General features: G+C 38.6%; 52 protein-coding genes and 3 pseudogenes (2 of these 55 only partly in view). 37 read left to right on the plus strand and 18 right to left on the minus strand.

Going from position 1 to position 57,671, the window contains the following annotated elements:
• On the plus strand, positions 1–1,556 hold the 3' portion of the coding sequence (locus tag NMG86_RS04805) for a UPF0182 family protein (protein ID WP_026797135.1). Its footprint begins 1,453 nt before the window's first position; the window shows 1,556 of its 3,009 coding nt (coding positions 1,454–3,009); its start codon lies off the left edge, out of view; the stop codon is at positions 1,554–1,556.
• A 66-nt stretch (positions 1,557–1,622) separates the two neighbouring features.
• On the opposite strand, the gene trpD is transcribed toward NMG86_RS04805, so the two are convergent.
• The gene (gene trpD / locus NMG86_RS04810) at positions 1,623–2,702 is read right to left on the minus strand and encodes an anthranilate phosphoribosyltransferase (protein ID WP_026797136.1); all 1,080 of its coding nucleotides are present in this window, start codon (positions 2,700–2,702) and stop codon (positions 1,623–1,625) included.
• Between the two features lie 210 nt (positions 2,703–2,912).
• Between trpD and NMG86_RS04815 the strand changes: the two genes are divergently transcribed.
• The 7 genes and pseudogenes from NMG86_RS04815 (at position 2,913) to NMG86_RS04845 (ending at position 13,880) form a co-directional block, all read left to right on the plus strand.
• The gene (locus NMG86_RS04815; RefSeq protein ID WP_052338634.1) at positions 2,913–6,653 is read left to right on the plus strand and encodes an Eco57I restriction-modification methylase domain-containing protein; all 3,741 of its coding nucleotides are present in this window, start codon (positions 2,913–2,915) and stop codon (positions 6,651–6,653) included.
• 105 nt (positions 6,654–6,758) lie between these two features.
• Positions 6,759–7,013: a GxxExxY protein gene (locus tag NMG86_RS04820; RefSeq protein WP_087882203.1), complete on the plus strand. Its 255-nt coding sequence runs from the start codon at positions 6,759–6,761 to the stop codon at positions 7,011–7,013.
• Positions 7,014–7,070: 57 nt separating this feature from the next.
• The gene (locus NMG86_RS04825) at positions 7,071–8,336 is read left to right on the plus strand and encodes an IS701 family transposase (protein WP_026796362.1); all 1,266 of its coding nucleotides are present in this window, start codon (positions 7,071–7,073) and stop codon (positions 8,334–8,336) included.
• A gap of 29 nt (positions 8,337–8,365) precedes the next feature.
• Positions 8,366–8,500: pseudogene (locus tag NMG86_RS04830) on the plus strand (GxxExxY protein); the annotation flags it as partial.
• A gap of 518 nt (positions 8,501–9,018) precedes the next feature.
• Positions 9,019–11,019: a sulfite reductase, ferredoxin dependent gene (gene sir, locus NMG86_RS04835; RefSeq protein ID WP_026788906.1), complete on the plus strand. Its 2,001-nt coding sequence runs from the start codon at positions 9,019–9,021 to the stop codon at positions 11,017–11,019.
• Positions 11,020–11,082: 63 nt separating this feature from the next.
• Positions 11,083–11,820 (plus strand): 16S rRNA (uracil(1498)-N(3))-methyltransferase, encoded by a 738-nt coding sequence (locus NMG86_RS04840; protein WP_026788907.1) that lies wholly within the window; start codon positions 11,083–11,085, stop codon positions 11,818–11,820.
• Between the two features lie 227 nt (positions 11,821–12,047).
• Positions 12,048–13,880, plus strand: a complete 1,833-nt coding sequence (locus NMG86_RS04845) for an ABC transporter ATP-binding protein (RefSeq protein ID WP_026797137.1) — start codon at positions 12,048–12,050, stop codon at positions 13,878–13,880.
• 75 nt (positions 13,881–13,955) lie between these two features.
• Here the strand turns inward: NMG86_RS04845 and NMG86_RS04850 are convergent, their stop codons facing one another.
• Together NMG86_RS04850 and NMG86_RS04855 are read right to left on the minus strand one after the other, a co-directional pair.
• Entirely contained in the window at positions 13,956–16,187 is a 2,232-nt protein-coding gene (locus tag NMG86_RS04850; RefSeq protein WP_026797138.1) for a hypothetical protein, read from the minus strand.
• A gap of 348 nt (positions 16,188–16,535) precedes the next feature.
• Positions 16,536–17,447, minus strand: a complete 912-nt coding sequence (locus NMG86_RS04855; protein ID WP_026788241.1) for an IS5/IS1182 family transposase — start codon at positions 17,445–17,447, stop codon at positions 16,536–16,538.
• A 222-nt stretch (positions 17,448–17,669) separates the two neighbouring features.
• Here NMG86_RS04855 and NMG86_RS04860 point away from each other — a divergent pair, with 222 nt between their 5' ends.
• The 9 genes from NMG86_RS04860 to NMG86_RS04900 all read left to right on the plus strand — a co-directional run bounded on the left by NMG86_RS04860 (position 17,670) and on the right by NMG86_RS04900 (position 25,343).
• Positions 17,670–18,923: an FtsX-like permease family protein gene (locus NMG86_RS04860; RefSeq protein WP_026797139.1), complete on the plus strand. Its 1,254-nt coding sequence runs from the start codon at positions 17,670–17,672 to the stop codon at positions 18,921–18,923.
• 220 nt (positions 18,924–19,143) lie between these two features.
• Positions 19,144–19,899 (plus strand): ABC transporter ATP-binding protein, encoded by a 756-nt coding sequence (locus NMG86_RS04865; protein ID WP_026797140.1) that lies wholly within the window; start codon positions 19,144–19,146, stop codon positions 19,897–19,899.
• Positions 19,900–20,207: 308 nt separating this feature from the next.
• Entirely contained in the window at positions 20,208–20,783 is a 576-nt protein-coding gene (locus NMG86_RS04870) for a DnaJ domain-containing protein (protein ID WP_026797141.1), read from the plus strand.
• A 38-nt stretch (positions 20,784–20,821) separates the two neighbouring features.
• On the plus strand, positions 20,822–22,117 hold the full coding sequence (locus NMG86_RS04875) for a hypothetical protein (protein ID WP_026797142.1): 1,296 nt from the start codon (positions 20,822–20,824) through the stop codon (positions 22,115–22,117).
• A 30-nt stretch (positions 22,118–22,147) separates the two neighbouring features.
• Complete coding sequence (locus NMG86_RS04880; protein ID WP_162832331.1) at positions 22,148–22,297, plus strand: hypothetical protein; 150 nt, start codon at positions 22,148–22,150, stop codon at positions 22,295–22,297.
• 259 nt (positions 22,298–22,556) lie between these two features.
• Entirely contained in the window at positions 22,557–22,754 is a 198-nt protein-coding gene (locus tag NMG86_RS04885; RefSeq protein ID WP_026788914.1) for a hypothetical protein, read from the plus strand.
• A 154-nt stretch (positions 22,755–22,908) separates the two neighbouring features.
• A complete protein-coding gene (locus NMG86_RS04890; RefSeq protein WP_026797143.1) occupies positions 22,909–23,796 on the plus strand; it encodes an alpha/beta fold hydrolase in 888 nt (295 codons plus the stop codon).
• Positions 23,797–23,931: 135 nt separating this feature from the next.
• Entirely contained in the window at positions 23,932–24,510 is a 579-nt protein-coding gene (locus tag NMG86_RS04895; protein ID WP_026788916.1) for a 5-formyltetrahydrofolate cyclo-ligase, read from the plus strand.
• A 5-nt stretch (positions 24,511–24,515) separates the two neighbouring features.
• On the plus strand, positions 24,516–25,343 hold the full coding sequence (locus NMG86_RS04900; RefSeq protein WP_237747584.1) for a carbohydrate ABC transporter permease: 828 nt from the start codon (positions 24,516–24,518) through the stop codon (positions 25,341–25,343).
• Positions 25,344–25,496: 153 nt separating this feature from the next.
• Here NMG86_RS04900 and NMG86_RS04905 read toward each other — a convergent pair whose 3' ends face one another.
• Both NMG86_RS04905 and NMG86_RS04910 read right to left on the minus strand, forming a co-directional pair.
• The gene (locus tag NMG86_RS04905) at positions 25,497–25,865 is read right to left on the minus strand and encodes a hypothetical protein (RefSeq protein ID WP_052338635.1); all 369 of its coding nucleotides are present in this window, start codon (positions 25,863–25,865) and stop codon (positions 25,497–25,499) included.
• A gap of 186 nt (positions 25,866–26,051) precedes the next feature.
• Positions 26,052–27,911: a DUF1565 domain-containing protein gene (locus NMG86_RS04910; protein WP_144018168.1), complete on the minus strand. Its 1,860-nt coding sequence runs from the start codon at positions 27,909–27,911 to the stop codon at positions 26,052–26,054.
• Positions 27,912–28,141: 230 nt separating this feature from the next.
• Here NMG86_RS04910 and NMG86_RS04915 point away from each other — a divergent pair, with 230 nt between their 5' ends.
• Together NMG86_RS04915 and thiS are read left to right on the plus strand one after the other, a co-directional pair.
• Entirely contained in the window at positions 28,142–29,212 is a 1,071-nt protein-coding gene (locus tag NMG86_RS04915) for a thiamine phosphate synthase (protein WP_026788918.1), read from the plus strand.
• A 13-nt stretch (positions 29,213–29,225) separates the two neighbouring features.
• A complete protein-coding gene (gene thiS / locus NMG86_RS04920) occupies positions 29,226–29,438 on the plus strand; it encodes a sulfur carrier protein ThiS (protein ID WP_026788919.1) in 213 nt (70 codons plus the stop codon).
• Positions 29,439–29,477: 39 nt separating this feature from the next.
• On the opposite strand, the gene NMG86_RS04925 is transcribed toward thiS, so the two are convergent.
• The gene (locus NMG86_RS04925) at positions 29,478–30,320 is read right to left on the minus strand and encodes a metal ABC transporter permease (protein ID WP_026788920.1); all 843 of its coding nucleotides are present in this window, start codon (positions 30,318–30,320) and stop codon (positions 29,478–29,480) included.
• Between the two features lie 227 nt (positions 30,321–30,547).
• Positions 30,548–32,386 carry an aspartate kinase gene (locus NMG86_RS04930; RefSeq protein WP_026788921.1) on the minus strand — a complete coding sequence of 613 codons (1,839 nt, stop codon included), beginning with the start codon at positions 32,384–32,386 and terminating at the stop codon, positions 30,548–30,550.
• A 316-nt stretch (positions 32,387–32,702) separates the two neighbouring features.
• On the opposite strand from NMG86_RS04930, the gene NMG86_RS04935 reads away from it, so the two are divergent.
• Positions 32,703–35,471 carry a hybrid sensor histidine kinase/response regulator gene (locus tag NMG86_RS04935; RefSeq protein WP_043938830.1) on the plus strand — a complete coding sequence of 923 codons (2,769 nt, stop codon included), beginning with the start codon at positions 32,703–32,705 and terminating at the stop codon, positions 35,469–35,471.
• Positions 35,472–35,520: 49 nt separating this feature from the next.
• The gene (locus tag NMG86_RS04940; protein WP_026788923.1) at positions 35,521–36,798 is read left to right on the plus strand and encodes a sensor histidine kinase; all 1,278 of its coding nucleotides are present in this window, start codon (positions 35,521–35,523) and stop codon (positions 36,796–36,798) included.
• 22 nt (positions 36,799–36,820) lie between these two features.
• Here the strand turns inward: NMG86_RS04940 and NMG86_RS04945 are convergent, their stop codons facing one another.
• Positions 36,821–37,384, minus strand: coding sequence for a GAF domain-containing protein (locus tag NMG86_RS04945; RefSeq protein ID WP_026797146.1), 564 nt, complete (start codon positions 37,382–37,384; stop codon positions 36,821–36,823).
• 114 nt (positions 37,385–37,498) lie between these two features.
• Between NMG86_RS04945 and NMG86_RS04950 the strand changes: the two genes are divergently transcribed.
• From NMG86_RS04950 to NMG86_RS05000, 11 genes and pseudogenes are all read left to right on the plus strand, one after another.
• The gene (locus NMG86_RS04950; RefSeq protein WP_043938828.1) at positions 37,499–38,290 is read left to right on the plus strand and encodes a mechanosensitive ion channel family protein; all 792 of its coding nucleotides are present in this window, start codon (positions 37,499–37,501) and stop codon (positions 38,288–38,290) included.
• Positions 38,291–38,368: 78 nt separating this feature from the next.
• Positions 38,369–38,512: a hypothetical protein gene (locus tag NMG86_RS04955; protein ID WP_026788925.1), complete on the plus strand. Its 144-nt coding sequence runs from the start codon at positions 38,369–38,371 to the stop codon at positions 38,510–38,512.
• 177 nt (positions 38,513–38,689) lie between these two features.
• Positions 38,690–39,580, plus strand: a complete 891-nt coding sequence (locus NMG86_RS04960) for a J domain-containing protein (RefSeq protein WP_026797147.1) — start codon at positions 38,690–38,692, stop codon at positions 39,578–39,580.
• Between the two features lie 57 nt (positions 39,581–39,637).
• Entirely contained in the window at positions 39,638–39,997 is a 360-nt protein-coding gene (locus NMG86_RS04965) for a M50 family metallopeptidase (RefSeq protein WP_043939373.1), read from the plus strand.
• Between the two features lie 164 nt (positions 39,998–40,161).
• A pseudogene (locus NMG86_RS04970) lies at positions 40,162–40,509 on the plus strand (transposase); the annotation flags it as partial.
• Positions 40,510–40,626: 117 nt separating this feature from the next.
• The gene (locus NMG86_RS04975; RefSeq protein WP_087882206.1) at positions 40,627–41,217 is read left to right on the plus strand and encodes an ISAs1 family transposase; all 591 of its coding nucleotides are present in this window, start codon (positions 40,627–40,629) and stop codon (positions 41,215–41,217) included.
• A gap of 275 nt (positions 41,218–41,492) precedes the next feature.
• Entirely contained in the window at positions 41,493–42,248 is a 756-nt protein-coding gene (locus tag NMG86_RS04980) for an RNA-guided endonuclease InsQ/TnpB family protein (RefSeq protein WP_337587925.1), read from the plus strand.
• A gap of 64 nt (positions 42,249–42,312) precedes the next feature.
• A pseudogene (locus NMG86_RS04985) lies at positions 42,313–42,684 on the plus strand (M50 family metallopeptidase); the annotation flags it as partial.
• Positions 42,685–42,794: 110 nt separating this feature from the next.
• A complete protein-coding gene (locus NMG86_RS04990; protein WP_026797149.1) occupies positions 42,795–44,027 on the plus strand; it encodes an ATP phosphoribosyltransferase regulatory subunit in 1,233 nt (410 codons plus the stop codon).
• A gap of 126 nt (positions 44,028–44,153) precedes the next feature.
• A complete protein-coding gene (locus NMG86_RS04995) occupies positions 44,154–44,381 on the plus strand; it encodes a ferredoxin family protein (protein WP_026788929.1) in 228 nt (75 codons plus the stop codon).
• A 156-nt stretch (positions 44,382–44,537) separates the two neighbouring features.
• Positions 44,538–45,485, plus strand: a complete 948-nt coding sequence (locus NMG86_RS05000; protein WP_026788930.1) for an AAA family ATPase — start codon at positions 44,538–44,540, stop codon at positions 45,483–45,485.
• Between the two features lie 37 nt (positions 45,486–45,522).
• Here the strand turns inward: NMG86_RS05000 and NMG86_RS05005 are convergent, their stop codons facing one another.
• Positions 45,523–45,795 (minus strand): Txe/YoeB family addiction module toxin, encoded by a 273-nt coding sequence (locus tag NMG86_RS05005; RefSeq protein WP_026788931.1) that lies wholly within the window; start codon positions 45,793–45,795, stop codon positions 45,523–45,525.
• Positions 45,776–46,048, minus strand: a complete 273-nt coding sequence (locus NMG86_RS05010) for a type II toxin-antitoxin system Phd/YefM family antitoxin (RefSeq protein WP_026788932.1) — start codon at positions 46,046–46,048, stop codon at positions 45,776–45,778. The genes NMG86_RS05005 and NMG86_RS05010 overlap by 20 nt, the downstream gene beginning before the upstream one ends.
• Positions 46,049–46,276: 228 nt before the next feature.
• On the opposite strand from NMG86_RS05010, the gene NMG86_RS05015 reads away from it, so the two are divergent.
• The 3 genes from NMG86_RS05015 (at position 46,277) to NMG86_RS05025 (ending at position 50,320) form a co-directional block, all read left to right on the plus strand.
• A complete protein-coding gene (locus tag NMG86_RS05015; protein ID WP_233422946.1) occupies positions 46,277–46,918 on the plus strand; it encodes a PAP/fibrillin family protein in 642 nt (213 codons plus the stop codon).
• 61 nt (positions 46,919–46,979) lie between these two features.
• Positions 46,980–48,332, plus strand: coding sequence for a DUF58 domain-containing protein (locus tag NMG86_RS05020; RefSeq protein WP_026797150.1), 1,353 nt, complete (start codon positions 46,980–46,982; stop codon positions 48,330–48,332).
• Positions 48,329–50,320 carry a transglutaminase-like domain-containing protein gene (locus NMG86_RS05025; protein ID WP_043938826.1) on the plus strand — a complete coding sequence of 664 codons (1,992 nt, stop codon included), beginning with the start codon at positions 48,329–48,331 and terminating at the stop codon, positions 50,318–50,320. Before NMG86_RS05020 ends, NMG86_RS05025 begins: the two co-directional genes overlap by 4 nt.
• 17 nt (positions 50,321–50,337) lie before the next feature.
• On the opposite strand, the gene NMG86_RS05030 is transcribed toward NMG86_RS05025, so the two are convergent.
• The 3 genes from NMG86_RS05030 to NMG86_RS05040 all read right to left on the minus strand — a co-directional run bounded on the left by NMG86_RS05030 (position 50,338) and on the right by NMG86_RS05040 (position 54,723).
• Positions 50,338–50,715, minus strand: coding sequence for a PH domain-containing protein (locus NMG86_RS05030; RefSeq protein ID WP_026788935.1), 378 nt, complete (start codon positions 50,713–50,715; stop codon positions 50,338–50,340).
• Between the two features lie 274 nt (positions 50,716–50,989).
• Positions 50,990–52,558: an NAD(P)H-quinone oxidoreductase subunit N gene (locus tag NMG86_RS05035; protein WP_026788936.1), complete on the minus strand. Its 1,569-nt coding sequence runs from the start codon at positions 52,556–52,558 to the stop codon at positions 50,990–50,992.
• A 326-nt stretch (positions 52,559–52,884) separates the two neighbouring features.
• Positions 52,885–54,723, minus strand: coding sequence for a WD40 domain-containing protein (locus tag NMG86_RS05040; RefSeq protein ID WP_081694452.1), 1,839 nt, complete (start codon positions 54,721–54,723; stop codon positions 52,885–52,887).
• Positions 54,724–55,016: 293 nt separating this feature from the next.
• Here NMG86_RS05040 and NMG86_RS05045 point away from each other — a divergent pair, with 293 nt between their 5' ends.
• Positions 55,017–55,241, plus strand: a complete 225-nt coding sequence (locus NMG86_RS05045) for an addiction module protein (protein ID WP_026797152.1) — start codon at positions 55,017–55,019, stop codon at positions 55,239–55,241.
• The gene (locus NMG86_RS05050) at positions 55,231–55,527 is read left to right on the plus strand and encodes a type II toxin-antitoxin system RelE/ParE family toxin (RefSeq protein ID WP_026797153.1); all 297 of its coding nucleotides are present in this window, start codon (positions 55,231–55,233) and stop codon (positions 55,525–55,527) included. Before NMG86_RS05045 ends, NMG86_RS05050 begins: the two co-directional genes overlap by 11 nt.
• 59 nt (positions 55,528–55,586) lie before the next feature.
• Here NMG86_RS05050 and NMG86_RS05055 read toward each other — a convergent pair whose 3' ends face one another.
• The 5 genes from NMG86_RS05055 to NMG86_RS05075 form a co-directional block, all read right to left on the minus strand.
• Positions 55,587–55,991, minus strand: a complete 405-nt coding sequence (locus NMG86_RS05055; protein ID WP_026797154.1) for a type II toxin-antitoxin system VapC family toxin — start codon at positions 55,989–55,991, stop codon at positions 55,587–55,589.
• A complete protein-coding gene (locus NMG86_RS05060; protein WP_026797155.1) occupies positions 55,975–56,163 on the minus strand; it encodes a hypothetical protein in 189 nt (62 codons plus the stop codon). The genes NMG86_RS05055 and NMG86_RS05060 overlap by 17 nt, the downstream gene beginning before the upstream one ends.
• 155 nt (positions 56,164–56,318) lie before the next feature.
• Positions 56,319–56,552, minus strand: a complete 234-nt coding sequence (locus tag NMG86_RS05065; RefSeq protein ID WP_148291976.1) for a hypothetical protein — start codon at positions 56,550–56,552, stop codon at positions 56,319–56,321.
• 79 nt (positions 56,553–56,631) lie between these two features.
• Positions 56,632–57,423 (minus strand): SDR family NAD(P)-dependent oxidoreductase, encoded by a 792-nt coding sequence (locus NMG86_RS05070; RefSeq protein ID WP_026797157.1) that lies wholly within the window; start codon positions 57,421–57,423, stop codon positions 56,632–56,634.
• A gap of 71 nt (positions 57,424–57,494) precedes the next feature.
• Positions 57,495–57,671: the 3' portion of a pentapeptide repeat-containing protein gene (locus NMG86_RS05075; RefSeq protein ID WP_026794483.1), read on the minus strand. It continues 351 nt past the right edge of the window; only the last 177 of its 528 coding nucleotides appear in the window; the start codon falls outside the window, past its right edge; the stop codon is at positions 57,495–57,497.

A 57,671-nucleotide genomic window follows, 5' to 3' on the forward strand; every position in this document is an offset into this window, starting at 1 on the left:
AACAAATTCGCCTCTATTATGAATTTTCCGACGCCGATTATGATCGCTATTCTATTCTACCCGATAAGTTTTTAGGAAAGTTCAACACAGGTTTACAAAAACAACAGGTACTCATTTCTCCCAGGGAATTAAACTATGAATTAGTCCCAGAAAAAGCCAAAACTTGGGTTAACGAACATTTGGTTTATACCCATGGTTATGGTTTTACTCTCTCCCCAGTTAATCGGGTTGCGGAGGGTGGTCTTCCTGAATTTTTTGTGAAAAATATTGGTGCTGATCCACGATTAGATCAAGATACAACCTTAGAAGTTTCTCCCCGTATTAAAAATATAATTCCTATTGGTAAACCTCGACTTTATTACGGGTTACTTACCAATACTCAAATAATGACTTCAACTAAAGTAAAAGAACTCGATTTTCCCCTGGGAAATGAGAATGTTTATAACATCTACAATGGCGAGGGCGGAATTGTGATTGGAACTGGATGGAAACGGTTGTTATTTGCCTATTATTTAAAAAATTGGCAAATGTTATTTACGGATAACTTCACCCCCGAAACTAAATTACTTTTTCGGCGCAATATTTTAGAAAGGGTAAAAGCGATCGCCCCTTTTCTACATTATGATAGTAACCCCTATCTAGTAGTTGCTGATTCTAACTCGCCATCCATTGACCATAACTATTTATATTGGATGATTGATGCTTATACTACCAGTAATATGTACCCCTATTCCGATCCTGAAGGAGCCGGATTTAACTATATTAGAAATTCGGTGAAAGTGATTATTGATGCTTATAACGGTAAGGTTAAATTCTATTCATTAGAGGAAGATCAAGATCCGATCATATCCACACTGAAACAGGTTTTTCCCGATTTATTTAATTCTATTGAAGAAATGCCCCTCACCCTGCGTCAACATATTCGCTATCCCGTTGATTTATTTAGTGTTCAATCTCAACATTTACTAACTTATCACATGAGTGATCCGATTGTTTTTTATAATCGGGAAGACCTCTGGCGGGTTCCAGTAGAAATTTATGCGAGTAAACAACAACCCATGGAACCCTATTATTTAATCATGCGATTACCGACGGAAAAAACCGAGGAATTCATGCTGATGCTTCCCTTTACTCCTGCTAGTCGGAATAACTTAGTCGCCTGGTTAGCGGCTCGTTCTGATCTCGAACATTATGGGAGTTTACTATTATATCGTTTCCCGAAACAACGCCTAATTTTTGGCCCGGAACAGGTAGAAGCTTTAATTAATCAAGAACCCGAAATTTCCGAGCAGATTTCCCTCTGGAGTCGTCAAGGATCACGGGTAATTCAAGGGAATTTATTAGTGATTCCCATTGAACAATCCCTACTTTATGTTGAACCTTTATATTTAGAAGCAGAGGAAAATAGTTTACCCACCTTAGTTCGAGTAATTGTTGCTAGTGAAAACCGGATTGTGATGCGACCAACCTTAGAAGAAGCATTAAGAGATGTCTTTCAAGCCCCACCGATTCAACCGGATCTTCCCCTAACTTTACCAACTCCAGAAGCCAGTTAAATATAAATGAACCATTCCCCCTGTTGCCTGTTGCTTGTTGCCTGTTGCCTGTTTCGTGCGTTAACATTAATCCTGAAGAAATTTAACCAATTCTTCCAGTTTTGACCAAGCCGCACCACTGTGTAAAATCTCTTGGGCTAAACGAATTCCGTGCTGATGGTCGCCCATAGGTACAACACCCGCAACCTGTAAGGCTAAAGACCCATTCAGGGCTACCACATCTTTTTGGGCCTGTGTACCTTTTCCCTGCAATAAATTTCTTAGAATCTCCGAATTTTCCTGCACTTCTCCCCCTTTCAGGGCTGTTAGGGGAGCGAAAGTTAACCCCAATTCCTGGGGGTTGAGAGTGGCTACTTTAACCTCTCCTTGGGATAAAATTGCTAAGTCGGTAATATCTCCTAATCCCGCTTCATCAAGTCTTTCTCGTCCATGTAAAACAATCGCAACCTCCGTACCTAATTGGTTTAAGGCTTGGGCAATAATTGGGAGCATTTTAGGATCAAAAACCCCAATAATTTGTCCGGTTGGATATAGGGGATTCACCAATGGCCCTAATAAATTAAATACGGTTCGGACTTTCAGAGTTTGACGTAGTTGGGCCACGGCTTTGAGGGCGGGATGCCAACCTGGGGCAAATAAAAAGGTGATTCCGACAGTTGATAATGCCTGTTTGACTTTTTCCGAAGGTGCTTTTAAGTTAATCCCCAAGGCTTCTAATACGTCCGCAGAGCCAACTTTACTCGATGCCGAACGATTTCCATGTTTTGCTACGGGAACCCCGGCTGCGGCCGCAATAAAGGCAACGGTGGTGGAAATATTGAAGGTGGAAGCTCCATCGCCCCCGGTGCCGCAGGTATCAATCACACGGTAGTTAGAAATGATGCCGGAATTGCTTTTGGTGAGGGTATCCGAGGAGCCAAAGGATTGTAAAACCGAGGCCATTCCGGTTAATTCCGTCGCTGATACTCCTTTGGCTTGTATTGCCGCCAAAATCGCCCCAGAAAGGACGGGAGGAATTGTTTCTAAGAGCCATCCCTGCATTAATTGTGAGGCTTGGGTGATAGAAAGGGATTGGCGGTCTAACAGTTGTTGTAATAATTGCGGCCAAAGATTGGGATTAGTTTGGGATGGATCAGGATTTGTCATGAAAAGTGGAGCTTATATTAACCATTGTTCAGTTTACCGTATTTTTTGAGAGGAGTTGAACAAGGATTAAGAGGATTACACGGATTTCGCGGATTTTTTGGATTAAGAGTGATTAAGGGATTTTCTTTGTTGAAAGCTATATGATAAAAATAAGTAAAATCCGTGAAATCCTTTAATCCGCATAATCCGTGATTGTGGCTTTGTTTTGATATGAAACTCACTATTTTTAATGAATTAGACTTTTTGCCTGCTTTACGGGCTTTTTTTGCGGAGTTGCAAGTACCGATCGCTTCTGTAACGGATGCGCCAATTCCTGCTAGGGAAATTCTGGAAAATAGTTATAAAGATCGGGAATCTTTTCGTCTCATTGATGATGTTTATTTTTTGGGGATGGTTGATGATGCAGCATTCAAGGGTGGTAAGAGTTTAGCAATTGATAAAATTAAGTCGGATGATGATGGGATATTGATTTTTGGGATAACTTTGCGGGGGTGTGATGATAGTTTATTGCCAACGCGATCGCAGTTAGCAGAAATATCACGGGCTTTTAATCGGGAGTTTTGCTATACACCTGTGGTAGTTGTGTTTAAGTATGGTGAATATCTGGCGTTTGCCAATACGGAGAGATTGAAATATAAGGATAATCGTGAAGGTGAGAAGGCAGGAAAGGTGACACTCTTAAGGGATATTGATATTAGGCAGCCCCATACGGGACATGAAAGAATTTTAGCGGATCTCAAGATTCCAACTGTGGGTAAAGATCGGGTAGATTCCTTTGAGAAGTTATATAAATATTGGCGGAAGGTTCTTGATGTTAATCTGTTAAATAAAAAGTTTTATCAAGAGGTTTCAGCTTGGTATTTTCATGCTTGTAAGCAGGTGGTTTTCCCCAAGGATGCTAAGGACAATCAAGAGAGTTTAATTAGGTTAATTACACGGTTAATGTTTGTATGGTTTTTGAAGGAAAAGGGCTTAGTTCCTGATGCTTTGTTTGATCACGAAGATATGCGATCGCTTCTCAAGAGTTTAGAACCGCAGGAAAGCACCTATTACAAGGCAATTTTGCAGAATTTATTCTTTGCAACCCTGAATACGGAAAAAGATCGGGCGTTTATTAAGCGTTCTGGTAGTCAGAGTCATCAGTACATGGTGCATAATGTATTTCGCTATGAAGACTATTTTCAGGAGCCTGATCAAGTAATTAATCGCTATTTTGCTGAGATTCCATTTTTAAATGGTGGTTTATTTGAGTGTTTGGATATTCCGTCGCAGAAGAATACAACTGAGCCAGAGATTAGAATTGACGGGTTTAGTGATAATTCTAAAAATCCTTTATCGGTTCCCAATGAGTTATTTTTTGGGGATTTTCAAGATGTGGATTTGAATGCGGATTTTGGTACGAGTCGCAAGAAATATCAGGTTCGTGGCTTAATTGAAATCTTTAATAGCTATAAGTTTACGATCGCTGAAAATACACCTTTTGAGGAAGATGTGGCGCTTGATCCTGAATTATTAGGTCAAGTTTTTGAGAATTTATTGGCGGCTTATAATCCAGAAACTCAGACGACGGCGAGGAAACAAACAGGTTCTTTTTATACGCCCCGTGAGATTGTGAATTACATGGTGGATGAGAGTTTAATTGCTTATCTTAAGAATTATTTGCCCTCACCCCCAGCCCCTCTCCCCCAGGGAGAGGGGGGTAAGAAGCAAGAGGAGGGTAAGAAGCAAGAGGAGAGTAAGAAGCAAGAGGAGGGTAAGAAGCAAGAGGAGGGTAAGAAGCAAGAGGAGGGTAAGAAGCAAGAGGAGAGCCAGAGTCTTACTCCCCCTTCTCCCTGGGGAGAAGGGGGCCGGGGGGATGAGGGCAGACTTCGCCACTTACTCTCCTATACCGATGAGCCACACCAGTTTACAGATGCCGAAGTAGAGCGTTTAATTCAGGCTTTGGATAATTGTAAGATTCTCGATCCGGCTTGTGGATCGGGGGCTTTTCCAATGGGTATTTTACAGAAGATGGTGCATATTTTAAGCAAGCTTGATCGCCATAATGAGCGTTGGAAACATCAACAAAAGGAACGGGAAATTTTGCCTGTGTTGGAGGATTTACGGCAGGCGCAAAAGATTAGTTATGAGCAAGCAAGGGAGGCGGCAGTTAGACAATTAGAGGAGCGTTTGGGGCAGATTGAGGATGATTTTGCGAGTAATGAAAAGGATTATCCCCGGAAGTTGTTTTTGATTGAAAATTGCATTTATGGGGTGGATATTCAGCCGATCGCCCTCCAGATTGCCAAATTACGCTGTTTTATTTCGCTAATTGTTGAGCAGAAAGTTGATAATAGCCAACCTAATCGGGGTATTTTGCCTTTGCCAAATTTGGAAACTAAATTTGTGGCGGCGAATAGTTTGATTAGATTTAACGATCAGATGAGTTTGCGGAGTCCTGCGGTTCAGGAAAGGGAAAAGGAGTTAAAGGAGGTGCGGCAAAAGCATTTTACCGCGCGGTCTAAGGCGACTAAGGATAAGTATCGCAATCGTGATCAGGAGTTGCGTAATGCGATCGGGGATTTGTTGAAGGGGACGGGGTTGGAGATGGCTCTGGCTGATAGTTTGGCAACCTGGAATCCATACAATCAAAATACTTCGGCGGATTTTTTCGATCCTGAATGGATGTTTGGGATTGCTGATGGTTTTGATATTGTGATTGGGAATCCGCCTTATGTGCGACAGGAGCAAATTAAGGAATTTAAGCCAATTTTACAAAAGCAATTTGATTGTTATACAGGCGTTGCTGATTTATTTGTTTATTTCTTTGAACGGGGTTATCAGTTACTAAATACTGGCGGCGTTTTGAGTTATATTTGCTCGAATAAATATTTCCGTTCGGGTTATGGGGAAAAGTTACGGGATTTTCTGGGTAAAAATACAACAATTCAGCAGCTTATTGATTTTGGGGATACGGATGTTTTTACAGCGATCGCCTATCCCAGTATTATTTTATTTAGCAAAGAAAAAGCTAGTAAGGATGCACAGTTAAAGGCTCTTTCTTGGCAACAAACGGAAGATTTAAAAGATTTTCCAAGTGTTTTTGATGCTCAAAATTTCTTAATGCCACAATCTGCACTTAAAGCTGATGGTTGGCGGTTGGAAAATACACAAGTTTTAGATTTATTGGCAAAGTTGCGAAATGCTGGTAAACCTTTGGGGGAATATGTAAACGGTAAATTTTATCGTGGTATTTTGACAGGATTTAATGAGGCTTTTGTGATCGATCGAGCAACAAGAGATAAATTAATCGCTGAACATTCATCATCTGCTGAAGTTATTAAACCTTTACTTCGTTGTCGTGATGTCAAAAGATGGCGTGTTGATTATCAGGATCTATGGCTGATTTTTACAAGGCGTGGCACTGATATTAAAAAATATCCAGCGATTGAAAAATATCTCGGTCAGTACAGAAATAGACTAACTGCTGGTGTAGAAGGTGGACGTAAAGCAGGTAGTTATCAATGGTATGATATTCAAGATAATGTTGCATATTGGCAAGAATTTGAACAAATTCAAATTGTTTGGGGAAATTTGGCAACATCACCACAATTTGCTATAGCTTCAAGTGGTTTTTATATATGTGCTCCTGCTAATTTAATTGTTTCAGAACATGAAAAATACTTTTTGTTAGCGATTCTCAACTCTCAAATTACACAATATATAGTTTCCCAAAATGCCGCAGTCAGACAAGGTGGATTCTTAGAATTTAAACCAATGTACGTTTCTCAAATTCCGATCGCCACCGCTACCAAAGCAGAACAAAAAGCAATAGAAACCCTAGTCCAGAAATGCCTTGAAGCTAAAGGTCAAAATGTCGGGCAATGGGAACAGGAAATAGATGAAATTGTAGCGCGGCTGTATGGGTTGAGTGACGAAGATATGCAGATAATCAGAGGGAACACGGATTAAGGGGATTACACAGATTGCACGGATTTTTTTAGATTTTGGAAAATTAAATGAATTAAAATCAGCGAAATCAGCGTAATCCGTTAAATCCGTGTTCAGAATTTAATTATGACCTTCAAACACGAAGACATCACGAAAAAGATCATCGGCGCATCCTTTGAAGTCCATAAATTTCTCGGTAACGGCTTCCAAGAAGTAATCTATCAACGCGCCCTAGCTTACGAATTTCATCAAGCAGGGTTAACATTTGCTAGAGAAATTGAACAGCATATTTATTACAAAAACCTACCCGAACCAATTGGTACACGCCGCGCTGATTTTGTTGTCGAAGATAAAATATTAGTGGGACTTAAACAAAAATAAGGGAAGAAATAGATGATAATGATTATGTAGCAAGCACATAACATTCAAGAATAACGAATGAAAGAGACAACCCCGGCAGCGATGCCCCCCTGCTTTGACCGATGGTGTCAAAGATTTGACGATATATTTGGTCATCTTGCCCAAAAACGGGAATTTAGGAACTATTTAGGGGGATTATTGGGAGAAAGTGAGCGAAAAAACCTGTCGCAAATGGCGAATAACTCCGTAGGAGTAGCTTACCACCGATTACACCACTTTTTAACCGAAGCTCCCTGGTTAGCAATGAAACTGAATCAGCGTCGCCTGGAGGTGATGAATCAGTGTAAGCAAACCCAGATTAGTCGGGGATTTGCCCTAATTATTGATGATTCAGGACATCGAAAAAGCGGGAACTTTACTGATGGAGTGGGACGACAATACATCGGAGAAATCGGAAAAACCGACAATGGAATCGTAGCAGTAACGAGCCATCTATACGATGGCAAAAAAAGCCTACCATTAGATATAGAATTATATCAAAAAGCCGAGTCATTACCGTCAGGAAAAGCTGACCCGGAATTTAAAAAGAAACCGGAAATAGCATTAGAATTAATAGAAAGGAGCTTAGAGAGAGGATATCAACCGGGAATTGTGCTAACAGATGCCGGGTATGGAAATAACACAAATTTTTTACAAGAGTTAGAGAAAAAAAGATTAAAATATATAGGGGGAGTCGCCAAGAATCGAAAGGTAATCCTCAAAAAGGGGGAAGATAAAACAGAGGAAACTCGATTAGATAATTTAGCCAAATCGTTGCCCCAAGGAGCTTTTAGTGAAATTCAACTCCAACTAGAAAAACCCAGAACTGTGTGGGTAGCAACAAAAGAAATTGAATTATCAAAGTATGCAGGGAAGAAAGTAATAGCCATCGTCATGAATGCTGCCACTTTCGACCAAGCCAGTGATATTGATTATTTAATGACTAATGTTGAGGCATCAAAAGCCACAGGAGAATGGATAGTAACGACCTATTCACAAAGAAATTGGATAGAAGTTTTTTACAGGGAAGCTAAGGGTTGGTTGGGGCTGAAAGAATATCAAGTCCGAGATAAAAGAAGTCTAATCAGACATTGGATTTTGGTATTTTGTGCCTATACTTTTATTCTCTGGCATAGTTTAACTGGAGGGTTAAGACGTCGATGGGCTAACAAACCTTTAAACACATTTGCTGATGCCCTTGAAGCCTTCCGCACAGCGATTTCCTTTCGATTTGTGGAGTGGCTCCAGAATAATAGGGATGTATTTGCAGCCTACAAAGCAAGTTTAGGCTTGATTTGGGCTTGATTTTTGTTTAAGTCCCATTAGTCGAACTAAAAGCCACTAAACAAATAGAAGATGTCCACTTTGCCCAAGCCCTAAACTATCTTAAAGTATATAAATTAGAAGTTGGATTATTGATTAATTTTGGAAGTAAAAGACTAGAAGTTAAAAGACTAATACGCGGATAAAAGACTGAACACGGATTAGACGGATTACGCTGATTTCACGGATTTTAATTGTCTATTACTGTAACAAATAACTTAATCTGTGCAATCTGCGTAATCTACCTAATCCGTGTTCTAATCTGTGTAATCCCCTTAATCCGTGTTCAGAATTTTTTGGATTTTTGAGATTAGAATAGACGGGACTTACGCAAGTCCTGTTAAAGTCAGTGGAAGTCAAGCCATTTCACCTGAGCGATATTTAGGAAGTTTTGGTTTTTGTGCTATCTGACCCGACTTAAAGGCTTTAAATATTCCCCAAGTCGTTTTTCCTCTAGTGGGCTAAAGCCACCCAAGTACCCAAACTCCCATGCTATTTATATCAGTGGTATGATTTGTGGTTAGTCCCATGTTAAAATCAAATTCAATACCGATAATTCCGACCGAATTACATGGGTTAGAAAAAAAGCGGGTTTAACTGGCGGGTTAGCTGTAACTAAAACGCTTAACTCGTAGAGTTTTTTATTGAAATAGGTATCCCACGCATGACTTTATCCACAACACCTCCCAAGGTCAGTAAACCCTCAAAAGTAGAAGGGCTCAAAGAACGCAGTAACAGCTTGCGAGAACCCCTCGCCACAGAACTTTTAAATGATTTGAACTACTTCTCTGAAGATGCGATTCAGATTCTCAAGTTTCATGGTTCCTACCAACAGGATAACCGAGATAATCGGGTAAAAGGGCAAGAAAAAGACTATGGAATGATGCTGCGAACCCGCAGTCCTGGGGGTTTTATTCCGCCTCAATTGTATTTAACGATTGATCAGTTATCCGACGAATATGGCAACCATACGATTCGGGCTACCACTCGTCAAGGGTTCCAATTACACGGAATTTTAAAGAAAAATCTGAAAACGGTTTTGGCTTCTATTGTTAATAGTATGGGGTCAACTTTAGGGGCTTGTGGAGATATTAACCGCAATGTGATGGCGCCGACCGCACCTTATAAAAATCGTTCTGATTATGAATATGCCCGGACTTATGCTAATAATATTGCCGATCTATTAACTCCCCAAACCGGAGCTTATTATGAAATTTGGTTAGACGGGGAAAAAGTGATTACCGCCGAAGAACACCCGGAGGTTAAAGCTGCCCGAATTCGGAATACCAATGGCACGAATTATACCGACTCGGAAGAACCGATCTATGGCACTTATTATCTGCCTCGGAAGTTTAAATGTGCGGTCACAGTTCCAGGGGATAATTCCATTGATATCTATACCCAAGATTTGGGTTTAGTGGTAATTACAAATGCTGCTGGAGAGTTAGAAGGATTTAATATTTTAGCCGGGGGAGGTTTAGGACGAACTCATAATAAGGAAGAAACCTTTGCCCGGGTCGCCGATGAAATTGGCTATGTCGATAAAGCAGATATTTATGATGCGGTAAAAGCCATTGTTGCAACTCAACGGGATTATGGCGATCGCAGCAACCGACGTCACGCCCGAATGAAATATTTAATTCATGATTGGGGGGTGGATAAATTCAAGGCAAAAGCTGAAGAATATTTTGGCAAAGCCTTTAAACCCTTTAAATCTTTACCTGCTTGGAAATATCAAGATTATTTAGGATGGCATGAACAGGGGGATGGTCAATTATTTCTGGGCATTTCGATTGAAAATGGTCGGATCAAAGACGAAGGAAATTTCCGCCTTAAAACAGTTTTACGCCAAATTGTAGAACAGTTTGAAATTCCGATATTAGTCACCGGAAACCAAAATGTGATTCTGTATGAAATTTCCCCAGAAGTTCAACCCAAAATTCAAACCCTGCTCAAAGAACACGGAATCAAAACCGAAACCGAAATTGATCCCCTAGAACGTTATGCCATGGCTTGTCCGGCATTTCCGACCTGTGGATTGGCGATCACAGAATCAGAACGGGTCATCCCTAGTCTATTGGGACGGATTCGGGTATTGTTGGACAATGTAGGTTTGGAACCAGAGCATTTTGTCATTCGGATGACTGGATGCCCCAATGGTTGCGCTAGACCCTACATGGCGGAGTTAGGCTTTGTTGGCAGCGCCCCCGATGCCTACCAGATTTGGCTGGGGGGCTCTCCGAATCAGACACGATTAGCTCAAGCTTTTGTTAATCGCTTATCCATTCACGATCTTGAAACTTTTCTGACTCCGATTTTAGTTTATTTTAAACAGGATCGGAAAGTTGGGGAGAGTTTTGGTGATTTTTGTGATCGTGTCGGCTTTGACGAGCTTCGCAAATTTATGACCTCTTACTCAACGACTGCCTCAATGAATATTGAAACTCAAGAAGCACCCGTTTTTACAGGTAGCCAGACCCTACCAGAGATGATTGATGCTGATTCTGATAACCCGGTTGATCCGAGCAAAATTCGGCATCGGGTCAGTGTGCGCGATTCTGTTTATAATCAGTTGAAAGCTGAATCTAAACGTTTGGGAAAACCAGTGGTTGAGTTAGCCACCCAAGCGATTGAAGAATATTTGGAAAAACTGAAAGTAGAATAGTCCAGTTGAACTGAGGGGGTTTTAGGTTAGAGTATCTAACCAAGAATTTAATCGGTTTTATTCATGGTTCAACTTCAACGGATTGCGATCGCCCCGGAACAACTTCAAAATGAATACCTATCTTTAACGGCTGAACAACAGCATTATTTGGGTCGGGTGTTACGGTTGAAACAGGGCGATCGCTTTATTATTATTCAGGGTCAATGGTGGATAGCAGAATTAATCGTTAATTTACCTGCATCTTCTCCCCAGGCTAAATTAATTGAAAAAGTCTCGATTCAAACTGAATTACCGATTGAAGTTATATTAATAGTTGCCTTACCAAAAGCCGATGGATTTGAGGAAATTGTGCGTTGTTGTACGGAGTTAGGGGTGACACAATTTATCCCGGTAATTAGTAAAAGAACGGTATTAAAACCCAGTCCACAAAAGGTAGAAAGGTGGCGAAAAATTGCTAGAGAAGCCGCCGAACAATCGGAACGTCTGATTATTCCTAATATTTTTGATCCGGTTTCATTTCAAATAGGATTAGAAAAAAACGATCATTCTTGTGATCAATATATTTGTGAAGGTCGGGGAAATTATCCCTCTTTAACCCAAGAATTAATCCCACTAGCAGCAGAAAAAAGACTGAATAAAATTATCCTAGCAACGGGGCCAGAAGGGGGCTGGACGGAGGAGGAAATTCACCGAGGCATCGCGGTCGGATTTCAACCTATTTCCCTGGGAAAGCGGATATTAAGAGCCGTTACCGCACCCATTGTAGCCGTATCTCAAATTGTAGGAATCATTGAAAGTTAGCCTCAAAAACCTATATAGCAACCGCCAAGGCAGTTAGGACACTAGACGGATCTTGGAACCCAGACGGTGAAGTGTTTTCCCCCAGATCCGGCGTTCCCTCCCTCCCTAGCCCCCCGTGCACGGGGGGTTTGGGGGGGATGTTCCGGTGTTCCCTGCTATAACGGCAGTTTTACCATCAGGCGTGTTAAACTTTTGTGAAGTGAAAATCACTTAAATTTTAAGTTAGAATGACTACCCTAATTTCTCCTAACAATTCCCCTCAATCCCGTGAAACAGATTGGCGCTTACTCGGCGCGGTTGCGGGGTATGCAAAACGGAATCGACGGTTATTAATTTTGTGCTTAATTTTATTAATTCCCCTCTCGGTTTCCGGTGCAGTTCAACCGATTTTAATTGGACAAGCGATTTCTTTAATTCGTCAAGAACCGACAGCCCTTCCCTTCCTTAGAGAAATGTCTATATCGGATGGATTGAATGTTTTAGTTATTATTCTTCTGATTACCATTTTAGTCCGATTTTTATTGCAAGCCATTCAAGGATATTGGGTGCAAAAAATAGGTCAACAAATGACGACCGATATTCGGAATGATTTATTTTATCATGTCACTTCTTTAGCTGTAAAATTTTTCGATCGCACTCCCGTCGGACGATTAATTACCCGTTTAACCAGTGATGTTGATGCCTTGGGGGATGTATTTTCTACGGGTGCAATTGGGATTGTTAATGATTTATTTTCCATTTTAGTCATTGCTATTTTGATGTTTATGATGGAATGGAAATTAGCATTAATCTTGGTTTTAATGATGGTTCCGGTAACGGCTGTAATTGTTTATTTTCAACAACAATACCGGAAAGAGAACTATAAATCAAGAGACGAACTTTCTAATCTTAATTCCCAATTTCAAGAAAATATGGTGGGAATTGGGGTTGTACAATTATTCCGTCGAGAAAAATTTAATTCTGAATTATTTCGGGCTACTAATCTTCGATATATTAAAGCAGTTGATAAAACTATTTTTTATGATTCGGCGGTATCCGCAACCTTGGAATGGATTGCCTTAATTGCGATTGGCGTTGTTCTTTGGTTTGGGGGCCGACAAGTTATAGAAAATGACTTGAGTTTTGGGACGTTATCGGCTTTTATTTTATATGCCCAAAGATTATTTGATCCCCTACGACAATTTGCCGAAAAATTCACTGCTATTCAAGCAGGATTAACAGCCATTGAACGGATTAATAATATTCTGAATGAACCCATAGAAATTCAGGATCTTGATCAAATTACCGCCCATCTTTCCACCTTAGATTCTGATGATCATAACTGGGTACAAATGGGAGAAATTCGGTTTGAAAATGTTTGGTTTGCCTATAAAGATGATGACTATGTGATCAAAAACCTGAATTTAACTATTCGTCCAGGGGAAAAAGTAGCTTTAGTCGGGCCAACAGGAGCCGGAAAAAGTACGATTATTCGGCTATTGTGTCGATTATATGAACCCACTCAAGGACGAATTTTAGTTGATGGCATTGATATTCGAGAGTTACGTCAAACCGAACTTAGACGTCATATCGGGGTGATTTTACAGGATGGTTTTTTATTCGCTGGAGATGTTAAAAGTAATATTACCCTAGGAGAATCCTATAGTTTGGCAGAAATTCAACAGGCGGCGGAAAAAACCAATATAAATCGTTTTATTGAACAGTTACCCCAAGGATATAATACCGAATTACGAGAACGGGGAACTAATTTATCCAGTGGTCAAAAACAACTGTTAGCCTTTGCCCGGGCAGCGATTCGGAATCCTCAAATTTTAGTTTTAGATGAAGCAACGGCTAATTTAGATGTGGGAACGGAAGTTTTAATTCAAGAAGCCTTAGAACGTCTGTTAAAAGAACGTACCGCTATTATTATTGCTCACCGTCTTTCCACGATTAGAAATGTGGATCGAATTTTAGTATTAAAACGGGGGCAATTAGTTGAGTCGGGAAGTCATGATGAACTCGTGGCACAAAATGGGTTATATGCCAGTTTATACAGCCTGCAAATGTTAACAATATAGGAATAGGTAATTACGAATTACGAATTACGAATGGGTAATAAACTGATGACTGATAACTGATGACTGATAACTGATTTATATGCCTGTTGATGGAGTGGTTAGGGGTTGATTTAACTCAATCGGAGGTTGATTTTCTCCCTCTGGGGTGGGGGTCGGCTGTGGGGCAGGTTGATCGGGTTCAACGGGGGGTTGTGCCTTTTCTACCGGAGGTTCGTAGGTGTCCACGGGGGGTTGATATTCCGGTGGCGGTGCGGGGGGATTTAACCATTCTTGCCAATCTTGGATTTGGGTTTGAGCTTGGGAATAGGCGGTGCTCTGGGGGGGAATTTTCTTTAAGATCCCAATCGCACCGGGAACATCATAGGTAGATTGATCTAAACCCAGTTGCAATAGATTTTGACCCCATTGATCAATCAGTTGCTCAACCCGACCTCTTAATTTACTGGAATTGGAGACTTGATTCGCCATTTTGATCGCCGCAGCGTAGGAGTCAGGGGTTCCGGGGGAAGCCAGAACTTCTGAATTGCGGAGATTTTCGGCATCTCGGAGTTGACTATTCCATTGGCTAATTTTGGTTTTAGCTGTGTTATATAAGACTACACCCGAACTAATTTGTTGAGCTTGAGCGATCGCCTCGGCATAACTACCTTCGGATGCTAACTGTTCCGCCCGATCTAAGATGGGTTGATATTGTAATCGTTGACTGCGATCTGTCCATTCGCCAATCTGATTTTGAGCATTTTCATATAATGTCCGGCCGCGACCAATTTTTTGGGCCTGGGCGATCGCTTGTTTTAGGGAATCGGCATCGCCAAAACTGGCCAATTGTTCCGCAGTGTCTAATAGGGGTCGATCTTCAATTTCTTCGATCCGCCTTGTCCAACTGACCATTTCGGTTTTGGCTTCGGTGCCCCTAGGGTTAGAGGCGGGGATGGTTTGGACTTGGGCAATGGCCGCCCGCAGGTCACTGACGCCTCCAGGTTGAGCCAATTGTCGCGCCCGTTCTAGGGTAGCAACATCAGCAATTGATTCTTGCCAATTGCGAATATAGGATTGGGCTTTTTGATAGAGGGGCCGATCTTGTCCGATTTTTTGAGCTTGGGCGATCGCATTTTTTAAGCCCACAACCGTATCTAATAAAGCCGGAACATTGGCTTTTGCTAAGACAGTAAAATCCTTAACATTTTCTTGTAAATTCGCACTACCCGGAATTTTATTGGCAATATTAATCGCTTCTTGCCAATTGCCATTTTTTAGGGTTTCTTCGGCTAAAGTCATGATTTTACTACCAATAGTGGTAATTTCTTTTTGTCCGGCATCTTTTAAATAACTCTCAGGAGAAAGTTTTTCAATTAACCCGGCCGCCTCTATCCAACTATCTAAACTGCTTTGGGCGATCAAAATTCTGGCTTTAGCTAATTTTTGGCTATCTTCACGGGTAATGGCAATCAAATCTGTTAGTGTTTGATATTTAGTGGTTGCCCAATAATTATTTCCTAAATTCAATAATAATGTTGCTTCTTTAAACGCCAAATTTAACTTTTCTTGGCGCATTAATTCCTCGGATTTTTGATAAGTTTGTTCCGCTTCATCCCAAATTTCACGCCATTGGTCAATGCGTTTGGAAACTTGAGCCGCAGCCGGGGTATGTTCGGGGGTTTTTTCGGCGGAGGCAATGGCTTCTGAAAGTTGTCCGGCTTGAAACATCTCCTCTGCCAAATTCAAAATATCCATTGACCATTTTTCAATTTGGCGATTAATTTCAGGACGTAGGGGATGATCTTTTGATAAACTATTGACTAAATCAATGGCAACCAATAAATCTTGAACAGTTTGTTTATTGGCGGCGGATTCTGCACAATATAACCGCAGGGAAGCCGAGGCTATGGGCCAGAAAATTTTAGGACAATTGGGTAAAGCGGGCAAACGGAACAACAGACTCATCGCTAAAACCCCAATCCCCCCCGGAACTAAAATCAACAGAGCCAAAACCAGGGGAACTAAATTAGCCGGAATGGTTTTGGGTAGAACAAAGCGTTTGCGTTTTTCGGGTTGAGGAGAAGATGACCCTGGAGATGGCTGATAAAGAACAATCTGGCTGGCTGTTTCCGTTAATTCAGGGGAACTAGGAGTTTCATCAACCGTTGCTGGTTGGGTATTGCCAGTTTCCAAACTCGTGCAAAGTTCTTTGAGCCATTGGGCACGACTTTTTCTCACCAGGGAACGAATGGGAATTTGGGGTGAACTCCCTGAATTAGTTGTGTTAGAAGATTGGCTTTGACTTTGTTCTTGTTGGTTTTCGCTCATCACAATTAACTAAAACAGCTTGAAGCAGACTAAGATTCTAACCCTCATTCAACGCCAGGGGGACACAAGGGGGTTCTTGGGTGTTATAGCATTAGGGAGACTCAAACAGCAAGGGGATCAAGGCAGGGAAGGATGGCAAGGGCTAGGGGTAAGACTGTTTCATTTTACTGAATTATTGCTCAAATTAGATATCTCCGAAAATCCCCAAATGCCATCTATCGCTAATTTTTGAACCTCTAGCACTCCTGTGCCGGGTTCTCCCAAAGTAACGGATTTATAGGCTTTTTCAGTTACATTAATAATAATTAATGAATTTTATCTCTGATATTCAATCATTTTTTACAAGAATTATGGGCAATTCTTAGATGATAATACAATCGCTCCTATTCGCCATCTTATTAGTCCACATACTGTCAAGATTACTGCTTCATAATTTTCCCTCTTTAACCGAAATCTTTCTGAAGCAACTCGATAAATTTTTATCAGTCTTATTAAATGTTCGACTACAATCCTTTGTTTGGCTTTTAACCGATTTTCTTCTCGATGTTCAAGCGATATTTCTTGATTTCTCGGTTTCTTATGTGGTGTATTAATTGCTGTTTCCCCTACATAAGCTTTATCCCCTCTGTATTTTTGATTGTTCCCCAATTCCTCGCTTCTTTCTCTCCACAATTTTAGATCGCTTGTTGCTCCGGTATAACCCACTACTACATCCACTATTTCTTTCCCATTTGGCATGACAATCACTTGATTTTTAAACGTATGTGTTTTTTTCTTTCCTGAGTAATATTTTTTCTGCTCTTCATTGTCTGTTGGTCTTTGCATGGGCTGTTCATAGCTATCTACTATTAACTCAAATTCCAGCAGAATTTTTTCTACCCACTCCCAATCACTCTCGTTTTTTTTTACTTGCTCAACTAAACTCGCTGGTAGTAATTCTCTGAAGATTTTTATCCAGTTATGGAAAATATCATTCGCTGTTGATTCACTCACTTCAAACTGTAACCCTAACATTTGAAATGTGGGCATCTGATGCAGATAAATTAGAGTTAGTAATATTTGTTCATCCACAGATAATTTCTGGCGACGACCCCCACCTGCTTTAATCAACCTGATTTTAGTTTTTTCTTGTTCCTGTCGTTTTTCTTGTTCTAATAACTCCGCAGCTTGAATGAGTTCTATCAACTGTTCATATTCCATCCCTAATAGCCTTTTTGCTTGCTGGGGATTCTTGTCCAGATACTCTCTTAAGTTACTCATCTCTTATTGGGGTAAAATCCAATTTTACCATCTTGCTATCCTTCCCAATTTATATTTTGGAGATGTCTATTGAGTCCCCAGTGTTCAGAAAGCAATCCCTAAAATTATCTCGATTTTATGGCGGATTTTAGGGAAAAACTTCCGACAGAATCAAAATTTTGTGCCGGGGTTACTTAACCACTGTTATCCTTATATAATAGCCCTGTCCCTGCCCTCTAACCTATGGCTTCCCTTGCTCGAAAAAACCTATTTGAAGACATTCCCCGTTTTTTGGTCGCGCAAGCTGGGATTATGTTTGCTGTTAGTTTAGTAACTATTCAAAATGGAATTTTAACCGGGTTTATTCGGTCTTCTTCTATCTTAATTGATCACTCGAAAGCAGATTTTTGGATTGCTTCTAAGGATATGATTCACTTAGAGTTAACCATGCCAATTTCTTTAGAACGGATGACCCAATCCCAGACTGTTGAGGGCGTTGAACGAGCCGAAGCCTTTATTTTTAGAAATGCCCGTTGGCGTGATCCCCTAGAGAATAAAATTCATGCCGTTACCGTAGTAGGTTCCGATCCCGATGGAGAATTATTTTCTCCTTGGAATATTATTCAAGGAGATGCTAATGCTTTAAAAAATCCCTATACAATTATGGTTGATGAGAGCAAATTAAATGCTCTAAAAATTAAAAATATTGGTGATATTGCTAAACTCGGAGGATTAGAAGTAAAATTAGGAGGAATTACCCAGGGAACCCAATCAATTGTAAGTAATAGTTTTATCTTTACTTCTTTAAAAAATGCTAATGCTTATGTTAATAGCCCCGTAAAAACTCAAACCCTGTGTCAACTTCAAAATGATGATTTACAATGTACTCAAAGTTATGAGGATCAATCTTCTACTCAAAAACCCGTTAATTCTCCGCCCCCAAGACCTTTAAATCTAGCTGACCCAATTACTTATGTTTTAATTAAAGCTAAACCCGATCAAGACTTAACCCAACTCAAGCAAAAACTAAAAGAAACTTTACCCAATGATGTTCAAGTTTTGAGCCGGGAAGAAATGTCAATGGTGATGCGAACCTTTTGGCAAAAACGCACAGGAGTCGGATTTGTTCTCAGTTTGGGGGCTGCGATCGGAGTATTAGTCGGGATGGTGGTAGTCGGACAAATTCTTTATTCTTCTGTCAGTGACCACTTAAAAGAATTTGGGACTCTAAAGGCGATGGGAGCCTCCGACTGGGTGATTTATGGAATTATTTTAGAACAGGCTCTCTGGATGGCGGTTTTAGGTTATATCCCAGGTATGGCCCTATGTTTTGGTGTTGCGTATTGGGCGGGTGCGACCCAGGGAATTTTGATTTTAATTACCCCGTTATCGGCTTTAGGGGTATTCGGGTTAACGGTTGCAATGTGTACCGGGTCGGCGTTTTTTGCTATTCAAAAAGTCACTAAAGTTGATCCGGCGATTGTGTTTAAAGCTTGATAGGATTGAGCTTTTGTTGCTCTGTTGAGTCAGATCACAGGCAATTGAGAACATTTAAGTTTAGAATATTAAAACTAAACTGTACAGGATAGTTAATGTTCAGTCTTCCTTCTCGGACAATCTCTGATTTATTCAGTAAACTGATAATAAGCCCTTGTAATTTAGTTTATTAGATCTGTCAATTTACGTCATAAGCCCACATCATAATTAATTTGGAACAATGATACCCACTAAAGTTAACGAGGCAAAATCTACTATATCCCGCAATCAGGCTGCATACTATTCACCGAATGCAAAAGTTAAACCGATTGGAATTCAATCTTGCGGTGTGGAAATGGCATATAAATCCGGGCGACAAACTGTTCAAGTCCTGCAAAATATTAATTTTGAAGTTGAACAAGGTGATATTCAACTGTTAATGGGGCCAAGTGGATCGGGTAAAACCACATTACTATCAATTATCGCCGGACTTTTAACTCCAACGGCGGGACAAGTCTTTTTATTGGGTGAAGAAATTACAAAATTATCTCGGACTCAATTAGCAGAATTTCGTTTACATAATATTGGGTTTATTTTCCAAGGATTTAATTTATTCCCGGCTTTAACCGCCTTGGAAAATGTGGAATTAGCCCTTCACCTCAAAGGAATTAGGGGAAGAAATGCGAGAGAAGAGGCAAAAACTCGCTTAGAACAAGTTGGTTTACAGGATAAAATTCATCTTTTACCCCAGGATTTATCGGGTGGGCAAAAACAACGGGTAGCCGTCGCGCGAGCGTTAACAGGAGAGCCACCATTAATTATGGCCGATGAACCTACGGCGGCTTTAGATTCTAGCAGTGGTCGAGGAGTAATTGATCTGTTGAAAACCTTAGCTAAACAAGGAAATACTACGGTATTAATGGTGACACACGATCCCCGAATTATGGATGTTGCTGATAGTATTTTGACCTTAGAAGATGGCAGGATTAAAAATTAAAATCCAAAGGTCAGTAAGCTGTTGTGCATTTAAACTGTATATTCCAGCGAGCGAGGACGCTCGCACTCCATAAGCTTCAAGATTTCTGCATGACCAATTTAGATGCTGAACAGCTTATCAACTTAATTTCCCATTAGTAGCTCATCTGCTAAGGGGGTTTTTATCATTTGTCATCAGGGTTATAGATGGTGTTTGTGAGACTTGACACTTTTGAACAGAGGATCGTATAATCAATAACACGGAATCCTATTCAGGTTTATTCTAAAATATGACAACCTAAAATTTAAACACAAAATCACCTGAAAATTATGGCAACTACACCTCTAACTCCAAAAGTACAAGAAGAAATTACCAAACTTTCCCAAAAGTCTCAGAAATCAGAAACCTTTTCAAAAGATCAGGAACTTACTGAAAAGTATGACAGGATATTAAAGACACCCTCAGAAAAACTTTCAAAAAACAAACAACTTAAAATACAAGACCTTAAAGAAGCGATATATAAACACTTTGGCGTTAAAAATACTGATGAATTAAAAAAATCAGAACGATTCAAAATGGCAACTGATGGCATGGATGAATTAAATTTCACCCCAAAACAAACCTGGGAAATGTTATATCGTAAATGGATTGATATTTTACCAAATGAAACCAATGAACAAGGCTATGGTTGTATTAATGGTAGTAACATTTTTAAATACTTTCGACCTTGGCAGGTTTTTAATTTAGACTCTAAGACGGCAACCCAAGATGATATTAAAACAGCTTTTCGTCAATTATCTAAAATTTATCATCCAGACAATCAAGAAACTGGCGATCGCAAAATATTTGAACGTCTGACGCAAATGTCTAATAGTCTAATTGCGGCAATACCTAAAAAGTCTTAAGCAAACCTATCATAATCTAATAGCAGAGGGATTTTAAAATGGCACTAGCAGATTTCTTTATTACTGAAGAAGATGTTTTACAAGGTCTTGACCTACAAAAACCAGAATTAGAGCAAATAATATCAGCAATAGAAAAGGAGAAAGACAAGTTTGTCTGGGAAGAAGAAACACATTTTAGATATGTCCATAAAGGTCATAAAAAAAGAGATTTTTCTCGATTAGCTCTAATTGTTATAGGGGAATACTTTGAAACTAATCAGCAATCAAAGCAAGCCACAAAAGTTCTTGATTTACTGACAAAAAAAATCAGTGAAGAAGAAAAGAAACAAATTGATCTTGAGATTGTAGAAAGCACCCTTTCAATTCTAAGTGATAATTCAAGCAAAATAGAGCTAAGGCGGAATCGTTATTGGATAAATTTTCGGGATGTGCTTAAACTACTTAAAACCAATACACATCGCTTAGAACAAGCATTTGAAGATATTGCAAGGTCTGATCTCCCCTTAATTATAGAGGTGGATTTTGAAGATATAGAGGATGATCGTCATTATTCTTTTTCGGGTTTAGAACGAATTAGCCTAGAATTATCTGAGAAATTAACTGATAGATTAGAACGTCTATATGCTGCTAGGGTTCATAAAGTTGCTATCCCAATTATTAAATACAAAGCAACACCGAAGCTGCCTTTAAAAGCTGAGATTGATAGTGCAATTAAAGCAGCACTCAAAAAACAGAAGAATCAATGTCAAATCACAGGAGAATCAATGTCAAAAACGATGACCTTAGCCGTACATCATCTTTATAATAAAAGTACATATCCTGAACTAGCTGCTGAACAGGATAATCTTTTAGTTATTAAACAAGAAATTCATCAAGAGTTTCATTGTTGGCATGAAGGTTATATGAAACCTTGTACAATCAGTGATTTTAGATTATTTATTGAAGTAAAATATTCTAGTAATTATGAACTTTTAACTGAACTTAATGACCGCAAAAGAACTTTAGAAACTAAATTAAGTTCAAAGTTCTTAGCACCAGCCCCATCACCCACACCGACACCAGCCCCAATACCGACCCCATCACCCACACCGACACCCACACCCACACCCACACCCACCCCGACACCAACCACATCACCAACCACATCACCCACACCGACACCAACCCAGACACCAACCCCGACACCAACCCCGACACCAACCCCATCACCAACCCCATCACCAACCCCAACCAATAATCAAACATCTAAAACCCAAGAAACTAACACAACATCCTTCTCAGAACTTGAAATCGTTACTATAATTTCCAAAGGTTCGATTTTAGCGTATAAATAGAATCTAAAAATAATTTAATGGATCAGCACTATGGCAACTAAAAAGCGTTATATCCCTTCCGAAGAATATCGTCAGATGTTAGTCCGTGATGGCGATCGCCGTTTTAAAGAATGGCATGACAAATTCTTGAAATATCAACAGCTATTTCTGGCAGATATGAACAAACGCAAAGTAGTATAATTTTTAGTTAAATTACTATTTTCGTAAGCTGTTAAGCATTTAAACCGCATATTTTAGAGGCTGAAAGCCCTTACTGGCTTGGATCGCCTCGAAAATTTAGATGCTTAACAGCTTATTTAATCTTAGGTGCTTAATCGCTTATTGTGATATTGGTCACATAATTTCTACGGAAACATCACTTCAGCAGACCTAAATCAATCACCTCCCAAATCGGGTAAACACGAGATGATAAAAGTGTCGAGTTCAAGGTCTTGCCATGATGCCCTACGTTAATCTTCTCCCCGGTGCGATTACTGAAATGGTTGCTTCTATCGCCGATAACCACTGTTTGACCCAAGCTGACCGCTACGGATTAATGGCCGCGATTTTGGACGATTCCTTACCCGAAGAAGAACGGATGTGTGTTGACCGGGTGTTACGGTCACTACTGCGCGGAAAAATTGCCATTGTGAATTAAGTCTGTTACGATCGCCTCAATTTAAAACCATAACCCATATTTTGTGAACTCGACAAACTCACAATGGGGAATTAGGAATTACGAATGGGGAATTTTGCGATAAACTGATAGTACAGACGCGCCATGGCACGTCTCTACACTGATGACTGATAATATGTTTCCGAGTTTTCTCCCTGAATCTGTACAGAAATTAACCGAAGCTACTTCCATCGCCTTCGCTCAAAATCTCAGATGTGAACCCATTTCTACTCCTTTACGAAAGCAACCGATTCAAACCACTTATATTCGTCAAGGTCAGGGGGGAACCCCGATTTTATTAATTCATGGATTTGATAGTTCTGTCTTTGAATATCGGCGATTATTACCATTATTAGCCACAGAAAATGAAACTTTTGCCGTGGATATTTTAGGGTTTGGATTCACAGAACGGGGAACGGAATTTAAGTTAAATCGCTCGGAAATAGCGACTCATTTATATTCATTTTGGCAAACTTTAATTAATCAACCTGTGATTTTGGTTGGGGCTTCCATGGGGGGTGCAGTTGCCTTGGATTTTACCCTATTGTATCCTGAAGCGGTGAAATCTCTAGTATTATTAGACAGTGCGGGCATGAAACCAGGGCCAGTTATGGGTAAGTTTTTATTACCGCCTTTTGACCATTTAGCTACAGAATTTTTAAGGAATCCTAAAGTCCGTCAAGCGATTAGTGAAAGTGCTTATTATGATAAAACTTTTGCGTCTGTCGATGCTCAAATTTGCGCCGCCTTGCATTTAGAAGCTATGGGTTGGAATCAAGGCTTGATTAGGTTTAGTAAGACCGGGGGATATGGAAAGTTTGGTAAGCAATTGAATAATATTCAACAACAAACCTTGATTTTATGGGGAGATCATGATAAAATATTAGGAACCAAAGATGCGTATAAATTTGAAAAAGCTATTCCCCACTCTCAATTGATTTGGGTTAAAAACTCTGGTCATGTTCCCCATTTAGAACAACCCCAAACCACGGCACAATATATTTTAGATTTTGTGAAAAATTAAACCTTGTAGGGGCGGGTTATTCAATAATATTGAATACTCTCAAAAGAACTCAATAAACCCGCCCTTTTTTTCCTAATGGCTACTGCTATACATTAAAACAGGGTGAAATCTACTGATATAGGCGATAAAAAATTAATGTTTAATCAAAATAAAACCGAATTAAGACGTTTATTAATTAAACAACGTCGTTCAATTGCAACCAGAGAATATCAGGAAAAAAGCGATCGCATTTGTCAAAACTTACAAAAAAATCCCCTATTTGAACAAGCAAAAACTATTTTATCCTATTTCAGTTTTCGCCAAGAACCCGATTTAAGTTTATTATTGAATAACACCGATAAAAAATGGGGATTTCCCCGTTGTGTTGAACAATCTTTAAGCTGGCATTATTGGCAACATGGGGAAACCTATGATATTAATAGTTATGGTATTATTGAACCCGATGCTAATTTAATGCAACTACATCCGAGTGAAGTTGACTTAATCTTAGTACCATCCGTTGCTTGTGATCCTCAAGGATATCGGTTAGGATATGGAGGTGGATTTTATGACCGAATGTTAAGTCTATCCGAATGGAATTTAATTCCGACGGTGGGAATTATTTTTGATTTTGCTTATGTTCCTCAATTACCAATTGATGCTTGGGATAAACCTTTAAACGCGGTTTGTACAGACTCTCAATTTATTAATGTTTCCTATTGTTTACCCGCTTAATTAACTTGAACAATAAAACCATAAAAACAGTAATTATTTATATAATTCTCGGAATAATTGCCGTATTAATGCTATTTCCTCTGGTTTGGTTAGTGAGTACCGCCTTTAAATCTCCCAGTGAAAATATCTTTCAATTTCCACCCCAATTTATTCCCCGTCAACCGACATTTCAGAATTTTATTAAGGTCTGGCAAACTAATCCTTTTGGGCGGTATTTATTTAATAGTTCTTTTGTCGCCCTATTAACAGTTAGTTTAAATTTATTATTTTGTTCCTTAGCCGCCTATCCCCTAGCGAGATTAAACTTTAAAGGCAGAGATGGCATTTTTACAGCCATTATTGCCACCATCATGATTCCTTTTCAAATTGTGATGATTCCCTTGTATATACTAACCGTACAATTAGAATTAAGAAATAGTTATTTGGGAATTATTTTTCCCAGTATTGCCTCGGCATTTGGTATATTTCTGTTAAGACAAGCCTTTCAAACTGTCCCGAAAGAGTTAGAAGAAGCCGCTAGAATTGATGGCTGTTCAGAATTAGGAATTTGGTGGAATGTGATGATACCTGCGGTTAAACCCGCCTTAATTACCCTAGCAATATTTGTGTTTATTGGGTCGTGGAGTGACTTTCTCTGGCCCCTATTAGTTTTAGACCAACCGGACTTCTATACCATGCCTTTAGGAGTAGCAACCCTAGCCGGAACATTCTCCCTCGACTGGCGATTAATTGCGGCGGGCTCTGTAATTTCTATTGCCCCCGTTTTGCTATTATTCTTAATATTACAACGCTATATTGTACCCACAGATGCCGGGTCAGGGGTGAAAGGGTGAATTAGTTGAATTATGAATTATGAATGGGTAATGGGTAATGGGTAATAGAAAGAATTCACCCTATAGGTTTGGGTATAAGTCTATATTTAAACTTTTTGAAAAATTACCTTTTTTCAATTCTGTTTCAATCCCTGAAAGGGATTATAGGTGATTTCAACACTTGGATGAATTTTTCAATCTCTTGCTGATTGCAACAACAATATCAGCAACCTCGCTGCTAATCATAGCCACTTCATAATCTGATAATCGCCCAGAATCAATCTGTTGAGCAATTTCACTGAGAGACAAACTGGATTTATCAAAATCGCTCTGATAGATTTGCCTAGCGAGTTGCTTTTTAAACCCAGGGTACATTCCATCACAGACTTCAACAAAATTCCCAAAGTCTTTGATCGCCAAATTAACCTTCCCATTCCTAATTTGCGAAATATTCACAACTGATCGCCCCAATTTAGAAGCTAGATCCTTATTCCTAATCCCACTCCATCCAATGAGTTCATCAAATATTTTATGTAAATCCATTTATAATAATCCTTAACATAAAAAATAACTCTAAAAGATTGATTATAGTATAATTGTTTCAATCTCTGATCGGGATCATAGGTGATTTCAACTATTAATTGTTCCAGGAGATGTTTCATCATAGAAAGTTTCAATCCCTGATAGGGATTATAGGTGATTTCAACCAGGTTATCGCCAAAAACTAGATCAATTCATCATCTCAATTCTGGCTCGCAACCCACTGCGGGTTAACTGTTGCAAAAGGTAATTTGCCCGATATTGATCTCGAAACGCCCCCGCTTGCACCACAGAGCGCCCCTGTACCACCGTTGTAAAGGCTTCAGGGACAACCGACCGCACACGGCGCAGGTCTGCATCACTGCTACTTTCCACCACCACCCGATACCGTAACCCTAAAGCCATCGGACTCAGAGGGATATTCCCCAAATTCCCACTCGCCACCTCATTTGGGAGTAAACCTCCCCCCGACCCAATCGGAATATCCGGCCCAGGAACCGCTAAAATCCCGATGGCTGCTACGGAAGTCGGTTGAGCTTGGGGCGGTTGAGTAATTGCTTGGGGGGTTTGGCGTGGTTGAGTACGGGGGGGAACCGGAACTGAAGCCCGACGACCCAAAATCAAATCAGAAACCACTGGAACTAATAATCCCAGCACCCGGTCACCGGAACTCTGGGGTCTGGGGGCAGGTTGGGGGGGTAAACGGGAAGACTCCGGGGGGGGAACCGGAATCGGAATGCTGTTAGGGTTAGCCGGATTGGATTCTGGAAGATAGACCGGAAGGGAAGAAGCCGTATTAATTGGGGTCATGGTGGAGGGATCATTGGCCACCGCCGTTCGAGACACTGGGCTGCTGGTGGGGTTTGAGAGTTGACGGGCTAGGGGAGATGTCCCGGCCATGGCCGTTTGGTAGGGGGACAGTTGAATTGGCCCAATAATTTTGTTGGCCGCCAGTTGATTCCCATAGGCCAGGATTTCTTGACCCTTTGTGCCGTTATTGAGATCATAACGACCATTATTGCGAATTACGTTTCCTCCGGGTTCCTGGGTATTTCCTAAGTCTGGTAAGGATTCAGCGATCGCAACAACTCCATCCCGTTGATTTCTTTCAATTTGATTATTTCTTAAAATCGGTCGAGCATTGGCTTGAATTACAATCCCGTCTTTATTATAAAAAACCCGATTTCCAATCACAAAAGGGGCGGCATTTTGAGAAATATTAATCCCAAATCCGGTATTCTGAAACTCATTATTTCTGATTTCTGGGCGAGAATTTCCATAAATTGTAATTCCATTAGCCCCATTTTGAATAAAAGAATTATCTTGAATAATTGGCGCACTAATTCCGACAATAGAAATCCCATCATGGCTATTTCCAGTAAACGTATTTTGAGAGACAATTAAAGAACTCGATTCGATCCAAAGTCCATAACCTCGCTCGTTAGGATTAGTAATTGTGACGCCACTAATTCTGGAGCTATTTGCCCCCAATATTGTAATATTTTGTTGAGCCGAAGTCTTGCTGGTGTAAAAGCCTCCCCCCGTGATGATCACATCTTTTCCCTTAGTATTGGGATTCCCCTGAAGGGTGACATTATTATGTAAAATAATCGGGAATTGTTCTCCCGTTTGACTGCTATAGGTTCCCGGCGCTAAAATAATTGCCGTATTTGAAGGCGCCATACTTACGGCTTTTGTAATTGTTTTGAACGGGGATTGTTGCGTCCCTTGTCCGCCATCATTACCCAGGATAGAACTTACATAAATTACCGCAATAGAACGATTATTAGTCGCCGGGGCCGTTTGTTGATTTCTAGGGGGAATGGCTAACCCGCAGAGGGGGTTAAATAGTCCTAATCCCAAACTGATTAATAAAAATGGCGAAAAAGATCGCAGTACCATTAATGAAAATGGAGAAGTCAATGCGATCGCAGTTCGGGGAAAAGATGAACCAAGTTGAGAAATATCAGATAACCTTGTCATTGTTGGGGGGGGGAGATAAAACTGATATTGATTAACCCGTTGTTGCGCTTCAGCGCATCTTCTCATAAATCATGAATGTGCTGAAGCACTACAACAGTGGGCAAAAACTTAAGGAGTCTGACGGACTGAATTTAGTTTAAAATGTCATTTGCGTCAAATCAGCCTCAATTTTACCTTAAACTTAACATTTTGGCTGTTAAGAATTTTGAACTTTGTTCACACGCACCCAGCATCAAAATCGAACTGGGGAAATTATACCCCGAATCTCACCAAATTACACAACAGAGGAACATTGAATGGATCAACAATACACTCCCCTAGCACAGCCGATTCTTTATCGGATTTTAGATGCTAACCTAGACCGCACCCGGGAGGGCTTGAGAATTATCGAGGAGTGGTGTCGGTTTGGGTTAAATAGCGGAGAACTCGCGGAAGAATGTAAACATCTGCGCCAAGAAATCGCCCGTTGGCATACGATGACCTTACGTTCCTATCGTAATACCACTGATGATCCTGGCACAGAATTAACCCATCCCCAAGAAGAACAACGGTCAGGTATTGAACAACTGTTACAAGCCAATTTCTGTCGGGTACAAGAAGCCTTAAGAGTGCTTGAAGAATACGGGAAATTATATCATCCCGAAATGGGGCGCACCTTTAAACAAATGCGCTATCAAGTTTATACCTTAGAAAGCCGTTTACTCGCCCATGAACGTCATAAGGTTTTACAAAATTCCTATCTCTATTTAGTTACTTCCCCCGGGGAAAAATTATTCGCCATTGTCGAAGCAGCCCTACAAGGAGGATTAACTTTAGTTCAATATCGGGATAAGACTTCTAATGACGAAATTCGATTAAAAACTGCACAGAAATTATGTCAACTCTGTCATCGCTATGATGCTTTATTCTTAGTTAATGATCGGGTCGATCTTGCCGTCGCCGTTGACGCCGATGGAGTTCATTTAGGCCAAGACGATATCCCGATTCAATTAGCCCGACAAGTCCTTGGCCCTCAACGATTAATTGGTCGTTCTACCCATAGTCCTGAAGACATGAAACGAGCCATTCAAGAGGGTGCAGATTATATCGGGGTCGGCCCGGTTTATGAGACTCCTACCAAGGCAGGGAAGGCGGCTGCGGGCTTAGAATATGTTCGTCATGCGGTTAAAAATTCTACCCTTCCTTGGTTCGCTATTGGTGGAATTGATATGAATAATTTTGATGATGTGATGGCGACCGGGTGCGAACGGGTTGCCGTTGTACGTTCGATTATGAACGCTGAACAACCTACTTTAGTCACCCAATATTTTCTATCCCAATTGCATCGCGTTAGAAACCTCCGCACCCACAAAGTTTTACCTAATTAACCGAAAATTAAGCATGAAAGAAACAATGACGGTTAAAGTTAATGGGGAATTAAAAACCTGTTCTTCGGGGTTAAAACTTCCCCAGTTTTTACAAGAACAAGGTTTAAATTCTCGTTTAATTGCCATAGAATATAATGGTGAAATTCTCCATCACCAATTTTGGGAAACTACCGAAATCCAACCTGGGGATATCTTAGAAATAGTAACTATTGTTGGCGGGGGATAATTTACTATTACCCATTACCTATTACCCATTCCCCATTCCCTACTTGTAAGGTTTTATTCTTAATAATCCTTGGGTGGGACTGAATAAAAATACTAGGATAAATAGACTCGATGTTACTAACACAATGGCTGGGCCGGAAGGGAGGTTATAAAAGTAACTGAGGTACATTCCGCTAATACTGGAAATTACCCCAATTATTACTCCTAATATCATGACTAAATGCAGACGTTCTACTAATAAATAAGCTGTGGCTGCGGGAGTAATTAATAGGGATAATACTAGGATAACACCGACGGCTTTTAAACTGGCAACAATGGTTAAGGCAATTAATCCCATTAATCCTAAATTGAGCAGATTAACGGGTAAACCTGTGGCTTCTGCACCCAGGGGATCGAAGGTATAAAACAGTAGTTCTTTATAGATTAAGGTGACTACTGTTAGGATAATCATAGCAATAATAAATGTATCCCTAACATCCTCTCCTGTTACTCCGAGAATATTACCAAATAGAAAATGATTTAAGTCAATTTTATTGTCTTTTTGAACTAAAGTAATTAAGGTTATTCCTAAAGCAAAGAAGGCAGAAAATACTATTCCCATCGCGGCATCTTCTTTAATTCGGGAATAGGTTCTAATAATATTCATGCAAATTGTACTTATAATCCCAGCAATAAAAGCCCCGATAAAGATATTAGCATTGAGGATAAATGCGATCGCTAAACCGGGTAAGACCGAATGACTAATGGCATCTCCTAATAATGCCAGTCGTTGCACCATTAAATAGCTACCGACAACGGCACAAATAATACCAACTAAAATCGCTACGGTTAGCGATCGCTGCATAAAACTATACTGCAAAGGTTCAATAAAAAGATTAATCATCTGATTTAAACTCACAAAAGAAATTAGATTATTTTTATATCCTCCATGATCTAGGGCTGTTTCATTTTTGATCACAAACTTGTGTGACCTCTCCCCCAACCCCTCTCCTAAAAGGAGAGGGGAGAATAATTCTTCTCCCCCTTCCCTGCGAGGGAAGGGGGTCGGGGGGTTAGGTCTTAAACGAAGGAAAAATGAAACAGCCCTGCTATAATCAAGGGGGAATCATATTAAGCAACAGGAGCGCGTTCAGGAACAATAAAGGTTCGCTCCCCTGATAATTCAAAGACTTCATGAACCGCTTTTAAGGCTTCTATGCCTTGGTCTTCATCCACTAAACAACTGACTTTAATTTCAGAAGTAGCAATCATAGAAATATTAATATTTTTATTAGCTAAAGCCTCAAACATTTTAGCAGCCACCCCCGGATGATTTAACATTCCTGAACCCACCACACTCAGTTTAGCAATGGATTTATTCACAACAATTTCACCACAGCCTAATTCAGATACGGCTTGTTCTAAAATTTGTTGAGATTCATCGGCGTCTCCCTGGGCAACGGTAAAGGCAATATCTCTAGTTAAAATCCCATTAATTTGATGACAGCGTTGGGATTGAATAATCATATCCACACTAATATTATGGTTGGCTAAAAGGGAGAATATTCTTGCCGCCATTCCCGGACGGTCGGGAATATAACGAACGGCTAAACGGGCTTGTTTAACATCTAATGCCACCCCACGCACGGGGGGTAAAGATTGATCAAGTTGGGTTTTTTCTAGTGTAGAATTACCGGATTTTTTTTCGGAAATATTCACCTCACAGGATTGACATAAAGCTGCCACAGCCCGTTCACAATCTTGGGCAGCAATCACGCAACTCACCTTAACTTCTGAAGTCGAAATCATCTGAATATTAATTCCGGCTTCGGCGAGGGTATTAAACATTTGAGAGGCAACTTTCGGGCGACCAATCATTCCCGCCCCCACAATACTAACCTTAGCAATGGGACTATCATCGACCGTGACTTCTGCATTACCAATATCGGAACTATTGGGTTTTCCTAAAGCGGGTAATAAGGCATCAGCAACGGCGATCGCTTTAGTAAAATATTTCTGTTCTACAGTAAAAGTAATATCATTAATATTGCCTTCGTGAATTGATTGAATAATCAAATCAACATCTAAATTCTGTAAGGCAATTCCGCCGAATAATTTAGCCGCAATTCCAGGGCGATCTGGTATTCTTAATAAAGAAACCGATGCCTGATCCGTATCAAATTCGACTCCATCGACCGGACGAGCTAATTCTAATCCTTCTAGGGGTCGAGGCTGGGATTTTGGAGGAATAACTTTTGTTCCTGGGTCATCTGTCCAACTGGAACGAACTACTAAAGAAACCCCATAATTTCGGGCTATTTCTACGGCGCGAGGATGCAAAACTTTTGCCCCCAAACTGGCAAGTTCTAACATCTCATCACAGGTAATTTCTGTCATCAATTGAGCATTAGGAATTAAGCGGGGATCGGTGGTTAAAATCCCTGGAACATCTGTATAAATTTCACATAAATCCGCTTTTAAAGCCGCCGCTAAAGCCACCGCCGAGGTATCAGAACCGCCCCTTCCTAGGGTAGTAATTTCTAAATAATCTTGACTACTAACCCCTTGAAATCCGGCGACAACTACCACTTGTCCTTGATTTAAGTGACGTTCTATCCGTTCAGTTTCAATATTTAAAATTCGGGCGCGAGTGTGTTCGGCTTCGGTGACAATTCCCACTTGAGCGCCTGTTAAAGAAATTGCAGGTTGTCCTAATTCCTGCAATGCCATACTGAATAAAGCAATACTGACTTGTTCTCCGGTTGAGAGTAACATATCCATCTCTCGACGGTTAGGAATCGGAGAAATTTGTTGAGCTAAACTAACTAATTGATCAGTGGTTTTTCCCATAGCAGAAAGAACGACAACCACTTGATGATCTTGGGCTGTTTTTAACACCCTTTGAGCAACAGATTGAATGCGTTCAACGGAACCCACAGAACTACCACCGTATTTTTGAATAATTAGCATATTAACTTCAGAGTTAGCAATTGGGATTTGACAATTAAACTAATTTAAGATTAGGCTGAATCAACCTATTGTATTCTACAGGAAAATAGGAGAAAATCATCCTCAAGTTTTGAAAAATATTTTAGGGAATGTTGACATAAAGGAGATGGAAGTTGGGATTTGGGATGTTAATATCATAGCACAGAGAAAGGGAAACCCCGATCTTTTCATGATCTAAGTTGCCAAATGTTGATATTTTTTATATAATTCATCTACTCTGACTGAGGTTTTTCTGTTTTAGTATTTTAGAGGCAACATTATTAATTTTGAATACCCAATGTTTCAAAAACTTCCCCTTCGCTTTATTTTAATTGTTCCATTTGTCTTACAAATTTTTGCTGCGGTTAGTTTGACGGGATATTTGTCTCTAAGAAATGGTCAAAAAGCGGTAAATAATTTAGCAAGCAAGTTACAGAATGAAGTCAGTAGTCGCATTTATCAACACTTAAATAGTTATCTTTCTATTGCACCACAACTAAATCAAATCAATGCTAATGCGATCGAAACAGGAATCCTTGATCCCGATAATTTAACTCAACTCGTACAGTTTTTTTGGAAACAGCGAGTTACTTTTGATATTGGTTATGTATTATTAGGAACACCGACGGGAATTTTTTCTAGTGTTGGTAATTATTTTGGAGATCAAAGAATTACCTTCGATACTACTGACCTCCAAAATTATGGCAATTCTTTGATGCACACTTTTGAAATCAATACTCAGGGAAAACCATCAAAACTCATCTTAAAAAGCCAGAAAGATCATTTTTTTAAAAAAGAAGGATGGTATGCCGCCGGAGCCCAATTAGAAAAACCCACCTGGAGTAAAGTTTATAACTGGGAAGTTGAACCCTTTCCCCTTTGTATTGCGGCTAGTCATCCCTTATTTGATGATAATAAAAAATTAACTGGCGTCTTGGGTGTAGAAATGCGCTTATCCCAAGTGAGTAATTTTTTAGAACAATTGAAAGTTAGTCCTTCCGGTCAAACCTTTATTATAGAACGGAATGGATTACTAATTGCTAGTTCTGGTGATCAAAAACCTTTTATAATTAAACCTGGACAAAAACCGCAAAGATTAAAAGCCATAGATAGTCAACAACCTTTAATTAAAGCCACAGCAAATTATTTAGAATCACAGATTAAAGATTTTCAAACTATTGAAACAACTCAAAACCTCAAATTTTCTTGGGAGCATGATAAACAATTTGTGAAAATTACCCCTTGGCGAGATCCATTAGGGTTAGATTGGTTAGTGATTGTGGTGGTTCCACAATCGGATTTTATGGCAGAAATTGATAGGAATACTCAAACTACAATTTTACTTTGTTTGGGAGCATTAATATTAGCAACTATATCGGGAATTTATACCACTCGTCGAATTACTCAACCGATTTTACACTTGAGTGCTGCATCAAAAAATATTGCCAAAGAAGCTGAACAAGGGTTTAGAGGTGACTTAGTTAAACCTCGAGTAGAAGAACCCACAATTAAAGAATTAGGAATTTTAGCCCATGCTTTTAATCAAATGATTCAACAGTTACAAGATGCTTTTGTTAGCTTAGAACAGGCAAATAAAGCCTTAGAAAAACGGGTAGAAGAACGGACAATTGAACTTAAAACCGCCAAGGAAAAAGCGGATGCAGCTAATCAAGCAAAAAGTGAATTTTTAGCTAATATGAGCCATGAGTTACGCACTCCCTTAAATGGAATTTTGGGTTATGCTCAAATTTTACAACAATTAGAGCCTCTGACGGCTAAAGGACAGAAAGGGGTAGAAGTTATTCAACAATGTGGGTATCATTTATTAACCCTAATTAATGATGTTTTAGATCTATCCAAAATTGAAGCTCGCAAAATGGAACTTTACCCCTCGGATTTTCATTTTCCGGCATTTTTAGAAGGGGTAGTCGAAATGTGTAATATCAAAGCTGAACAGAAAAAAATTAAGTTTAATTATCGACCTCAAGAGGGTCTTCCAATTGGAATTAAAGCCGATGAAAAACGTCTGAGACAAGTATTAATTAATTTATTGGGAAATGCAATTAAATTTACGGATCAAGGCAGTGTGACCTTTTCAATTCAAGCTATATTTATCCCAAAATCTTCTATATGTCGCCTAAATTTTCAAATTAAAGATACTGGAATCGGGATGAGTTCAGAACAATTATCCCGAATTTTTATGCCATTTGAACAAGTAGGAGAAATAAAAAGAAACACGGAAGGAACAGGTTTAGGATTAGCGATTAGTCAACAAATTGTTTCCTTAATGGGAAGCCAACTTCAGGTACAAAGTCAAGAAGGAGAAGGGAGTATTTTCTGGTTTGATGTGGAATTATCAGAAGCCAAAGAATGGGCAAATACCTCTCGTAATATTCAAAAAGGAAACGTTACCGGATATCAAGGAGAACAAAAAACTATTCTAATTACTGATGATAATTTGGCAAATCGTTCTGTGATTATAAATTTATTAGAACCGATTGGATTTAAAGTTATAGAAGCCAATAATGGTCAGGAAGGATTGCAGCAAGCGATCGCAATTCTCCCCGATTTAATTATTACTGATTTAGTCATGCCTGTGATGGATGGATTTAAGTTTATTAATCTGTTGCGCCAATCGCCAAAACTAAAAGATATTATGGTGATTGCTTCCTCTGCTAGTGTATTTGATAGCGATCAACACCGCAGTTTAAATGCCGGAGCGGATGGGTTTTTACCTAAACCAATTTCAGCCGATTTATTACTGGATTTATTGCAAGTTCATCTAAAATTAGAGTGGATTTATATTTCCTCTGACCCTCTCGTTAAAAATCTGAATCAATCCGTAGATACTCAACCAGAAAATCCGAAAATTCCGGTTGAAATCCTATCCAGATTATATGAATTAGCTCAAGAAGGGGATGTAGATGGTATACTAGCGGAGGTAGCTCTGATTGAAACGAGTCATCCAGTTTATTCTGCCTTTACTCAACAAGTAATCCAACTTACAGAAAACTTTCAACTCAAAAAGCTGCGAGAGTTGTTGAGTCAAACCCTCAGCCAATCTTAAACCCTGGATATTTCTCATACAATTCAAATAAAATTCCCAACTTTTATCTATGCAAGACCTTGGTTTTATCTTAATTGTTGATGACAATCCCACTAATTTAGCCGTTTTATCCCAAACTCTAAAAAGTGCAGGATTTGCTGTGCGAGTAGCTGAAGATGGAGAAAGCGCTTTACAATTAGTTGCACGGAAACCACCCGCCCTAATTTTATTAGATGTACAAATGCCTGGTATTGATGGGTTTGAAACTTGCAAAAAATTAAAAGCTGATCCAAAAACCCAAGCAATTCCGATTATTTTTTTAACGGCTTTAACGGATGTTCAAAATAAAGTCAAGGGACTTTCTTTGGGGGCGGTTGATTATATTTCTAAACCCTTTGAACAGGAGGAAGTTTTAGCTAGGGTGCGGGTGCATTTACAACTCAAAAATTTGACGGAAAACCTAGAACAACTGGTTGCGGAAAGGACGGCAGTTTTAGAACAAGCTCAAGTTCAATTAGTTCAACAAGAAAAACTTTCAACTCTCGGACAATTAGTGACAGGAATTGCCCATGAAATGAATAATCCGATTAGCTGTATTGTCAATAATATTCCTCCGGCTCAGGAATATATTCTCGATATAAATCATATTTTAACTTTATGTCAAAGCCATTATGATCAGCTACCAAAACCCATACAAAAAGCGATAATTGCAACGGATTTAGATTTTGTTTTGGATGATTTAAACAAACTGCTGAATTCCATAAGATTAAGCACTGATCGAATTCAAGATATTTCAATTTCTTTAAGGAATTTTGCCCGTTCTGATGCCTCAATTAAGGTTTTATTTGATATTCATAAAAGTATTGATAGCACTCTGTTAATTTTGAGTCATCGCCTCAAGCCATTAGGAGAAAGAGCCGCTATTCAATTAGTTAAAGAATATGGTGATTTACCGCTTATTGAATGTTATCCTGGTCAACTGAATCAAGTCTTTATGAATATTTTAGCAAATTCTATTGATGCGATTGAAGAAGCGGGTAAAAATGGAGAATTTGATCATCATATTCCTATAATTAAAGTTGAAACTACACAACCCGATTCAAAATCAGTTTTAATTAAAATTTCTGATAATGGAATTGGCATGACCAAGGAAATTAGTCAGCGAATTTTTGAACCTTTATTTACTACAAAACCTGTCGGTCAAGGAACTGGATTAGGATTACTAATTGTTAATCAAATTATTGAAAGACATCATGGTAAACTCAATCTATATTCAACACCAAGAGAGGGAACAAAATTAGAAATTATACTTCCTTTGAATGAGCAACAGGCAATAGACAGGATATAAAATATTAATATTGGCTTTGTTCCTACCTCTTTAAATCCAGAATTTCTGGTGCAGTAGATAGGGTTTCTGCGGCGGTTTTCAACAGTTCAAATTCCGAAGCACTCCAAAGATGAGGAAATCGACAATGATGAGCAATTAATAAACCCCAGAGTTCGTTATCAACAATCACAGGAACAACTAAATTAGCCCGCACATAAATACTGCGTAAAAAGTTTTGATGACAGGGATGAATAGCTGCGGTTTCAATATCGGAGATCGCTCGAATTCTTCCCTGTTGATACAATTGAGCATATTCCTGATTAAAACAATCATCTGCACCCGTAGAACCATAGATTGAGAAGATTGGTTGACTCGAAGATTCAAAGGTAACTTGTCCTTTCCATTGATAATAAAGATAATATAAAATTACTCGATCACATTGCAGTTGAGTTCTGAGTTTATCCAATTCTGTTTGGACTAAAATATCTCGTCCCATGCTGTTTTTTAACCGCAGTGCAAACCGTTGTAAACCGGGATCACCTGAATCGGGTTGATTTTCCCGGTCTTCGATGTTATTGAATTCGTTAGGGGTTGGGGAAGAATTCATGTAGAACCAGTAAAATCATATTTCAGTTGAAAATTATATCATAAACTGATAATATTAAGCTAATGAATCAGCGAACTTGAATTAAATTTTAGCTTTTCTTTAGATTTATAACTTATGCTAACAGCCGAACAACAAAGGGAATTATTGATTAAATTAGCTGAATCAATTATCGGGTTAGGAATTCAATTTTTAATGGCAATTCTGATCCTGTTAATTGGTTTATGGGTGGCGAAATTTATCCAAAATCTCAGTAAACATCTGATGATCAAGGCTCAACTAGAGCCAACTCTAATTAGATTTTTTGTCAACTTAATTTATATTGCCATTGTTACCTTTGTAAGTTTAGCAGCACTGGGACAACTGGGAATTAAAACCACATCATTTATTGCGGTTTTAGGTGCTGCTGGGTTAGCTATTGGTTTAGCTTTGCAGGGGTCTTTATCTAATTTTGCTTCGGGTGTATTTATGATAGTTTTTCGCCCGTTTAAAGTCCATGATTATATTGAAGGTGGGGGAGTAGAGGGAATAGTTGAGGAAATCCAAATTTTTACTACCCTGTTAAAAACACCCGATAATAAAACAATTATTATTCCCAATAGTAAACTCTATGGGGATAAAATAGTAAATCACTCAATTCAACCTATCCGTAGGGTTGATATTAAGTTGAATTTAAGTTATAATACGGATCTGGATCAAGTTAGAGAACTTTTTACTAATTTAGTTCAAACTGATCCACGGGTTTTATTAGAACCGATACCCGATATGGAGATTCAGGAAATAGCTGCGGGTGGGATTAAAACATTATTAACGGTTTGGGTGATTAATTCTGACTATTTTCGGGTACGTTCTGATTTGAATCAAAGTCTGAAACAGATGTTAGATGGGGGTGAGATTCAATTGGTTTGATCCCTTTGTTGTTAAGGTGCGATCGCCAAAATTAGAATTATTTGTGTTATAACTACTCATAAGAGTTAGGCATAAAATATGGCATCCGACTTAGATCGTGGAATCATGAAATTTAAAGGGGCGGACAGTCCCACGGCAATTATTATTTCTTCTGTGCTGGTTTTGGGAGGTATCGGCGTTCTAGTTTGGTGGGCAATGCAAACAGCCTATTCTCTGTCTTGATCAGGAACTATAACGGATATTGATATTAATAAATCAATCTCCATTACTATTTTAGCAACTGGGTTTCTAACAGAAATCCGGTTTTTTTTTAATAATAACTGTTGGAAACGGGTTATATTAAGATCAATAGGTGCGATTAATCTTCGTCGTAAATCTAGGCAAGGAAAGCAAAACAGTATGTTTGAAATTAAACAAGGGTTATTTCAGTTTGAGTTTATGGATAATCACGGGATTTTAGGGGTTTCCCTAGAAGCCGAATTTGACGATATCCGCAAACGCTATATGCAGATCGCCCGTCGTTTGCATCCTGATACCTGTCCCTTTGAGAACCCCCAAGATCGTGATTTAGCCAAGCAATTGTTAGCTAAATTAGTCAGTCCGGCCTATAATCAGTTTTCTAAGGAAGCTGAACGTAAGGAATATACACTGCTATTAAAAACCATTGGCGATCGCATTGTCAAAGAACAGCATCACCTCAAACCTCAAACAGAAGCCGGTCAAAAACTTCTCCAAGCCTCCGATTATCAAAATGCCTATGAAAGCGCAATTAAAGCCTTAGCAAAACATCAATATGAATCCCCTGAAAAAGTCTTAGATATTACGGGTCAAATTAGTGATTTAAACCTGGTTTACTTGCTTCGTAAAAATCAAAAAAGTGCCGCGTCTCCATCTCCTAAAGTTCCTGAAACAACTCCCACCCAGCACTCAGCAATACCTAAAAAAGATTCCTTTGTTGAACAAGCCTGTCACCGTGCCGAACAGTTAATGGCTAGTCAAAACTATACCCAAGCGGCTTCAGAATTAAAAGACGCCATTAAACGGGAACCTGATAATAGTCATTGTCATGGTTTATTAGGGTTAGTTTATTTAAAACAAAATCAACCTAAACTAGCTACTCCCCATATTAATCGGGCTTTACAACTTGATCCCAAACAACCCCAAGCCTTAGAAGCGAAAAAAGAACTAGAAAAATCCACAGCTTCAGCCGGGACAAAATCCAAAACCAAATCCGATAAATCCTCCGGTGGTGGTTTGTTTGGCGGGCTATTTGGTGGCAAGAAAAAATAGAAATTATCGCAGTCAGGGGCATCGAATCAAAAGTTATTAAAGCTGTTTAATTAAATCATGTCTAAACTCACGGGTTTATCATCTTCTAAAATAGGATTAACTTGGTTAATTGTGGCAGCTATTGTCACAATTATTTTATGGCAATTTCCTTGGGGAAGTTATATTTTATATCCCTTCTCAATTTTAGCAACTTGGTTCCATGAAATGGGACATGGATTAACTGCAATTCTATTAGGAGGCAATTTTTATAAACTATTAATGTTTCCCGATGGTTCAGGAATAGCCTACAATTCTGTATCTTTTGGAGGTCGAATTGGAAGGGCATTAGTGGTGATGGGAGGCCCTATGGGGCCAGCTTTTGCGGGGGGGCTGTTAATTTTATCTAGCCGTCGTTATAACATAAGTCTGGGAGCTTGAAAACTCAGTGTCTTCAGACCACCAGATGAAAAGCGACCCAGGGGAATAAATTCCCCGTGAATATTTCTCCAATTTATGTTAACATAAGGTAGGTCGAAAAAAGGAGATTTCTATGATAGTTCACCGAATATAAGTGCCAAGGCAAACCCAATCAATATAAAGCGATTGATGAAGCAATTCGCACCACCCAATTCATTCGCAATAAAGCAATTAGATATTGGATGGATAATTCAAGAGAATTAAAGATTGATAGATTTGCCTTAAATAAATATTCTACAACTCTTAGAAATGAATTCCCCTTTGTTGCCGACTTAAATTCAATGGCAGTCCAATCCGCCGCCGAGCGAGGATGGACTGCCATTAGTCGTTTTTACGACAATTGTAAGAAAAAGATTTCCGGTAAAAAAGGATATCCCAAATTCCAAAAAGATTGCCGTTCCGTTGAATATAAAACATCGGGATGGAAACTACACCCAACTAAAAGACAAATTACCTTAACCGATAAAAACGGCCCCCCTAGCCCCCCCGTGCACGCAGGGCTGTTTCAAAGTCGGGTGGAAAAGAGTAAAGAAAGAGCGATCGCTACCTGATAAAATAGAGAGCGACCGCCATTATTTTCTAAAATAAAGATGCTAACAAGTTTAATAGAAAATTTAAAAGAAGTCAAGGATTTCCGAAAAAATCAGGGAAAAAGGTATAGTTTATGGGAAGTGCTATTAGTAGTAGTTTTAGGGGTGATGTCAGGGCATCAAGGATATCGAGAGATGGAATATTTTGTCAAAGCCAACGAAGTTATCCTGAAAAGAACATTCAATATCTATAGCCAAGGAATGCCATCTTATTCAACAATAAGGAGGGTGATGAGAGGAGTAGACGAGAAGGATTTAAGCAAAATAGTAAAAGAATGGTCAAGAGAGAATTCTCCTAAATTAAAGTCTTATAAAGAAACGGTTTATTATATAAGTAGTATCTGGGAAAAGGCAGATTTTTTTTCCCAAAAGATTAAAGGGCATTGGGGGATTGAGAATCAAGTTCATTGGGTAAAAGATGTGTTATTTAAAGAGGATAGTATGAAAATTCATCAAGTACAAGCCGCGACTAATTGGGCACTGCTCAACACCCTAGGATTGAATATTTTCAGAGGTTTAGGATTTTTGTCAATAACAGAGGGAAGAAGGTGGTTAGGAAATCATTGGGAGAAATTACTGGCTATCTCTTAATCCCAAAGTTAAAACTGAAACAATAGAGCGATTAATTTAGGAAAAATAGATAAAAATCGGAAACGTAAGTCTTACTCCGTAGGGAATAAGAATATTTATGCTGTTTAAATGATATTTCCTATAATTAATATTAATATAGCAATTATATGAAATATTAATTATTCGGAAAATAGCTATCATGTTTGAGAATTATGACCCAAAAGTAGGCTATAATTTTCAAACATGAAACAGCCCTGCCGTGCACGGGGGGGTTTGGGGGGGGTAAACTCAAATTATTGGGTAAATGGGATATCCACACCTACAATGTTAAAGACATAAAACGGGTGCGTTTAATTCGTCGTGCCGATGGATATTACGCACAATTTTGTCTGAATATTAATGTCACCGATATTCAACCCAAAACTGGAAAGGAAATAGGACTTGATGTTGGTATTGAGTCGTTTTATACAGATTCAAATGGATATCAAGAAGCTAATCCTAAGTTTCTCAGAAAAGCTGAACAATCAATTAAGCAATCTCAGAAACAAATCTATAAAAAAGTTAAAGGTTCATCGGGGAGACGGAAAGCTAGAAAAGTTTATGCAAAAAAACACTTAAAAGTAAGTAGACAACGGAATGAACACGCAAAGAGAATTGCGCGTAACGTATGCACATCTAACGATGTAGTAGTCTATGAAGATTTAAGTGTTAGAAATATGGTTAAAAACCATTGTTTAGCTAAATCAATTAGCGACGCAAGTTGGTATTTATTTCGGCTATGGATAGAATATTTTGCGTCTAAATTTGATAAATTAGCAATTCCGGTTGCACCCCATTACACTTCACAGAAATGTTCTAATTGTGGGGTAATAGTGAAAAAATCTCTATCAACCCGCACCCATGTTTGTAATTGTGGATGTGAGTTGCATCGAGATACAAATGCTGCAATTAATATTCTAAATCTTGGTAAACAAGCTAGGGGAGGGCATCCCCAAAGTAACGCTAATGGACTGGAAACCTCTACTCCTCTTGATGAAAGTCTGGTCGAGTAAGTGTCCAGGTTGAAGTTAGAATCTCAGTGTCTTCAGACGGTGAGAGTGTCAAAAAACCGCCCGTTGGTGTTTAATAGCTTTGGGTTCGGTGATGTTGCTTTCAGTATTATTATGGATACGGACTTGGTTTGGGGCTGTTGCTATGTCTCTGTGGGGACTATTTGTTTTATTAATAGCTTGGAAAACTCCCCAAGGGATTCAGGCTTGGACGGTACAATTTTTAGGTGTACAAGCGATTGTTAGTACCTATCATCAAAGAGAATATTTATTCGGGCAAAGTTCAGTCAATATTAATGGTCAACAGTTAGTTTCCGATACTGGAAAAATAGCCGAATATTTATTCCTTCCCTACTGGTTTTGGGCAACATTGATTATTATTGTTTCTAGTTTAATTTTTTGGGTGAGTTTGAATATCGCCTATGGCTCCAAGGATTAAAAATCACAGTTTTAATTAATTTTTAGTTTGTGGGTAACAGAATAGGGTATCGTAGGGAAAGTTACGAATTTATCGGTTTGTAACTCTATGTTAATTCTTAATTCTCAAGTATGGTTTATCAACCCCCGTCGGGTGCGCGAGATTTACTTCCCCTCGATGTTGCTCAAAAAATTTGGATTGAAAGGCGCTTACAACAGGTGTTTCACCGTTGGGGCTATCATCGAATTATTACCTCCACTTTAGAACGGTTAGACACCCTCATGGCTGGAGGTGCGGTACAACCCTCAACGGTAATTCAACTGCAAGATGCTGAAAATCAGGGTCTAGGACTGCGCCCCGAATTAACCGCATCCATCGCCAGAGCCATTGCGAGTCGTATGGGCAAACTACCATCATGGCCCCAACGCCTCTATTACAGTGCCAATGTCTTCCGCAAAGGCAAAGCCCTTGACCACGGACAACAGTTAGAATTTTATCAAGCGGGTGTGGAACTTTTGGGCGCTGGTGGGTTACGCGCTGATTCGGAAATTCTGTTATTGTTGCGGGACTGTCTGCAAACCTTGGGGCTAAATAATGCCGATTTAATTATCGGAGAAGCGGGTTTAACTCAATCGTTATTATCACCTTTTCCTGCTAAAGAACGGGAAAAAGTTAGAACTGCGATCGCTAATTTAGATAGAATTGGTTTAGAATCCCTATCACTTTCTTCGGAACTTAGAGAGCGAGCGTTATTTTTATTTGATTTACGCGGTCGTCCCGAAACAGTATTATCCCAAGTTTCTCAACTAGATTTAGATTCTTCCCAACGGCAAGCAGTTAATAACCTAAAATCCTTAATGGAATTATTGCACAAATGTTGGGAAAATTCTGAAGTTCAACCCTCAATTACCCTGGATTTAAGTTTAGTTCAAACCTTTGATTATTATACCGGAATTGTGTTTATTGCCGTGAGTGATACCGCATCTGGAGCAAGGGTATTGGGACAGGGAGGCCGTTATGATCAACTACTAGGACTGTATCATCCCCAAGGACAAACCGAACCGGGAATTGGGTTTTCTTTGAATACTGAAAACCTGCATCAAGTATTATTAGGACGGGGTGAACTCCCCCATCAAACCCCCGCCAGCGAATGGTTAGTGGTGGCGCAAACTCCCGAAGCAGATGCAGCCGCCTTTGCCTATGCCAGTCAGTTAAGGTGTTCTGGTGATTTATTACGGGTGGAAGTGGAGTTAGGACATCGGGAAACCCCCGAAGATATCCGCGACTATGCTCGACGTCGAGGTATTGGTCAAATTGCCTGGATTAATATTAACGGCGACCCCAAAATTGAAGAAATTCTTTAAGTTTAGAGTGGGAAAAGGGAGAAATTTCTAATTCAGTTTAGAACAATTCTATCCTTTCTCTCCCTAACAAATTCTCTAATAATTAACCAGAATTAAATCTTATTTTCAACTCGGAGAAAATTAACCATGCCCCATAGTATTGTCACTAATATTTGTGAAGGTGTCGCCGATTGTGTTGAGGCTTGTCCGGTTGCCTGTATTCATGAAGGGCCGGAAAAAAATATCAAAGGAACAGATTGGTATTGGATTGATTTTTCCACCTGTATTGACTGCGGAATTTGTCTACAAGTTTGTCCAGTAGAAGGGGCAATCGTAGCAGAAGAACGCCCCGAATTACAGAAAACTCCCAAATAAAATCCGCTAAAATTTAATCCCAGAAACCCGGTTTTGTCAAACAATCCTTGTCGGATTTTTATCAAAATATTTAATCCTATCCTTAGCCCTCCATTTGCTAAGGGGAGGGTTGGGAGGGGTCGATAGAGTTGACAATATTACAACTGATTATTTAATATGGAAAACTCTAATCTATCCGGTCAAGAGATTTATCAGAGAATTAATCATAATATTCAGCAGGTGATGAAGGGGCAGTCCCTTGCCATTAGAAAGCTATTAGCCGCCTTTTTTAGTGGGGGTCATGTTCTACTTGAAGATTATCCCGGCACAGGAAAAACCACCCTTGCTAAAGCCCTTGCCGCCTCCATAGATGCTAGTTTTAAACGGATTCAATTCACCCCAGATCTTTTACCTTCAGATATTTTAGGAGTTTCAATTTTTGACCAGAATGAACGCAGCTTTCATTTCCATGAAGGGCCGATTTTTGCTAATATTGTTTTAGCCGATGAAATTAATCGCGCCTCTCCTCGAACTCAATCAGCTATGTTAGAAGCCATGGCAGAATCTCAAGTTAGTATTGATGGAAATTTGAGAAAACTCAAGGATTTATTTTTCGTAATTGCTACTCAAAATCCCGTGGAATCTCGCGGAACCTATCCCCTTCCCGAAGCCCAAATGGATCGATTTGCCCTACAATTTAGTCTGGGTTATATTCTCCCTGAAGATGAAGTGAATTTACTCTCAGATCAAATTAGTCAAAATCCGATTGATACCCTCAAATCCTGTGTTTCCTTGCCAGAAATATTGGCTTTAAAACAACAGGTAAAACAAATTAGAATTAGTGCGGAAATCAAACGTTATATTGTTGATTTAATTAATGCAACTCGCACCGCAGCCGATGTACAATTAGGAGCTAGTCCGAGGGCATCTATTGCTTTAATGAAAATAGCCCAAGCCTTAGCTTTATTCGATGGCTATGAATTTGTCACCCCCGAACATATTCAAGAATTGGCGATTCCAGTTATTGCCCATCGTTTAGTTTTAGAACCTCGTTCAAGATTTACAGGAAGAACTGCCCCTGTTATTGTAGAAGAAATTCTCAAATCCGTTCCCGTTCCTGCCTAAGTTGATGATTAGCGATCGCACTAAAATTACTTAAATTTTACTTCAATTGCTCGTAATGACCTCCAATGGCAAAAATATAAACATATTGATCATCAAATTTGTAAATTAGACGATCTTTTTGAGAAATTCTTCTTGACCACAACCCCGATAAATTATGTTTTAACGGTTCTGGTTTTCCTAGTCCTTTAGCGGGATCATCTCTCAGCATTTCTTTGATAATCTTACAAAGATTTTTATGGAGGTTTTTGTCTTTTTGCCTCAGTTCTTCATAAATTTCCCAGGTGTTGCCCTCAAATACTAAGTATCTCATCTAGTTCTTCCTGATTGGGAGAGTAGCCTTTATTTTGGGTATGGGTTGCCATAGAATAGGTAATTTGTTCCATTAAATAGCTATTTTGTAAAACAGATAAGGTTTCTTGTTGTTGTTCCCAATCTTCAGCACTTATAATAATAAAATCCCCACTATTTTGATCAGTGATTTTGAGAGGAGTATGTTGACTGATGACTTGTTCAAGAAAGTCTTGGATGTTATTTTTAAATTGAATAAATGGGATTGAATTCATTTTTTTATCACTTCAATGCTTGAGTTATCCTCTTATTATACCTGTATGTCAGCTAAGGCTGTAAATTATCTCAATACCTGATATAGCAAAAAGCCTACCAGATCAATTTAAGTCCCATCAGCACAGTCAGTAATATAGAACCAAGAGACTTACATTTTTACCTGAAATCATCTAAAATATATCTTAGCTAAAACTTGATTTATTGAAAAGATAATCTCAATGAAATTCATGATGTTAACCCAAACGGACTTAAAACAACAATTAATCGCTAAAATTGAGTCAGTTCAATCCCAACTTGGAGGAATAGGAGGATCTCCCGTTACCAACAGTAAAATTAAACCCGATCTCGCCGCAGAAATTGAAGTAATGGTGATTCAATTAGAGGCTAAAAACCCTAACTATCGACCCTTACTGTTTAAACCATTATTATTAGATGGTGCTTGGTTACTGCTCTATTCCACAGCCAGAGAAATTCGTAATTTAGCCTCACTTCCTTTAGGGTTAAAAGTTGGGAAAATCTATCAAATTATTGATGTCGCTTCGGGAAGTTTTTTGAATCAAGCCTTTGTCAAACATCCATTAGGATTGATTTCTGGGTATGTAAAAGTAACAGCTAATTTTGAAATTGTTCGTGATGACAATAGCTTGCCTAATAACCGTCTGAATGTTTATTTTCAACAACGTTATTTAGCTATTTCTAATATTTTAGGGGTCAAAACTCCGCAACTGGAACCCGCCCGAGTTGTCCCAGCAAAAAATCCCGTTGGGCGCATTCCCAGTTTAGAAATTACTTACCTCGATGAAACTTTTCGTATTGGTCGAGGGGGAGATGGAAGTTTATTTGTTTTGGTTAAAAGTGAATTACCATAAGAGCAGCAGTTAGACGCTGATACTACCAAAACCTGATGTTAAATAACTCAATTAATGAGAAATGAAAAGGTTATTTTATCGCCTATTTTATTTTAGTTATGCTGTTAAACAATCTCGGAGAAAACGATTTACAACTCGTGGGTTAATAGTTCTTTCGGGTGTCGTAGTTACGGCTTTTTTGGGATTAGATACTAACCAAAGTTTGACCTATCAAATATTTACCTTTCTCGTCTCTCTCCTGGTGGTTTCTCGCATTTCAGGTCTATGGTTTCGGTTCCGTTTTAATGCAACTCGAACTTTACCCCGATTTGCCACGGTGGGTGTCCCTTTTAAGTCGCGTATTATTATTCATAATAACACCAATAAAACTCAAATAGGATTGCAAATTATTGAAAATTTTGCCGATCCCCGTCCGACTCTACAAGAGTTTATTGAAACTCCAGAACCTGGAGAAAAACAGCGAAATTCTATTGATAAAATATTAGGTTATTATCGCTGGTTATGGTTAATTAATCAAAAACAATATGCCCTAGCAAAACCTCAAGATTTGCCTCCCCTTCTTCCTCGACGTTCAACGGAAATTGAGATTAATATTATACCCTCCCGCCGGGGAGTTTTGCAATTCAACAGTTTAACGGTTTCTTGTTGTGATCCTTTGGGTCTTATCTATGCTCGAAAGACGATTTTTTTACCTCAATCTTTATTAATTCTTCCTCCATTTTATCAGGTTCCACCGATTAAACTTCCCGGCTCAAAACAATATCAATCCGGTGGTGTTAGCCTCGCTTCTTCCGTTGGAGATTCGGAAGAATTTAGAGCTTTACGAGATTACCGTCCGGGGGATTCTTTAAGGAAAATTCATTGGAAAAGTTGGGCAAAATTAGGCAAACCAATTGTTAAAGAGGAACAGGATGAATTTTTTGTCCGCCATGCTTTAATTTTAGATACCTTTCATCCTTTAAAATATAGTGAATGTTTGGAAGAAGCGATCGCCATTGCTGCTTCTGTTGCCTATGAAATTCAAACTCAAGAATCTTTATTAGATTTAATGTTTGTCGGTCATGAAGCCTATTGTTTTACCTTTGGTCGAGGGTTAAGTCATACAGATAAAATGTTAGAAATTTTAGCCTCTGTTGTTTGTTGTCAGGATAAAACCTTTGATTCTATTATTCCGATTATCATGGATAGGGTTTCCCTATTAAGTGGGTGTATCTGTATTTTTATTGATTGGGATGAACACCGCAAAACCCTAATTAATCATCTTAATAGTATGGGGATTCATACTTTGGTTTTAGTAGTGACAGATGATCAAAATTCTAAAAAACAGCTTGACTTAGAATCTCTCAATAATAATTTTACGACTTTTTATCCATTACATTTAGGCAAAATTCAAGAGGAGTTAATGAAACCATGAAAACCCCACCCTTGCTGTTAGGTGTAACTTTAATCTTTTGGGGATGGCAAACAGGGCTATTAATTTTTGCCCTACCAATGGCTTTAATTATTGAAGGTTCCCGGTGGATTCAATGGCGGTGGGATCTATCCTCTAAAGATATTAAAAATATAGCCTATTTTTGTTTAATTCTTATAATTTTAGTTACCTTTATTTTAATTATTATTAATCGCTCAATTGAATTTATTTATACTCTATTACAATGGCTGCCCATCCTGCTTTTTCCCCTGATCATTGCTCAAATTTATGCCATCAGCGATCGCTTTAATATTCGTTATCTATTTTTATTCTTAAATTCTTTTTTGTCCTCACAAAAACAAGAAAGTTTTTATCTGAATTTAACCTATCCCTATTTCATTCTTTGTATTATCTCGACCAGTGCGGTAAATATTCAAGATATATCGTTTTACGTTGGGATGTTTTTATTGGTAGCAATTACCCTCTTTTCTGGTCGATCTAAACGATTTTCTCCCCTAATTTGGACAGGGTTAATAATCATTTCAGGAAGTTTAGGAATGGTTGGATTTATGGGACTCCACCGCCTCCATTTAACCTTTGAACAAGCCGTAATTGAAAAATTAAGCGGTTTATCTTCCCAAGATGCTGATCCCTTTCAAAGAAGGACAGCTATGGGTGATATCGGGGTTTTAAAACGTTCTAATCACATATTTTTTAGAGTAGCTACGGAGGACAAAAAAACAACACCTATTCTTCTGAGACAATCTAGCTATAATAAATATAATTTATCCAGTTGGTTAGCAGCAGATTCTCAATTTCAGCCGATTCAACCTGCTCAAAATTCAACAACTTGGTTATTAGCAAAACCTGATTTTAACTATTCTAAAATCACAATTTCTGGACAGCTAAAGGATGGAAAAGGGTTATTAAAACTTCCCAATGGAGCATTTCAAATTGATCAATTACCTGTTTTAAGTTTAGAAAAAAATCAATATAGTACAGTTAAAATAGAAAGTAAACCAGATTTAATATCCTATCAAGTTTTATTTAATTCTAGTATTAGTATTGATAGTTCTCCCACGCCAGCCGACTTACAAATTCCTAAATCAGAAAAACCAGCCATTGCTCAAATTGCCCAGGAATTAAATTTAAAAGGAAAACCCCCTCAAGAAATTTTAAAACAGGTTCAAGATTTTTTTAATAATAATTTTGATTATTCTTTGAAATTATTAGGACAAGACCAAAAGACCACACCACTCTCTACTTTTTTACTCAAAAATCGGTCGGGACACTGTGAATATTTTGCCACAGCCACAACACTTTTATTGCGGGAAGTTGGAATTCCAGCCCGTTATGCGATTGGGTTTTCTGTTAGTGAATTTAGCCCCCTAGAGAATCAATTTATTGTTCGAGGTCGGGATAGTCATGCTTGGACTTTAGTTTATTTAGATGGGGTTTGGCAAAATTTTGATACCACTCCGGCGGGATGGTCTGCTTTTGAAGATGCGACGGCATCTAAATGGGAATTTATCACCGATATTGGGTCTTTTTTATGGTTTCAATTGACTCTATTTTTAAAATCTATCCCCACCATAAATCTATTAAAATATAGCGGGTTATTTATCATTCCTATATTGTTAATTGTTGGGTTTCAGGCGAAAAAAAGAGTCCATCGTTTCAAGTCTAAAAAAATCCCATCAACGCCTATCTTACCAGTTCAAAAACTGGGTACAGATTCAGAATTTTATAAGATTGAGAAATCTCTCAATAATTTAGGTTTTTTTCGTTATCCCTCTGAGTCTTTAAAATCTTGGATGAAACGATTAAAATGGGAGTTACCTCAAAATCTGTTAATAGATGATTTATCCTCTATAGTTGAACTTCATTATCGTTATCGTTTTGATCCTCAAAGCATTAATCAAGCCGAAAAACAAAAATTAAAGGAGATGATTGAATCTTGGTTAAATCTTTATCAAAAACTAGATCAATGAAGATATGAAATCGTGGTTTACTTCAATACATAATAGGCTAAAACACTTTGAACTTCATAGATATTTAACCTTCTGTTAAACTCCCTTTCTATGGGTGCAGAACTTCCCGATATCCAGATTTTTAATTCAGCATCGAGGTCAAAGTGTCCCGATGTTTCAATGCTAAAATGAATAATACTGCGGTAAGGAATAGAATGATATTCAATTTTTTTTCCGGTGATTCCTTGTTTATCAACAAAGATTAATCGTTTATTGGTGAATACAATTAAATCCCGAATTAACTGATAAGCCCTTTCTACAGACTCACCCTCTGCTAAAAGTTTCACCAGTCCCGCCTGTAGCTTTTCTGAATCGATTTCAGATGCGTTACCTAACAATCCATCCATTAGTCCCATGATTAACTCCTAACTCAAATTAAAGAATATGTCTTTTAAAGGTTATCTACATGATATCCCTCTTCTGTCACTCTCCCAAAACTTTTGCCATTTCTGGATTATAGAGCTTTTGCAGGCGAGGCGATCGCAAGATTTCTTTCTACCAACAAATACAAACCTGATAGTTTTATCCTTAAACTTTAATTCCTATTATAAACCCCCCTAAAATAAAAATAGGGGGGAGGGGGGAAACAAAAGATCAAAGTCCCCATTGTTAATAGGAATTTAAGGGTATCTAATCTCGTTGGGAAATTAACGGAGATTTTGTTAGATGAGCAACGGTTTTTGTTTTCACCAATACACCGTCAAACATGGTGCTATGAGTAATAGCTTCGGTGGATAAGGTAAATAACGGATTTGATAAAATCCCCGCCAAAGAAGTTGCTACCAAAGTTAAAACTAAACCCACTTGTAGGGGACGCATTCCAGGTAAATTCCACTGAACTGCGGGATAGTTTTTCACCACATCCGACATTTCTTGGGGTTCTTTGACCACCATCATTTTTACGACTCGAATATAGTAATAAATCGAGATCACACTGGTGACTAAACCCAACAATACTAAACTATATAGACCCGCTTGCCAACCTGCCCAAAACAGGTAAATTTTGCCAAAAAATCCAGCTAAGGGGGGAATACCACCCAGGGATAATAGACAAATACTTAAACACAGGGTTAATAGGGGATCTTTTTGATACAATCCACTATATTCACTAATTTGATCGGTTCCAGTTCTCAGGGAGAATAGAATCACACAAATGAAGCCACCCAAGTTCATAAACAGATAAATCAACAGGTAGAATACCATGCTGGAATATCCCGCTTCAGTTCCGGCAATTAACCCAATCATCACAAACCCGGCTTGGGCAATGGAAGAATAGGCTAACATCCGTTTCATGCCCGTTTGCGCCAAGGCTACCACGTTTCCTAAGATCATACTCAGGATGGCTAAGGCGGTGAATACAAAGCGCCATTCATCGGCAACGGTGGGAAAGGCGTTAATCAGTAAACGAATGGCTAGGGCAAATCCTGCGGCTTTGGAACCGACGGATAAAAATGCCACCACTGGAGTTGGTGAACCTTCATAAACGTCCGGTGTCCATTGGTGAAAGGGAACCGCAGAAATTTTAAAAGAAATTCCAGCAATTACGAAAACTAAAGCGATAACCACCGCTAAAGATTCGCCGTTTGATTGGGCTAAAACCTTGGCAATTTCGGTTAAATTGGTTTGACCGCCCGATAGTCCATATAGTAGGGATAAACCATAAAGAAATACGGCGGAACTGGCGGCTCCAATTAATAAATATTTCAACGCAGCTTCATTGGAACGGGGGTCACGTTTGGTATATCCTGTTAATAAATAAGAGGAGATACTTAAGGTTTCCAGAGCCACAAAAATGGTGACTAATTCATTCGCCCCGGAGAGGAACATTGCCCCTAATGTTGCGGTTAATAGAATGGCGATAAATTCAGCTAAGGCGGTTCCCGTCTGTTCAATGTAGCGAATGGACATCAAAATAGTGACGGCTGAAGTTATGGCAATAATCCCCCGAAACACGATGCTCAGGTCATCGCCATTGAAACTGCCGAGGAAGGCGATGGTATTTCTATTGTCCCATTGAGTGTATAATACCCCGACGGAAATCAGTAAACCCGCGATCGCCGCATAAGGTGTCCACAGAGAAGACCGACTGCGCCCGACAATTAAATCACCCACCAACACCACCAAGAGGGTAATAATCACAATCCCTTCTGGCCAAATAACCCCAGTATTCAACTGGGCTACAAGAGTCGAAAAATCCATAGTCTAACCTAAATGGATAATACCGTTTACAACTAATGGGACTTTGAGAATTCCTCTCAATTCCCAATAATTTGACCACGTTTTAACATCTGTTTAAGGATAGCAGACAGGGGCCTCCGTAGTAAGCCCGACCGGGCTTAATCAGGGGCCTCCGTAGTAAGCCCTTCAGGGCTTAATCCCCTAAACCTAATACTAATAAATTTAATTTCTTGTTATTGGTTTTGGGTTTTGTTACTAATTCTGGGGAATGAAGCCCTAAAGGGCTTACTACTTTTAGGAGTGTGATTTTTTCTCTAAGTTTGGGGAATGAAGCCCTAAAGGGCTTACTACGTTTGTTGCCAAATTTTAATTGTGCCATCTCCATGACTACTAGCAAGAGTATGACCATCTTGGGTAATAAATGTAACTGAATAAATTGCACCGCCTTGAGGGTTTAAACTATCAATTAATTCTCCGGTGTGTAAATTCCATATATTAATGGTTTGATCAGCACTACAACTAGCTATTATATTACCATCGGGACTAATGGCAACGGTATAAATCCAATTTTTATGATGATTTAAGGTGTGGAGGAGTTGACCTTTTTGCAGATTCCAAATAAAGATTTTACCATCATCGCTACTGGTGACAATGAATTGATTATCGGGACTAATTGCTAAGGATCTAATATAAAATCGTTGAATTAAAGTCCGGCAAATTTTCATATTTCTCAAGTCCCAAATAATTACTCGTTTATCCCGGCCTCCACTAACAATAAAATCCCAATTGGAAGTCATATCAACACAATCAACTTCGCCAGAATGTCTATAAAGAGTTCTCAGGTTTTCTCCGGTTGCGACTTTCCATAACTGCACGGTATAATCCCAACTACCACTAATTAAGTTTTCGCCATCGGGAGTGAATTTTAAACTGGTGATATAATGGGAATGAATTGTAATAGTTTTAATTAATTCTCCGGTTTTTAAATTCCAGAGTTTTATGGTATTATCACAACTACCACTGGCAATTAAGGAATTATTCGGACTAATAGCAACGGCATAAATATAATCTCGATGTCCTGTAAAACTGTGTAATATTTCTCCAGTTTGGGGATTTAAAACCTTAACGGTTTTATCTTTACTTCCGGTAACTAAAATTTGACCGTTGGTGCTAATAGTACAGCAAAAAATATGAGCAGAATGAGCTTTTATGGTTTGAGTACAATTCCATTTTGGCAAAGAAGGGAGAACTTGATTAATTTTTTGAGCATCTCTAATCATTAAATTAATATTTTGAACTGCGTTAATATTGCCTTGTTTTGAATATAAATCGGAAGCATCTAATAAATCATCAATTGCTTCGGTGTTTTTGCCTAATTTAAAGTAAGCCAAGCCGCGATAGCGATAGGCGTCTGCATAAGTTGGTTGCAGTTTTAGTGCTTTGGTATAGTTTTTAATCGCTGAGGTATAATCTTTCTGTTGTTCGGCACAATTTAAGCCTGATTCTAGGTAAAATTCAGGATTATTAGTTAATCCTTTTAAGAAATTTCTTAGACCATCGCCATAATGTAAGTCACTAATATTCAATTTAACAATACTTTTATTCTGATGATATTCTAAACCGATTTCTTTTTGTTCTATACGTTTCTGAAGTAAACTTGCGGGTATAAACCCGGCAATAATTGCGGAATATTCTGATTGAAACTCATCAAATCTAACAATATTCGGAGAATTAGAATAAATTAATATACAAACAATAGCTTGATTTTTAGTGATTTCTTCCCAACTTACCCACCATTGCGCTGAAGTTGGGAAACTATAGCGAGTTTTAACTTGAATTCCGATAGAATCATCCGTACCAATACGGAGATCAATTCGACCATCGCCACTTTCGGGGATAATTTCATAGTTAATATTACTGACAAAATCCCCTAAATATTTCTTAACTATTTCTTCTCCCAATTTTCCCATCATCGTATTCCTGAAAACCACCTGGGGGTCAGCTTTCCTATATTTTCTAACCATATCCCAAGCGTGTTGACGAATGGGGTTTAAGTCTTGACCAGAAAGGGTTTTAATCTCTCCATAGATTCCCTGTCTTTGATAACAGAGTAAACTGCTTAATCCAGTTTTGAGACGATGAATAAATTCCGCTTGTTTATCTTTGAGATAATCATTCATGTACATGGGTCTATCAATCCCCTCTGATTTGGTGAAATCACTGATTTTATTTTAATTGATTGGGGTGATAAAATTATTAAAAATATAGATGCTCCATCGCAGCGATCGCACCACCAACTCCCCCACACTAAAGAGCGATCGCACCTCAACCTTCCCTAAATCCTAAAGAGCGATACCTACGGTAAGCTGCGCTAACGCACCACTAACTCCCAAGAGCGATTTGCAATCATTAAAAATGACACAAAATGATAAAAATCAGTTAAGCTAAGGTAAGATTATCAAGTTACATGGTTTAATTTATGAATAGTCTCTTGTCTGAACAAATTTTACCCCTAACTATTCCCGAAAAGATTAAATTAATAGAAGATATTTGGGATAGTATTGTTATTGATGCGGATCAAATTCCTTTAACTCAATCTCAGAAACAAGAATTAGATCGGCGTTTAGCATCCTATCAAAATATTGAAAATCAAGGTGAATCTTGGGAAGTAGTTAAGCAAAGAATTATTAAAAATGACATATAAAATTAAAATTTCAGAGGAGGCTGAATTAGATTTAGATGAGGCTTATCAGTGGTATGAATCACAAATTAGTCAACTGGGATCGGAGTTTATTAGAGTTGTAGATAAAAATTTAACTGCGATTCAACAAAATCCTTTGGCTTACCCTATTATTTATAATAATGTACGCCGAAAATTATTGCCAAGATTTCCCTATGGTTTGTTTTATCTAATTCAAGATGATATTATTTTTATCTTGGCTTGTTTCCATGTCAAACGTGATCCCCAACAGTGGAAAAGACGTTTATAGAGATCGCACCCTAAACTCCCCTTTACCCCAAAAAGCGATCGCAAAAATTCTTAATTTGATTATTTTGTTGATATAATATTTGGCATGGCTATCAAAATTAACATTAAAGCAACAAGACGAATATCGAAAATTTTTGCTGAAGTTACATTATTATTAACTGCTAATTCTAAGACTTTCTCTACTGTTAACTTAGTAGGATAAAGAATTTCAAAATTACCATTCAAATAAATAGAGTTAATTAAATTATTTGTTTGTAAAGGAGTTAAAGGTGTTCCTTTCATCGCCACAGAATTAGTTAAAATGCGATATAATTCAATAATATTTTGCTCGGCTAATATTCCTTGAATTTGATTTTCTATAGCTAATTTTAACAATTCTGCCGAATCTGTATGATAAGTTGCAGATTCATCATGGGCATATACTAAAATATTGGTATCAAACAATACTCTAATTTTCTGGTTCATAAATTTTTTCTCGATTAAGATATTCTTCTTTAACTCCTAGTTTAAATGTAGGAAAAGGATATTGTTTTTGAGGTTTGGTTGTGATTGAAACATCTACTTCATCACCTTCTCTGAGATTTTCAGGTAAGGTTTCTAAAAGAATAATTGTTTGTCCTTGTATGTAGCCTTTCATTGTTTTTAGGGTATGATTAAGTCTAACTATATTATAGAACAGAATTGCAAAGCGATCGCACCTCAACTCCCCCAAACATCAAAGAGCGATCGCCCAATCAATTTCAAAGTTTAACTTAATTTTTTGTGAGTGTTTTTACTTAAATACTTATTAGCCTAACTATACCTGCGTGAATCCTTTTTAATTAAATCTCTAATCATTTTATCTCTTTTATCTTTATCTTTCATTCTAGCTACAGATTTCTTAATTTCTACATCAATAGACTCACAAGAAGCACCTCTTTCAATCGCTTTTTCAAACCATTTTTCTCCTTCATAACGATCATAACGATCAAAACAAATTGCACCCATTAAAGTATAAGGATGATGACTTGATGGCTGAACTTCCATACTTGTAATCCTAAAAATATAAGGACTAGCAAAAATTAAATATTTTTTAGCCATTTGATATAATACAATTGGGGTATTTTTAATTCAAAATTAACTGGATTAATCCAGGAAATAATCGATAGGTTTCTGTTGCTAATAGGGCTGGCCCTACCACCACTTCAGCTTGTTTTTTCTCCACCGCATTCCAAATCGCTTGAGCAATATCTTCCGGTTGACTTACCCAAGTCGAAGCTAAAGCGGAGTCCAAGCGTTGACGTAGTTGTTCAATTTCTAACTCATCTTCTCCCCGAAATTGCGCTCTTTCGAGAAAATTACTATTAATAATCCCCGGATGAACAGCACAGACATTAATTCCTTTTTTTTGCACTTCCAACCTCAAGGATTCTGTGAGTCCCGTCACCGCATATTTACTAGCACAATAGGCCGCCATTTGGGGAAGGGGCATTTTCCCGCCAAAAGAACCAACATTCACAATTGTTCCTTGTTTCTGTTTCAAAAAATGGGGTAATAATGTATGAATCATATTTACATAACCAAAGAAGTTTGTATTCATTAATTTATGCCAATCTTCTAGGGTTGTATGTTCCACCGATGCGGTCAAACAAATTCCAGCATTATTTACTAAAACATCAATACTTTCATAATAATCTAAGGATTGATTGACTAAATATTTAACCTGCTCAATATTAGTTACATCTGTCGGAATCGCTAGGGTAGAAACCCCTAAAGATAAAACTTCATTTGCTAGGGTTTCTAAACGTTCCGATTCCCGGGCAGCTAAAATTACATTATAGCCTTTTTTTGCAAATAATAAAGCTGTTGCTTTACCCGTTCCTTGAGACGCACCTGTAATCAAAACTGTTGATGTCATATAAATAGGTAATAGGTAATGGGTAATAAACTGATGACTGATAACTGATAACTGATGACTGATGACTGATGTTATCTTCTGTTATTGCATTTGACGCGCTGACTTTCTATTGTGTAATCTCGCGGAATTGTACTTAAATCCATTCCGGGTCGGAAAATTGTGGCTGCATCCCAGAGTTTTGCTCCAGTTAAATTAGCTCCAGAAAAATTAGTTCTTTCATCAATAATTGCTCCACTTAAGTCCGTTCT

Origin of the sequence: Planktothrix rubescens CCAP 1459/22 (assembly GCA_904830895.1) — a bacterium.
Taxonomy (GTDB): Bacteria; Cyanobacteriota; Cyanobacteriia; order Cyanobacteriales; family Microcoleaceae; genus Planktothrix; species Planktothrix agardhii.

Excerpts from the sequence above, each read along its gene's own strand:
- NMG86_RS05005 (WP_026788931.1), bottom strand. The coding sequence starts at position 45,795 with ATGAGATACTTAGTATTTGAGGGCAACACCTGGGAAATTTATGAAGAA.
- NMG86_RS04965 (WP_043939373.1), top strand. The coding sequence starts at position 39,638 with ATGTCTAAACTCACGGGTTTATCATCTTCTAAAATAGGATTAACTTGG.
- NMG86_RS04960 (WP_026797147.1), top strand. The coding sequence starts at position 38,690 with ATGTTTGAAATTAAACAAGGGTTATTTCAGTTTGAGTTTATGGATAAT.
- NMG86_RS05055 (WP_026797154.1), bottom strand. The coding sequence starts at position 55,991 with ATGAACCAGAAAATTAGAGTATTGTTTGATACCAATATTTTAGTATAT.
- NMG86_RS04950 (WP_043938828.1), top strand. The coding sequence starts at position 37,499 with ATGCTAACAGCCGAACAACAAAGGGAATTATTGATTAAATTAGCTGAA.
- NMG86_RS05025 (WP_043938826.1), top strand. The coding sequence starts at position 48,329 with ATGAAAACCCCACCCTTGCTGTTAGGTGTAACTTTAATCTTTTGGGGA.
- NMG86_RS04860 (WP_026797139.1), top strand. The coding sequence starts at position 17,670 with ATGGCTTCCCTTGCTCGAAAAAACCTATTTGAAGACATTCCCCGTTTT.
- NMG86_RS04925 (WP_026788920.1), bottom strand. The coding sequence starts at position 30,320 with ATGATTAATCTTTTTATTGAACCTTTGCAGTATAGTTTTATGCAGCGA.
- NMG86_RS05050 (WP_026797153.1), top strand. The coding sequence starts at position 55,231 with ATGACATATAAAATTAAAATTTCAGAGGAGGCTGAATTAGATTTAGAT.
- NMG86_RS05060 (WP_026797155.1), bottom strand. The coding sequence starts at position 56,163 with ATGAAAGGCTACATACAAGGACAAACAATTATTCTTTTAGAAACCTTA.
- NMG86_RS04840 (WP_026788907.1), top strand. The coding sequence starts at position 11,083 with ATGGTTCAACTTCAACGGATTGCGATCGCCCCGGAACAACTTCAAAAT.
- trpD (WP_026797136.1), bottom strand. The coding sequence starts at position 2,702 with ATGACAAATCCTGATCCATCCCAAACTAATCCCAATCTTTGGCCGCAA.
- NMG86_RS04820 (WP_087882203.1), top strand. The coding sequence starts at position 6,759 with ATGACCTTCAAACACGAAGACATCACGAAAAAGATCATCGGCGCATCC.
- NMG86_RS04935 (WP_043938830.1), top strand. The coding sequence starts at position 32,703 with ATGTTTCAAAAACTTCCCCTTCGCTTTATTTTAATTGTTCCATTTGTC.
- NMG86_RS04945 (WP_026797146.1), bottom strand. The coding sequence starts at position 37,384 with ATGAATTCTTCCCCAACCCCTAACGAATTCAATAACATCGAAGACCGG.
- NMG86_RS04995 (WP_026788929.1), top strand. The coding sequence starts at position 44,154 with ATGCCCCATAGTATTGTCACTAATATTTGTGAAGGTGTCGCCGATTGT.
- NMG86_RS04880 (WP_162832331.1), top strand. The coding sequence starts at position 22,148 with ATGGCAACTAAAAAGCGTTATATCCCTTCCGAAGAATATCGTCAGATG.
- NMG86_RS04955 (WP_026788925.1), top strand. The coding sequence starts at position 38,369 with ATGGCATCCGACTTAGATCGTGGAATCATGAAATTTAAAGGGGCGGAC.
- NMG86_RS04855 (WP_026788241.1), bottom strand. The coding sequence starts at position 17,447 with ATGAGTAACTTAAGAGAGTATCTGGACAAGAATCCCCAGCAAGCAAAA.
- NMG86_RS04975 (WP_087882206.1), top strand. The coding sequence starts at position 40,627 with ATGCTAACAAGTTTAATAGAAAATTTAAAAGAAGTCAAGGATTTCCGA.
- NMG86_RS05070 (WP_026797157.1), bottom strand. The coding sequence starts at position 57,423 with ATGACATCAACAGTTTTGATTACAGGTGCGTCTCAAGGAACGGGTAAA.
- NMG86_RS05020 (WP_026797150.1), top strand. The coding sequence starts at position 46,980 with ATGAAAAGGTTATTTTATCGCCTATTTTATTTTAGTTATGCTGTTAAA.
- NMG86_RS04910 (WP_144018168.1), bottom strand. The coding sequence starts at position 27,911 with ATGAGAAGATGCGCTGAAGCGCAACAACGGGTTAATCAATATCAGTTT.
- NMG86_RS04890 (WP_026797143.1), top strand. The coding sequence starts at position 22,909 with ATGTTTCCGAGTTTTCTCCCTGAATCTGTACAGAAATTAACCGAAGCT.
- NMG86_RS05015 (WP_233422946.1), top strand. The coding sequence starts at position 46,277 with ATGATGTTAACCCAAACGGACTTAAAACAACAATTAATCGCTAAAATT.
- NMG86_RS04915 (WP_026788918.1), top strand. The coding sequence starts at position 28,142 with ATGGATCAACAATACACTCCCCTAGCACAGCCGATTCTTTATCGGATT.
- NMG86_RS04870 (WP_026797141.1), top strand. The coding sequence starts at position 20,208 with ATGGCAACTACACCTCTAACTCCAAAAGTACAAGAAGAAATTACCAAA.
- NMG86_RS05040 (WP_081694452.1), bottom strand. The coding sequence starts at position 54,723 with ATGTACATGAATGATTATCTCAAAGATAAACAAGCGGAATTTATTCAT.
- NMG86_RS05045 (WP_026797152.1), top strand. The coding sequence starts at position 55,017 with ATGAATAGTCTCTTGTCTGAACAAATTTTACCCCTAACTATTCCCGAA.
- NMG86_RS05000 (WP_026788930.1), top strand. The coding sequence starts at position 44,538 with ATGGAAAACTCTAATCTATCCGGTCAAGAGATTTATCAGAGAATTAAT.
- thiS (WP_026788919.1), top strand. The coding sequence starts at position 29,226 with ATGAAAGAAACAATGACGGTTAAAGTTAATGGGGAATTAAAAACCTGT.
- NMG86_RS04865 (WP_026797140.1), top strand. The coding sequence starts at position 19,144 with ATGATACCCACTAAAGTTAACGAGGCAAAATCTACTATATCCCGCAAT.
- NMG86_RS04845 (WP_026797137.1), top strand. The coding sequence starts at position 12,048 with ATGACTACCCTAATTTCTCCTAACAATTCCCCTCAATCCCGTGAAACA.
- sir (WP_026788906.1), top strand. The coding sequence starts at position 9,019 with ATGACTTTATCCACAACACCTCCCAAGGTCAGTAAACCCTCAAAAGTA.
- NMG86_RS04825 (WP_026796362.1), top strand. The coding sequence starts at position 7,071 with ATGAAAGAGACAACCCCGGCAGCGATGCCCCCCTGCTTTGACCGATGG.
- NMG86_RS04875 (WP_026797142.1), top strand. The coding sequence starts at position 20,822 with ATGGCACTAGCAGATTTCTTTATTACTGAAGAAGATGTTTTACAAGGT.
- NMG86_RS05065 (WP_148291976.1), bottom strand. The coding sequence starts at position 56,552 with ATGGAAGTTCAGCCATCAAGTCATCATCCTTATACTTTAATGGGTGCA.
- NMG86_RS04905 (WP_052338635.1), bottom strand. The coding sequence starts at position 25,865 with ATGGATTTACATAAAATATTTGATGAACTCATTGGATGGAGTGGGATT.
- NMG86_RS05035 (WP_026788936.1), bottom strand. The coding sequence starts at position 52,558 with ATGGATTTTTCGACTCTTGTAGCCCAGTTGAATACTGGGGTTATTTGG.
- NMG86_RS05030 (WP_026788935.1), bottom strand. The coding sequence starts at position 50,715 with ATGGGACTAATGGATGGATTGTTAGGTAACGCATCTGAAATCGATTCA.
- NMG86_RS04895 (WP_026788916.1), top strand. The coding sequence starts at position 23,932 with ATGTTTAATCAAAATAAAACCGAATTAAGACGTTTATTAATTAAACAA.
- NMG86_RS04850 (WP_026797138.1), bottom strand. The coding sequence starts at position 16,187 with ATGAGCGAAAACCAACAAGAACAAAGTCAAAGCCAATCTTCTAACACA.
- NMG86_RS04990 (WP_026797149.1), top strand. The coding sequence starts at position 42,795 with ATGGTTTATCAACCCCCGTCGGGTGCGCGAGATTTACTTCCCCTCGAT.
- NMG86_RS04815 (WP_052338634.1), top strand. The coding sequence starts at position 2,913 with ATGAAACTCACTATTTTTAATGAATTAGACTTTTTGCCTGCTTTACGG.
- NMG86_RS04930 (WP_026788921.1), bottom strand. The coding sequence starts at position 32,386 with ATGCTAATTATTCAAAAATACGGTGGTAGTTCTGTGGGTTCCGTTGAA.
- NMG86_RS04885 (WP_026788914.1), top strand. The coding sequence starts at position 22,557 with ATGCCCTACGTTAATCTTCTCCCCGGTGCGATTACTGAAATGGTTGCT.
- NMG86_RS05010 (WP_026788932.1), bottom strand. The coding sequence starts at position 46,048 with ATGAATTCAATCCCATTTATTCAATTTAAAAATAACATCCAAGACTTT.
- NMG86_RS04940 (WP_026788923.1), top strand. The coding sequence starts at position 35,521 with ATGCAAGACCTTGGTTTTATCTTAATTGTTGATGACAATCCCACTAAT.